The organism is Azospirillum sp. TSH64, from assembly GCF_003116035.1.
Classification (GTDB): domain Bacteria; phylum Pseudomonadota; class Alphaproteobacteria; order Azospirillales; family Azospirillaceae; genus Azospirillum.
Map to the genome: position 1 here is coordinate 4,702,171 of NZ_LGQW01000015.1, position 49,996 is coordinate 4,752,166.

Genomic DNA, 49,996 nt, shown 5'->3' on the forward strand with positions numbered 1-49,996 from the left:
GCCGGGGCGGAGCAGCTGCTGGGACAGGGCGACATGCTGTACATGCAGGGCGGCGGCCGCATCACCCGCGTCCATGGTCCCTTCGTCTCCGATTCGGAGGTCGAGGAGATCGTCCAGTATGTGAAGGCCCAGGGCGCTCCCAACTACGTCACCGCCATCACCGAGGAGGAGGAGGAAGCCGCCGCGGTGGAGGATGAGGACGGCGGTTCGGTTGCGACCGGCGACGACCTCTACATGCAGGCCGTCAATCTCGTGGTCCGCGAGGGCAAGGTGTCGGTCAGCTTCATCCAGCGCCAGCTCCAGATCGGCTACAACCGCGCCGCCCGCCTGGTGGAGCGGATGGAGACCGAACGCGTGGTCGGTCCCGCCAACCACCAGGGCAAGCGCGAAGTCCTGCTGTCCCACGCCGGCCTGTCGGCCAAGCGCGCAGGCGTGTGATCGATCATCCGGAGGAGCTTTCTTCCTCTGTGGAGAGGGCTCCTCCGGTTGGGAGACGACAGCAAGAAAGCAAAAGGCTCCCCTATGGACCCGAAGCCCCATTTTGAAAGCCTCGCCCGCTACAACCGCTGGGCCAACCGTCGCCTTTACGAAGTCGCGGCGCAGCTTTCCGATGCTCAGTTCCGCGAGGACCGCGGCGCCTTCTTCGGCTCTGTCCGCGGCACGCTGAACCATATCCTGGTCGCCGACCGGGTGTGGCTGGAACGCATCGAGGGGGCCGGGCCGAAACCGTCGTCGCTCGATGAAATCCTCCATGACGACTTCGCCGGCCTGCGCACTGCCCGCGAAGCGGAGGACGAGCGTATCCTGCGCGTCCTGGCAGCCACCCCGGCGGAGCGGTTCGAGTCGGTTCTCTCCTACCGCAGCATGGCCGGCACGGCGCATGAGCTGCCCTTCTCCCAGATCGTCACCCATATCTTCAACCACCAGACCCACCATCGCGGGCAGGCCCACACGCTGCTGAGCCAGTTCGGGCTGGGCGCGCCGACGATCGACTTCGTCTATTTCCTGCTGGAGACGAAATGAGCCAGACAGGAAGCAGGCCCGTCGCCGACCTCGCGGCTCTGGAAGCCCTCTATGGCGAGCCCGCCGCTCCCTCCATCGCCAAGGAAGTGCCGGCGCTGACCCCCGGCTACCGGGCGCTGATCGAGGCGTCGCCCTTCTTCGTTCTCGCCACCAGCGGGCCGGATGGGCTGGATGCCTCGCCGCGCGGCGACCAACCCGGCTTCGTCCGGGTCGCGGACGACCGTACCCTGCTGATCCCCGACCGCCGCGGCAACAACCGCATCGACAGCCTGCGCAACATCCTGGCCGATCCGCGGGTCGGTCTGCTGTTCCTGGTGCCGGGACTGAACGAAACGCTGCGGGTCAACGGCCGCGCCGTGATCGACACCGACCCGGCCTTGTGCGAGAGCTTCGCGGTGGACGGCAAGGTGCCGAAGTCGGTGCTGGTCGTCAGCATCGAGGCGGTGTTCTTCCAATGCGCCCGCGCCCTGCTGCGGTCCCGCCTGTGGGACCCGGCGGTGCAGATCGAGCGCCGCAGCCTGCCGTCGGCAGGAGCCTTGATGGCGGAGGCCAGCGCCGGGCGCGAAGGCGGCGACGCCTACGACCGGTCGCTGGCCGAGCGCATCCCCAAAACCCTGTACTGACCCGGCATTCCTACTGCGCGGCGAGCCTGTCGGTGGCCGGCAGCCGGATGGTGAAGACCGAGCCCTCGTCGTGCTCGCTCTCCACCGACAAGGTCCCGCCATGGGCGGTGACGATCTTCTGCGTCATGTAGAGTCCCAGCCCCGACCCCTTGGTTCCGCGCGACGACGAGGCGCGGAAATAGATCGAGCCGATTCGCTCCACCTCCTCCGGGGTCATGCCGAAACCCCGGTCGGCGACGCGGATGACGATACCGCCTCCGTCATCGAAGGCGCTCACCCGGACTGCCGCGTCCGCCGGCGAGTAGCGCAGCGCGTTCTGCACCAGATTGCCGATGGCCACCCCGAGGAAGGGCGCATCGACCAGCATCGGGCGGTCGGGAGCGTCGATCGACAGCTCCAGCCGTTCCTCCGCTTCCGTCCCCCTCAGGCCGCCCAGCACCTCGTCCATCAACTGGCCCAGCGCCACCGGTTCCGGCTTCAGCGCCAGCGCCCCCTGGTCGAGCGCATCCGAGGACAGGAACAGATCCACCAGCTCTGCCATCTTGTGGGTGGTGCTGCGGATGCGTTGCAGGCGGGACAGCGCCGACGGCGACTCCACCACGCCCGACAGTTCGATCATCTGGGCCGCGCTGTCGATGGCGGCCAGCGGGGTACGGAATTCGTGCGACAGCATCGCGACGAAGCTGCGCTGCTCCTCCGCCCGCTTGGTGGCGAAGGCCGATTCCTCCCGGGCACGCAGCCGTTCCGCCTGAAGCCTGCCGATGCGCAGGGCCAGACCGGTGCCCAGCACCATCACCGCCACCATCGAGGCGACCTGATAGGGATCGGCGATGAAGAAATCGGCAGGCAGCGCGCCCCGCAGGATCAGTTGGGCCATGATCAGCCCACCAAGGGACACCAGGGTGCTGGCCAGATAGAAGCGCGGGCTGAGATCGCTCGGGTTCAGCCAGGCCATGCGTGCGGTCAGCACCAGCGCGATCACCACCACGACCAGCGCCGACAGGGTCACCACCGGGTTGGTCAGGGCGTAGAGCGGTGAAACCGTCGTCGGCAATGCCAGCAGCACCAGCAGGGCCAGCCCCTGATAGCAACGCGCCAGCTTCGGCGCCCGGGTCTGCAGATCGAGGATATAGACCCACATGATCAGTGCCGTGGCAAAGCCGAGGAAACCGCTGCTGCCCACCAGCAAGTTCATGATCCAGCCCGGCAGATCCGGCAGCAGGGCTGCACCGATGCCGTTGGCGAACAGGTAATAGCAGAAGACCGTGGCGACATAGGCGGTGTAGGACAGCAGCGCCCCGTCCCGCAGAAGCAGGCCCAGCGCGACATAACCCAGGACCAGGATGCCCAACACCCCCAGGAAAAACCCCTGGAACAGCAGATCCTTGGTCTGGTGGCCGACATAGGCGGCGGGAGACCACACCCGTGCCGACAGGCGGATGGCGCTGACCGAATCGACGCGCAGGTAAAGCGAAACCGGCTTTCCCTCCGGAAGGGTCAGCGGCAGGCTGTGCAGCCGGGTCTTCATCGGCCGCTGGCTGAAGGGAACGAAGTCTCCCAGCCGGACCAGCCGGTAGGCGGCAGGATCCTGCGGCCGGCCCACGGCTCCGTTTGCCTTCGGAATGAAGAGGTCGAGATGGTCGATATAGGCTTCGCCCATCTCCAGGAGCCAGTCCGCCGGCGCACCGGGTTCGCGCATCAGGTCGAAGCGGTACCAATGGATGTCGCGGGTCTGGCCGACACCGCGGAAATCCCCAAGCGGCTCCATCTGCCCATCGGCGTCGGCCTTCAGGATGGCGGCGAAGTCGAACTTGCGGTCGGGATCGATCAGCCGGGCGAAATGGCCGGCCAGGGTGGCGCTGGCGGTGGCTGGCCCGAGCCGAAGCGGCTCCACGCCGGAGACCGTGGCGGCGGCTGTGCCGGCGAACCACAGAAGAAGCGCCGCCAGCAGGGCGATCGGCCCCGCCATCCGGCGGCAAGACGCGGATGAGGCCGGGGAACCGGCATTGCGCCCGCCAGGGCCGTTCTGCCGGGCAGAAGGGCGGCGATTCCAGCCTCGCCATTCCCTGCCGTTGTTCGCGTCCTTCATCATCGCGGGTTATCGATATGGATAAAGTTTTAGCAAAACATTAAGTTTGTATGCATTACGTCCTTCCAACTCTTCTGGTTCCCGGCCGTCGTCAGATGCGTGAAGGGGACAGCTTGAACTCCACCACCGTGTCGGTGGAGGCAAGGGCGCTGACCAGCGCCATCGGATCGGGGTCGCCTTTCCCCTGAAGCACCAGCTGGCATTCGAACTGGCCGCTGCCGTTGGCGAGATGAAAGGCCCAGTCGACCACCTCGAACCCGTGTTTCTTGGCCTGCGCCCGCAGTTCTTCCGGCGGCGGGGCCTTGTCGCGCGGGAAGACCAGCGTCAGGTGGACCACCGACTGGTGGGGCAGCAGCCGCTCGACCGGCCGCAGCAGGCTCATCACCAGGATGGTCAACAGCGCCGCGGCGATGGCGACCGCATAAAAGCCGAGCCCGATGACGATGCCGATGGCCGAGGTCGCCCAGATCGAGGCGGCGGTGGACAGGCCGCGGATCGACAGCCCCTCGCGCATGATGACCCCGGCGCCGAGAAAGCCGATGCCGGTGACGATGCCCTGGATCACCCGCGTCGGATCGCCGGTCAGGGCAGCCGCGTGCGGCGCCCCCTGCGTCCCAATGCCGCCATACCACATGGAGGGGTAGGCGTTGACCACAGTCAGCGCGGCCGAGGCCAAGCAGACCAGCCCGTAGGTCCGCATCCCGGCCGCCCGCCCGTGATAGCTGCGCTCGTACCCCAGCAGCAGCCCAACCGCCAAGGCTCCCAAAAGATGCAGCAGGATCAACCCGTTGGTCGCCAACTCGGCCTGCGACCAATAGGAGCGCAGCAAATCCATGGCCCATTCCATTCCCGATCGAGGTTTCCAATGAAGACCTCCACCGCAGTCTAGCGCAGCCCGGGCGAAGGCGCCTGCGCAACAGAAGGCGCCATTCCGTCACAGGCCGCAAGTGGCCCCACTTGACCTGAGTCAATTCCAGATCGCCGGAAAGTACCGATACTAAGGGCCGAAAACCAGTACCTAAGGACCAGCCATCAGGGCTGGCACCGGGACCGGTTCGACCTGTTTCCGCTCCGACCGAGAGTGCCGCCATGAGGCCCACCCCCTCCCCCGTCCTGTCCCGTCCGTCCGACCGGAAGGCGACCGACTCCGCACCGGCCCCGACCCGCCGGGCCGAGGGGCTGATGTTCCTGTGGCTGGCGGTGCTGGTCTGGCCGGTGATCGCCGTCGGCACTGTCGCCGCCTACGGCTTCTCGATCTGGATGTACCAGATCCTCACCCACTGAGCCCAGCGCTCCCCCAGGACCGACATGCCCCGCGCCCCCGAATTCCACATCTCCAGCCTCGTCATCCAGCACAGCCCCGACCGCACCGACGCGGTGCGCGAGGCGGCGGCTTCCGTCGCCGGGCTCGACTGGTGTGCCGCGGAGAACGGCAAGGCTGTGGTGACCCTGGTCACCGCCAGCGCGGCAGAGGTCGTCGACCGCATCGCCCTGCTCAACGCCATTCCCGGCGTCCACACCACCACCATGGTCTACCACCACTACGAACCCGCGGACGCGATCGACGCAGCCTGACCCCTCTCCCCTGGACTGTCACCCGGATCCCCAGCCAGGCGCGCCGTTTCCGCCTTTTCCCGACCGAATTTCCTCCGACCCTGGAGTTCTCCCCATGTTTCTGTCCCGCCGCGATTACCTGAAGGCGCAAGCCGCCGCTGCCGCCGCCGCGGCGGCCGGAATCTCGCTGCCCGCGTCCGCCGCCAACATCCTGACCGGGGAAGGCGCCAAGCTGACCTGGTCGAAGGCCCCCTGCCGGTTCTGCGGCACCGGCTGCGGCGTAATGGTCGGCGTCAAGGACGGCCGCGTCGTCGCCACCCACGGCGACGTGAAGGCCGAGGTGAACCGCGGCCTGAACTGCGTGAAGGGCTATTTCCTGTCCAAGATCATGTATGGCGAGGACCGGCTGAACCAGCCGCTGCTGCGCATGAAGGACGGAAAGTTCGACAAGGACGGCGAGTTCGAGCCGATCAGTTGGGACGCAGCCTTCGACATCATGGCCGCCAAGTGGAAGGAGACCCTGAAGAAGAAGGGTCCGACCGCCGTCGGCATGTTCGGCTCCGGCCAATGGACCATCTATGAGGGCTATGCCGCCTCCAAGCTGATGAAGGCCGGCCTGCGCTCCAACAACCTCGACCCGAACGCCCGCCACTGCATGGCGTCGGCGGTGGCCGGCTTCATGCGCACCTTCGGCATGGACGAGCCGATGGGCTGCTACGACGACATGGAGCAGGCCGACGCCTTCGTGCTGTGGGGCTCCAACATGGCGGAGATGCACCCCATCCTGTGGACGCGCGTCACCGACCGCCGCCTCAGCCATCCCGGCTGCAAGGTCGCCGTGCTGTCGACCTACGAGCACCGCAGCTTCGATCTCGCCGACGTCGGTCTGGTCTTCACCCCCGGTTCCGACCTGGCGATCCTCAACTACATCGCCAACCACATCATCAAGACCGGCCGGGTCAACAAGGAGTTCATCGAGAAGCACTGCAACTTCAAGCGCGGCCGTGACGACATCGGCTATGGCCTGCGTCCCGACAACCCCTTGGAGAAGAAGGCGAAGAACGCCGCCAACGCCAACGACTCCGACCCGATCAGCTTCGACGAGTTCGCCAGGTTCGTCGAGCCCTACACGCTGGATAAGGCCCACGAGCTGTCGGGCGTGCCGAAGAACCGGCTGGAGGCGCTGGCCGAGCTGTACGCCGACCCGAAGGTGAAGGTCGTGTCCTTCTGGACCATGGGCTTCAACCAGCATGTCCGCGGCGTTTGGGCGAACAACCTCGTCTACAACATCCACCTGCTGACCGGCAAAATCTCGCAGCCCGGCTGCGGCCCCTTCTCGCTGACCGGCCAGCCCTCGGCCTGCGGCACCGCGCGCGAGGTCGGCACCTTCTCCCACCGGCTGCCCGCCGACATGGTGGTGACCAACCCCGAGCACCGCAAACACGCCGAGGAGATCTGGAAGCTGCCGGAGGGGACCATCCCCGACAAGGTCGGCTACCACGCCGTCCAGCAGGACCGCATGCTGAAGGACGGCAAGCTCAACGCCTACTGGGTCATGTGCAACAACAACATGCAGACGGCCCCGAACACGGCGAAGGAGACCTTCCCCGGCTACCGCAACCCGGAAAACTTCATCGTCGTCTCCGATCCCTACCCCACCGTGACGGCGCTGGCCGCCGACCTGATCCTGCCCACCGCCATGTGGGTGGAGAAGGAGGGCGGCTACGGCAACGCCGAGCGCCGCACCCAGCTGTGGCGCCAGCTGGTCGATGCGCCCGACGGCGCGCGATCCGACCTTTGGCAGATCATGGAGTTCTCCAAACGCTTCCGCATTGAGGAGGTGTGGCCGGAGGAATTGCTGAACAAGAAGCCGGAGCTGCGCGGCAAGACCCTGTACGAGGTGCTGTTCCGCAACGGCCAGGTCGACCGCTTCCCGCTGTCCGACCTCGATCAGAACTACAACAACCAGGAGGCCAAGGACGCCGGCTTCTACGTCCAGAAAGGCCTGTTCGAGGAATACGCCTCCTTCGGCCGCGGCCATGGCCATGATCTGGCGCCCTTCGAGCAGTACCACCAGGAGCGCGGCCTGCGCTGGCCGGTGGTGGACGGCAAGGAGACCAAGTGGCGCTACCGCGAGGGCTCCGACCCGTATGTGAAGGCCGGCGAGGGCATGCGCTTCTACGGCAACAAGGACGGCAAGGCCAACGTCTTCGCCCTGCCCTACGAGCCGCCGGCCGAAGCGCCCGACACCGACTATCCCTTCTGGCTCAGCACCGGCCGCGTGATCGAGCATTGGCACAGCGGATCGATGACGCTGCGCGTGCCGGAACTGCGCAAGGCCTTCCCGAATGCCGTGGTGTTCATGCACCCCGACGACGCCAAGGAACTCAATGTCCGGCGCGGGCAGGAGGTGCGTGTCACCTCCCGGCGCGGCGAGGTTCGGGTCCGGGTCGAGACGCGCGGGCGCAACAAGCCGCCGCGCGGCTTGGTCTTCGTCCCCTTCTTCGACCACACGGTCCTCATCAACAAGGTGACGCTCGACGCCACCGATCCCATCAGCAAGCAGACCGACTACAAGAAATGCGCGGTCAAGATCACGCCAGTCCTGAACGCCTGAGGAGTGCCGGCATCATGAAGACCCGTTTCCTGATCGCCGCGCTGGCCCTGCTGGCCGGCATCCCGGCCATGACCATCGGCGTCACCTCCGGTGTCGTCGCCGCCGACAAGCCCGTCGTGATTGCGGACGCCACCGGCACCGTGGGGGGGATCAAAGTCCCCTCCGCCAACCATCCGATCACCACGGATGTCCCGGCCGAGGCGACCCACCGCGAGATCACCGACGACCAGAAGCGCGTGCGCAACTACGCCGACCAGCCGCCGCTGATCCCGCATGCTATCCGCGACTATCAGATCGACCTGAACATCAACAAGTGCCTGACCTGCCACGACCGCCGCAACACGGCCGGCTCGCAGGCCCCCATGCTGTCGGTCACCCATTTCCAGGACCGTGACGGCCAGACGCTGGGCACGGTGGCGGCCCGCCGCTACTTCTGCACCCAATGCCATGTGCCGCAGACCGACGCCCAGCCGATCGTTCCCAACAGCTTCCAAGACTTCGACTCGGTCCTGGGCCATGCCCAAGGCGGCCAGAAATGACAATCCGCGACGCAGTGCTGTGCCTGTGGCGGCTGTTCGCCCTCCCCAGCGTCCATTTCAGCCTGGGTTTCCTGACGCTGGGCGGCTTCATCGCCGGCGTCGTCTTCTGGGGCGGCTTCAACACCGCCCTGGAGGCCACCAACAAGGAAGCCTTCTGCATCAGCTGCCACGAGATGCGCGACAATCCCTATGAGGAGCTGAAGCAGACCATCCACTTCACCAACCGGTCGGGCGTGCGCGCCAGCTGCCCGGACTGCCACGTCCCGCACCAGTGGACCGACAAAATCGCCCGCAAGATGCAGGCATCGAAGGAGGTCTGGGGCAAGATCTTCGGCACCATCGACACCCGCGAGAAGTTCCTCGACAAGCGCCGCGAGCTGGCCGAGCACGAATGGGCGCGGCTGAAGTCCAACAACTCGCTGGAATGCCGCAACTGCCACAGCGCCGACTCGATGGACATTACCAAGCAGAACCCGCGCGCCGCCAAGATGCACGAGACCTATCTGTTCACCGGCCAGAACACCTGCATCGACTGCCACAAGGGCATCGCCCACCACCTGCCCGACATGCAGGGGATCGAACCGGGCTGGAGCATGAAGACCAGCCAGAAGTAAGGATCGAGTTGATGCAACGGCCCCGCTTCCGAAAGGAGCGGGGCCGTCGGTGTTTCAGGGGAAACGCTTCACTCTGAAATCCAGGGATTGAGCAACGGAACACCCATCGGCTCGAAATCCTTCGTGTTCCGTGTCACCACCGTCAAACGATGGACCAGGGCCGTTGCTGCGATCATGCTGTCACGCTCGGGGCGCGGAGTCGGGACATGCAATGTGGCGCACCGCTTGGCCACATCGGCATCGACAGGAAGGATCCGCCCCTGAAACACCACCAGGACGTGGCCGTCAATCCAACTGCGCAGTGCCGTTCCGTGGGCAGGATCCTTCCGCGCCACCAAACCGGCGCCACGTTCGATCTCGAACAGGGTGATTGCCGAGATGAACAAGTCGGCCGGCATCGCTTTGGAAGCCCAAGTCACCAATCCGGCATTGGCTCGTGCTGGCCGCCGCAACTCCGACACGGCGTTGGTATCCAACAGATACATCAGTCCAGATCCACCGGGCGGGCCATAGCCTGCAGCTTCGGCGGGTCGAAATCGAAATCCGCCTCCTCCCCTTCCTGCCGCAACAGGTCCAAAAGCGAGCCTCCCTCATCGGACAGGCGGCGGTACGTGTCATAACGCAACAGAACAAAGGCCGGTTCGCCACGGTCGGTAACGATCACGGGTCCATCCTCGGCTGCTCGTTTGGCCTCGCTTGGGTTCTGATTGAACTCACGGCTGGAAATCATGCGCCCCATGGTGTCCCTCTTCTGAGAACCGCTGCTCACGCGTCGCCATGGACGACCGCTATGAAGACGATACAGATCGCCCCCATCAGAGACAAGATGCGTGTAGTTACATAGCTACATCAAACCTTCACCTATCCCAGCATCGCCACCACCGACAGAGCCAGCAGCGTCACCAGCACCGCTTCGCCAAGTCCGACCAGCCCGCGCAAGCCCAGCGCCACCCACCAGCTCGCCCAATCGCGGCGGTGACGAACCTCCTTCAGCAGACGTTCCTGGATACCGGCGACGGTACGGCGTGCCGACAGGCTGGCGATGCCGCCGACCAGCGCCACCAGACCGGTGCCCAGCACGAAATACAGCGCCCCCTTCCAGCCGGCGAAATGGTCGGGATCGTTCAGGTAATGGCCGGCGCCGACGACGATCCAGACAGCGGCCGGCCAGACGCCGACAATCTCCGGGCCGGGTCCTTCTCCCATCGGCCCTTCTCCGCTTGGCGCATCGCCCATCGCCGCCTCCCCTCAGCCACCCGGCACATGGCGGTAGGCCAGCACCCGCGTCGCCGGCCCGCCTTCGACGTCGGCCAGCGGCAGCAGAAGCTCGACGAACTTCGCCCCCGGCAGCATCGGGTCGTCGCGCACCAGCAGGCAGCGCGGCTCGCCGCTTTCCAGGCAGGCGCGCAGGTCGGACAGCCAGCGCCGCGCCGCCTGCTCCGGGTGGCAGTCGGTCACCCGCCGTGTCGTCGGCCGCTCGGCCAGCCGGCGTTGCAGGGCGCGGCCGCAGGACTTGTAGACGAAGTCGCTGCCATCGGCGGTCGGCTCCATCAGAGCGGTGCGCGGCACGCTTTCCCGGACCTGGGCCGTGTCGATCTCGCTTGCCAGCGGCATGCGGCGCTTGCGCTTCAGCCTCACCCAGTGGGTGTAGAGGATGCGGACCTGCGGCGTCTGTTCCGCATCGATCACGTCGGCCCGGCAGGGCGGCGGCGGAAGGTCCAGCACCGGAGTCGCCACCGGCGCCGACGCGAAGGCCGCTGCCGCCGGCACCGGCTGGGAGACCGGCTGCGGAATGGGGCGCGAGGCCGCGGCGGTGACCAGCGTGTGGGCCTGCCCGGCCGGCGTATGGCCGATCCGCCCGCCATGCTTCTTCAGCATCGGCAGCGGCGCCCAGGCGGTGCAGGTGTGATAGCCCTTGGTGATGCGGCGGTAGTCCTGGCTGCTGGCGGTCCGGCATTCCCCCTCCACCCCGTGGCGGGCGACATGCACCAGCGTGTTGTCCTCAGACAGCGCGCGCTCGCCGCCCCACGAGACGCAGGCGGCGCAGGCGCGGCTGTCCTTGGCGAATGCGTGACTCATCGGGGCGTATCTCCAATGGGTATGCGAAATGGGAGAAGGGGAATTGATGCGTCCCTTTCCCCCGCCGTTCAAGGCCCGCATGGGGCGGCAGTGCCGCGCCCGAGATTCAGTCATGCGAGGGTGACATCCATGCCACCCCTTCCCCCCCGGCCCGGAACCCCCTATAAGGGGGCCTTGCACGACATGCCCATCCCGCTCTCCGTCTCCGGTCCCCCGGTGCCGGGGGGTTTTCGGCTGACCACATTTCAGAGAAGCGGACCCATGCCCAAACGCACCGACATCAAATCCATCTGCATCATCGGCGCGGGTCCGATCGTCATCGGACAGGCTTGCGAGTTCGACTATTCCGGCGTTCAGGCGTGCAAGGCGCTGCGCGAGGAAGGCTACCGGGTCATCCTCGTCAACTCCAACCCGGCCACCATCATGACCGACCCCGGTCTGGCCGACGCCACCTACATCGAGCCGATCACCCCGGCGGTCGTCGCCAAGATCCTGGAGAAGGAGCGTCCCGACGCCCTGCTGCCGACCATGGGCGGCCAGACCGCGCTGAACACGGCGATGGCGCTGTCCGACGACGGCACGCTGGAACGGCTCGGCGTTGAGATGATCGGCGCCAAGCGCGACGTCATCGCCAAGGCCGAGGACCGCATCCTGTTCCGCGACGCCATGGACAAGCTGGGCCTGGAGTCGCCTAAGTCGCGCATGGTCCGCACGCTGGACGAGGCGATGGACGCGCTGGAGTTGGTCGGCCTGCCCGCCATCATCCGTCCCAGCTTCACGCTGGCCGGCACCGGCGGCGGCATCGCCTACAACCGGGCGGAGTTCGAGGACATCGTGCGCGGCGGCCTGCGTGCCAGCCCGGTCGGCGAGGTGCTGATCGAGGAATCGGTGCTGGGCTGGAAGGAATACGAGATGGAGGTCGTGCGCGACGGCGCCGACAACTGCATCATCGTCTGCGCCATCGAGAACATCGACCCGATGGGCGTCCACACCGGCGACTCGATCACCGTAGCGCCGTCGCTGACGCTGACCGACAAAGAATACCAGATCATGCGCGACGCCTCGATCGCCGTGCTGCGCGAGATCGGCGTCGACACCGGCGGCTCGAACGTGCAGTTCGCGGTCAACCCGGCCAACGGCCGCCTGATCGTCATCGAGATGAACCCGCGCGTGTCGCGCTCCTCGGCGCTGGCGTCGAAGGCCACCGGCTTCCCCATCGCCAAGATCGCCGCCAAGCTGGCCGTCGGCTACCGGCTGGACGAGCTGACCAACGACATCACCGGCACCACGCCCGCGAGCTTCGAGCCGACGATCGACTATGTCGTCACCAAGATGCCGCGCTTCACCTTCGAGAAGTTCAAGGGCTCGGAGCCGCTGCTGACCACCTCGATGAAGTCGGTGGGCGAGGCGATGTCCATCGGCCGCACCTTCCAGGAGTCGGTGCAGAAGGCCCTGCGCTCGATGGAGACCGGCCTGACCGGCTTCAACGAGGTGAAGATCGGCGGGGACGAGAACCCGGACCGCACCGCCATCCGCGGCGCGCTCGCCACCCCCACCCCCGACCGCCTGCTGGTGATCGCCCAGGCCTTCCGCCACGGCTTCACCGTGGACGAGGTGCAGGCCGTCTCCAAGTACGACCCGTGGTTCCTGGAGCAGATCAAGGCGATCACCGACCGTGAGGCGGCGATCCGCGCCGGCGGGCTGCCGACCGACAAGGCCGGCTGGTTGAAGCTGAAGCAGATGGGCTTCTCCGACGCCCGTCTGGCCGAGCTGGCCAAGACCACCGAAGCCGCGGTCGCAGCGTCCCGCCGCATGGCCGGCGTTACCCCGGTCTACAAGCGCATCGACACCTGCGCCGCCGAATTCGCGTCCGCCACCCCCTACATGTACTCGACCTACGAGACCGACGGGACCGGCGAGGCCGAGTGCGAATCGGACCCGACCGACAAGCGCAAGGTCGTCATCCTCGGCGGCGGTCCGAACCGCATCGGCCAGGGCATCGAGTTCGACTATTGCTGCGTCCATGCCGTCTACGCCCTGCAGGAGGCCGGCATCGAGACCATCATGGTCAACTGCAACCCGGAGACCGTCTCCACCGACTACGACACCGCCGACCGCCTGTATTTCGAGCCGCTGACGGCCGAGGACGTGGTGGAGCTGGTGCGGGTCGAGCAGCGCAACGGCACCGTGCTGGGCTGCATCGTGCAGTTCGGCGGCCAGACCCCGCTGAAGCTCGCCGCAGCATTGGAGGCCGCCGGCATCCCGATCCTCGGCACCTCGCCCGACGCCATCGACCTGGCCGAGGACCGCGAGCGCTTCCAGAAGCTGTTGGTCGATCTGAACCTGAAGCAGCCTGCCAACGGCCTCGCCCGTTCGCTGGAAGAGGCCGAAGCGGTCGCCGCCCGCATCGGCTTCCCGGTCGTCATCCGTCCGTCCTACGTGCTGGGCGGCCGGGCGATGGAGATCGTCCACGACATGACCGGGCTCCAGCGCTACATGGGCACCGCCGTGCAGGTGTCGGGCAAGAACCCGGTGCTGATCGACAGCTACCTGCAGGACGCCATCGAGGTCGACGTGGACGTCGTCTGCGACGGCGAGCAGGTCTATGTCGCCGGCGTGATGGAGCACATCGAGGAGGCCGGCATCCATTCCGGCGACAGCGCCTGCGCCCTGCCGCCCTACACGCTGCCGGCCGACACCATCGCCGAGATCAACCGCCAGTCGGACGCGCTCGCCCATGCGCTGAAGGTGGTCGGGCTGATGAACGTGCAGTTCGCCGTCAAGGCCGGCACCGTCTACATCCTGGAGGTCAACCCGCGCGCCAGCCGCACGGTGCCCTTCGTCGCCAAGGCCACCGGCACCGCCATCGCCAAGATCGCGGCCCGCGTCATGGCCGGCGAGAAGCTGTCCGCCTTCACGCTGAACGGCCCGACCCCGCCGCACACCGCGGTCAAGGAAGCGGTCTTCCCCTTCGCCCGCTTCCCCGGCGTCGACATCGTGCTGGGTCCGGAGATGAAGTCGACGGGCGAGGTCATGGGCCTCGACCACAACTTCGCGCTGGCCTTCGCCAAGGCGCAGCTCGGCGCCGGCGTCACCCTGCCGGTCAAGGGCAGCGTCTTCGTCTCGGTCAAGGACCACGACAAGCCGGCGCTGGCGGTGATCTCCAAGAAGCTGCACGAGATGGGCTTCAGCATCCTCGCCACATCCGGCACCGCCAAGGTGCTGAGCGATGCCGGCGTGCCGGCGGAAACCATCAACAAGGTGGTCGAAGGCCAGCCCCACATCGTCGACGCCATGATCAACGGCAACGTGCATCTGGTGATCAACACCACGGAAGGCGCCCAGGCGCTGTCCGACAGCTTCAGCCTGCGTCGCACCGCGCTGACCTACAACATTCCGTACTATACGACGGTGGCAGGAGCACGCGCAGCAGTGGAAGCGATTGCCGCACTCCGGAACGGCAGCCTTGAAGTCGCCCCGTTGCAGTCGTACCTTAGCGGATCGTATTAAGGACGGACGACGGCGCGGCGGACCTCCTCCGCGCCGTCTTCGTCCTTGATGTCGCTTTGGACAGGTCGAACGACTGCAAGCGGTGATGGACCGAACATGGAAAAAGTTCCGATGACAGCGGCGGGCTTCAACCGCCTCCAGGAGGAATTGAAGCACCTTAAGATCACCGAACGCCCGGCGGTCATCAAAGCCATCGCGGAAGCCCGCGAACATGGCGACCTTTCGGAAAACGCCGAGTATCACGCGGCGCGCGAACGTCAGAGCTTCATCGAAGGCCGCGTGCTGGAGTTGGAGGACAAGATCAGCCGTGCCGAGGTCATCGACCCGGCCAAGCTGACCGGCAGCACCGTGAAGTTCGGCGCGACCGTGACCCTGGCCGACCAGGACACGGACGAGGAGACGACCTATCAGATCGTCGGCCAGGACGAGAGCGACATCAAGAACCGCCTTCTGTCGATCCAGGCGCCGCTGGCCCGCGCCCTGATCAACAAGTCCGTCGGCGACAGCGTCGAGGTGTCCACCCCCGGCGGTTCCAAGCTGTACGAGATCGTTTCGGTCGAGTTCCGTTGACGTTTCAACCGCCCTCTCCCACCCCGGGAGAGGGCGGTTGTCCCCTTATCCCCCAAGCTTTTCCCTGAAGAAGTCGTTCACCCGCCGGATCGCGTCCGAGCGGGCGTCTTCGTCCGTGCCGACATGGGCAGTGCCGCCGGGGGCGGTGGCGAGGTCCTTGCGCTTGCGCACCGGCGCGTCCGGCGCGTCGAAGCCGTGATAGGCGTCGGGATAGACCACCAGATCCACCTTGCCCTTGACCCCGTCGCGCCCGGACAGCTCGACGCAGCTCTCCGGCGGCGTCCAGTCGTCCTTGCCGCCGACCAACAGCAGCAGCGGGCCGTCCGGCTGCCAATCCTCCTTGCTCAACGCCGCCTTGCAGCCCGGGTAGAAAGCGACGGCGGCGCGGAAGCCGCCCTCCTCGGTCCCGGCCGGTCCATCCTCGCCGGCGCCATAGGCGACCATCACGGTGCTCGCCCCCTGTGACCAGCCGATCAGACCGATGCGGTCATGGTCCACCTCCGGCCGCTTGCGCAGGAAGGCCAGCGCCGCCCAAGCGTCGCGCTTGCGCTCCACCGTGGCGCGGACGGTCCGGTCCTTCAGCGCGGTGGTGCAGACCTCCTCCACATCGCGCGGGCCGAAGCTGTCGACCATCAGCACCTCGTAACCCTGCCGCTGCAGGTGGGTGGCCCACCAGACATGGCGCGGCGACACCCGGCCGTTGCGGGCATAGAGGCCGCCGCAGCCATGCAGCATCACCACCGCCGGGTGCGGGCCGTTGCCCGCCGGGCGCAGCAGCCGGCCGCTCAGCATCGTCGGCGTGCCGCCGGTCAAATCCCCGTCGACAGACGGAAAGCGCACGATCTCTTCGGCATGGACACCGACCGCGGCCTGCACAGGCGCCGCCGACAGGGTCAGCCCCCCAACCGCGATCACGCCCGCCGCGATCCCACCGGCACCGGCATACAGCACCGCCCCCAACACAGCCGCAAGACCGCGGGTGGAAGCCTTCATTCTGCAGCGTCCCCGACCTCCGGCGCCTGCCCCGACGGCGGCGCTCGCGGTTGCAATATTAAACCTCCGCGATGCGGAAGGCCATGGGCGCCCGGCATTTGTCCCTGCGGACGCGTCGTCCACTTATCCGCCAGACGGCGAAAGCTGCCTTGCCGCCGCGTTTGAGCTAGGCTGCGGGACAATGAATGATCCCCGCACTCCCCTTCCGTCCTTCGGCGCCTTCTGCCTCTACTGGCTGCGGCTGGGGCTGACCAGCTTCGGCGGTCCGGCCGGGCAGATCGCGATGATGCAGAGCGAGCTGGTCGACCGCCGCCGCTGGATCGACCAGACCCGGTTCCTGCATGCGCTGAACTTCTGCATGCTGCTGCCGGGACCGGAGGCGCAGCAGCTCGCCACCTATATCGGCTGGCGGATGTATGGCATGCGCGGCGGGCTGGTGGCGGGCGGGCTGTTCGTGCTGCCGGGTGCGCTGGTGCTGCTGGCCCTGTCCTGGATCGCCGCGGCCCATGGCGACACCGGGCTGGTCGGCGCGCTGTTCGACGGCATCAAGCCGGCGGTGGTGGCGATCATCGCCGCCGCGGTCTGGCGCCTGGGCCGCCGGACGCTGAAGGGCCCGGCCGCCGTCGCCCTGGCCGGTGCGGCCTTTCTGGCGCTGGCGCTGCTGCACCTGCCCTTCCCACTGGTTATCGGCGGCGCGGCGGTGATCGGCGGTGTGGCGGCGCGCACCGGTCGCCATTGGTTCGCCCATCCGCATCCGGCGGGCGACGATGGCTCCGACGGCGGTTCCACCACCGACCCGACGGCGGAGCCCGCTCCGAAGGCCGGACGGCTGCTTACCCTGCTTGGGCTGGGCTTGGTTCTGTGGGCGGTGCCGGTGGGCGCGGTCCTGCTGGCATTCGGTGCCGATCCCTGGCGCGGCATTGCGGCGCTGTTCACCAAGGCTGCCTTCATCACCTTCGGCGGCGCCTATGCCGTGCTGCCCTACATCGCCGGACAAGCGGTGGACAGCTATGGCTGGCTCAGCCCGCGGGAGATGATCGACGGGCTGGCACTGGCCGAGACGACGCCGGGGCCGCTGATCCTGGTCACGCAATATGTCGGTTTCTTCGCCGGCTGGAACCGGCCGGGCGCCCTGTCGCCGGCGCTGGCGGGAACGCTGGGGGCGGCGCTGACGACCTACGTCACCTTCCTGCCCTGCTTCCTGTTCATCTTCGCCGGCGCCCCCTATCTGGAGCGGCTGATCCACAACCGTCTGGCCGCGGGGGCGCTGGCCGCCATCGCCGCGGCGGTGGTGGGGGTGATCCTGAATTTGGGCGTCTATCTGGGAATGGCGGTGCTGCTGCCGGACGGGCAGCATACAGCAGGCAGCCTGATCTGGGGCTGGGCGATCATGCTGGCAGCACTTTATGCGCTGACCCGCCGGGGGGTGGCGATCCACTGGGTGGTGGCGGGGGGAGCGGCGGCGGGCCTGATCCAGGCGCTCGCCGCCTCTTCCTTGTAGACCGAGCAGGGTCGAACGAGCTGGGGCCCGCTCAGCGCCGGGTGGCGCGGGCGGGTGTCTCGTCCTCCGCGTAATCCTCGTCCTCGTCGTCCTCATTCCCTTCCGGGATGTCGGGCGAATCGACGTCGATGGGAACGCCGGGGGTGTGCTTGCTGGTGCGGATCGACAGGGCCGACTTCACATGGGCGACGTTGGGCGCCGCCGTCAGCTTGGTCGTCAGGAAGCGCTGGTAGTCGTCCCAGTCCTCCGCCACGATCTTCAGGACGAAATCATATTCGCCGGCCAGCATGTTGCACTCACGCACGAGCGGCCAGCTGTTGACGAGCTCCTCGAATTTCTTTAGGTCCGCTTCGGCCTGGCTGCTGAGGCCGACCTGGGCGAACACCGTGACGCCGAACCCCAGTGCATCGGGGTTGACGTCGGCGTGGTAGCCACGGATGAATCCCGCCTCCTCCAGCGCGCGGACGCGGCGCAGGCAGGGCGGAGCGGAGATGCCGGCACGTCGGGCAAGCTCCACATTGGTCATCCGGCCGTCGTTCTGCAGATCGCGCAGAATCCGACGGTCAATTCGGTCGAGTTTGACCCGCCGCATGGTTTACTCGGTCGCTCCGGGGATGATTTGGAGAAAGGATATTACACGGGCATGGTGTCTACGCCAAGACGGAAACCCCCGCAAGGGCGAGCAACCCCGATAACGGTCTTTTCGCCGCAGCCCTCCCGCCTGAGGGCTCCCCTCCCTTCGAAGCTTCAACGATCCGGGCTCTCATGCAACCTCTGACCAGCGCGCCTCTGACCTGCTGGGTCGTGTCGGACGGCAAGGCCGGCATGGAAAACCAGTGCATCGGTCTGGCGGAGTCGCTCGGCCTGACGCCGGTCGTCAAGCGCGTGCATCTGCGCACGCCCTGGCGCCAGTTGACCCCCTACTGGCGCATCGGCAACCGATTCGCCGCCGGCCCCAACGGCGATCCGGTGGGGCCGCCCTGGCCCGATCTGCTGATCGGCACCGGGCGGCAGTCCATCGCCGTCTCGCTGGCGGTGCGCCAGCAGTCGGGCGGCCGGACCTTCACCGTCCAGATCCAGGATCCGGTGATGAACCCGCGCCATTTCGACCTGATCGTCGTGCCGCGCCATGACAGGCTGCGCGGCGACAACGTGATGGTGACCCGCGGCGCCCTGCACCGGGTGACACCCGCCATCCTGGCCGACGCGGCCGAACGCTTCGCCCCGCGTCTGGCGCACCTGCCGCACCCGCGCATCGCCGTGCTGATCGGCGGTGACAACGGCGTCTACCGTCTGACGCCCACCATCATGGGCGATGTGGCCGAACGGCTGGCCAACCTGACGCGCAGCCATGGCGCCGGGCTGATGGTCACCCCGTCGCGCCGCACCGGCGCCGATAACGAGGCGATCCTGCGCGCCCGCCTGTCCGGGCTGCCGGCGGAGGTGTGGGACGGCAGCGGCGAGAATCCTTACTTCGCCTATCTCGGCCTCGCCGACGCCGTGGCGGTGACCTGTGACAGCGTGTCGATGACCTCGGAAGCCTGCTCGACCGGCAAGCCGGTCTATGTGATCGAGCTGGAGGGCGGGTCGCCCAAGTTCCGCGCCTTCCATGACGGGCTGTACCAGGACGGCATCACGCGGCCCTTCGACGGCTCCCTGGACCATTGGGACTATGCGCCGCTGAACGAGACGGAAGTGGTGGCCGAAGAGGTGCGGCGCCGCCTGTCCGCCCACCGCAGCCGATTCGGCCTGTCGTAGCGGGAGAGCGGGGTGCGGCGCGACCAATGCGCGCACCCCGCTGGTACGACCGGTTTGCTGCGGAGTTCGGGCGCCGGCCATGCCATAAGCGCTGGCAAACCGGCCGTTCCGACAAACACGGTCCGGGGCCGTCCTTCCATCCGGAACTTCCGCCGCCATGACCACTCCCGACGCCGTTTCCGCCTCTTTCCTGCGTTGCCTGGATAACAGCCGGCTGTTCGACCAGCCCTACAATCACTGGCTGCTGTCCGAGGCGCTGCCGGAGGAGTCCGCCGACGCCATAGCCGAGCTTCCCTGGGGTCCGCCCCCGGTGTCCGACACCTATGGCAAGCGCGAGACCAACAACGCGTCGCGCACCTATTTCGGCGAGGAGAACCGCGCCAAATATGCGGTGTGCGAGACGGTGGCCCAGGCCTTCCAGAGCCGCGCGGTGGTGGACGCGATCCAGAAGACCTGCAACGTCGACCTCACCGGCACCAGCCTGCGCATCGAATATTGCCAGGACACCGACGGCTTCTGGCTGGAGCCGCACACCGACATCGGCGTCAAGAAATACACGATGCTGGTCTATCTCTCGAAGGGGCCGAACTGCTCGCACTGGGGCACCGACGTGCTGGACGAGAGCCGGACCGTCGTCGCCCGCGCGCCCTACGCCTTCAACGAGGGGCTGATCTTCATCCCCGGAAGCAACACTTGGCATGGCTTCGAGAAACGTTCGATCGACGGGGTGCGCAAATCGATCATCGTGAACTATGTCGGCCCGGAATGGCGGGCGCGGCAAGAATTGTGCTTCCCTGACAAACCTGTTGCATAAAACTTCCGCCGTGTTTAAGTGACGCCGGTTTTGGGGGGCAAAGCCACCGTCGGCACGCTCTTTGGGAGTCTCGTACCCATGTCCATGCTTGATCTGGACAAGTTCCGCGCTACCCCCCTGCAGCACGATCCCTATGATTTCCTGTGCGTTCCGGGTTTCGTGAAGCGGGAGTATCTGGAAGAGCTGCACCGCGACTATCCCAAGGTGGACAAGCCCGGCTCGATCCCGCTGGGCGTCTTCCCCCAGGGGCCGAGCTTCGACCGAATGATCGCCGAACTGAAGGGGCCGGAGGTTTGCAAGGCCTTCTCCGACAAGTTCGATGTGGATCTGTCGAAGTACCCGACCATGTTCACGGCGCGCGGCATGTGCCGGCCGACCGACGGCAAGATCCATCCGGATTCGGCCAGCAAGGTCATCACCGTTCTGATCTACATGAACCCGCCCTGGGAAGCGACCGGCGGCCGCCTGCGCATCCTGCGCTCCCAGAACCTGGAGGATTACGCTGCCGAGGTCCCGCCGGAGGAAGGCACCCTGATGTGTTTCCGCCGCAGCGACACCTCCTGGCACGGCCATTATCCTTTTGAAGGCCAACGCCGCGCGATCCAGATGAACTGGGTCAAGGGCGGCGTCTATATCTGGCACGAACAGTGGCGCCACCGCATCGGCGCCTGGGCGAAGGGCGTCTTCGGTGGTCAGCAGTCGGCAGGCTATTGAGGACAGTGGGTTTTTAGGGCCGATTATCAGCCGTCATCCCCGCGAAGGCGGGGATCCAAGAAACTCCGCATTCAAGCGGCTGAAGCGACTGGATTTCCGCCTTCGCGGGGATGACGGCCGAAAAACGTGAAACCCAGAAGGGCCGCATCCGTCCCCTCAGTCGATCAGATCCTCGACCTCGCGGATGCGGCCATTGTCGATCATGAACTGAACCAGCTCCGGGCGCTGCTTGCCGAGCGTGCGGTGGCGCTGGCGCACGGCGGCGATCAGGTCGCCGTTGCGGCCGAGGATGTCGTCGGCGAATTCGATCATGCGCAGGTTGGGCCAGGTCTGGGCCCGGATCGCGACCACCGTCCCCACCGCGTCGGCCGCCGGCAGTTCCGGGCGCGCCTGGGCCAGAATCATGGTCAGCGCTGCGGTGGACCGCGATACGCCCGCATGGCAGTGGACCAGCAGGTGGCGGCAATCCACCGGTTCGGCCAGCAGGTCGCGGCCGAAGGCCAGGATGCGTTCCACATCCGACCGTTCCGGCGCGATCTGGCCCTGGGTCGGCTCGATGACGTCGTGGAAACGCAGCTCCAGCCGTTCATGCTCGCCATAATCGCCGAACGCGCTCGGCTCCGTCATGTCGGGGTCGAGGATCGACAGCACATGGCTGACCTTGCCGCCGCCGAAATTGCAAAGCTCGCTGAGACCGCAGACCGTCAGGCCGAAGGGCACGAAATCGCTGGCCATCATTCTCTCGTTCGATTGCAGGGGAAGAAAATCGAAGGGATTTGCGGCCAGCATTTGGCACCGCGCGCCGCGGCCCCGTCAACCCGGCGGAAGCCGGGCCGGTCAAAGAATCCAGGCCGATCAAAGAATGTTGAACAGGTAGAGCAGGAGGATGACGGGGATCGGAATGCCGACCAGCCACAGCAGGATGCCTCGCACGTAGCTTCTCCTTCTTCCGTTGATGACGGGCGATGCGGCCGGACGCCGCCGGCCCTCTCACCCCTCATCAACGGTGCAGCCGCCGGTTGGTTGCAGCCGCGCGAACGAGCGTCAGGCCTCCTCAGCCCCCTCCTCGCCGGAATCAGCAGCCGGAGCATCGGCGGCCGGCGCCGCAGCCGGACGCGGGCGGGGTGCGCGCAGCTTCTTCAGCAGCAGGGAGAAGGGCTTCAGCGCGGTGTCCATGATGGTCTGGTCACCCTCCAGCCGCGACAGCAGGAAAGCGCCGGCTTCGAGGGTGGAGACGCTGTCGCGCCGCGGCTCCTTGCGCGCCTGCCCATAGAGCGAGCGGAACTGCGGGTTCAGCACGATGCGGCGGCATTTCAGCAGCCAGGCATTGCGCCACCACAAGGTCTTGGCCTGGCTCCAGGTGCCGTCCAGGACGATGACGCCCTCCAGATCCTCCAGGATCTCCGCACTGTCGCGCAGCGGCTCACCGTTCCTGTCGACCACCCCCACCTCCGCCCGCGGAGCGCCGCCATCCTTCACCGGGCCGAGATACAGCACGCCCCAGCGCTTGGGATCGACCTCCCGCCCCAGGATGCGCTTCAGGCCCGGCCAGCTCAGCCCGACCTTCACCAACGAATTGGCGAATTGCAGATGGGCGATCTGGGCGGTGCCCAGATTTTCCCGCTTCTCCTGCGGATGCTGCAGGATCAGCAGGAAGACGCCGTTGTCGATCGGCTGGACTGCCTCACAAATGCACAGGTGATTAGGCTTTAGGCAGGTCGGGCAGGAATCGGGGACGGTGGCGCTGTGCATGGGAGGTACGCATTCCTTGAAGGGGATTGGCCGCGAATATGGGTTGGAACGACGCGGAAGGGAACACATCTCACATTGAGGACGGCGATGCTCACCGAAGAGCGGTGGCCGTCACGGCGTGTACGACAGATCCCCTCCCAAGACTCCCTCGTGTCATACCTGTTCATGTGGGTTCAAGTGGCTTCGTATAAACCGTTTGTAGAGATTTAGTCGTGTGTCATGGAACTCGTGTGACGCGCTTAACAGCTGGCCTGGAACTTGCGTAGTTATTATCCAGGCAAACAGGACGACGGGTGGGCCAGGACCGGCCTTAGTCAGGCTGATCCGCGGTGCCATCCGGCGCTCAGAAGGAGACCTGCCATGCTGCCCGCCCACCTTGCCGACCGCCTGCTGAAGCAGCGCCGCGATGCCGACAGCGCGGAGTTCGCCCGCCAGCTGCCGCTCCACGCCCCGATGGACGCGGATGATCCGCGCTGGATGACCGAACCGGACGGGTCGGAGCAGCCCGGCCGCCGCGAGCCCGACTGGGCGACCGACTACTGACCGGCAGTCAGCCTGCGATGGCCGGTTTGCGGTGATCCGACAGACGCCCCCGTCGGTTGTCGGACATCGGCTGCCCGGCCGGCCATAGCCCCGACTCGCGTCTTGCGGCCTGCCGAAGGCCGCTTCGATCCTCTTTCCCCACGTCGTGCCAGCCCTGCCCGTCCCAGGCGAGGGTCCAGCCTCCTGGGCGCCCGCCCCGGCAGCGCTCCAGCATGACCGACCAGTGCGGCATCCCCAGCCCCGGCGGGCCTCCGGCCGGGCGTGGTGCCGCATCCCCCTCCTTATCCAGACTGGGAACGGCATCCAGCCGCCAGCGGGTCACCGCTGCGCTGAGCCCTTCCGCCCGCTCGCCCGCCAGCCGCCGGCCTGCCAGCCGCCGGCCTTCCATCCGTTGGTTGCGCTCGTCCGATGCGCCGGCGCTCGCGTCCAGCAGGAAGCCGGTCACCCCCGACGACTCGGCGGCAAGCTGCAGCCGCCGGCTGGCGGTCAGGTCCAGCCCCTCCAGTTCGCCCAGCACCGCCGATAGGGTGGAGCAGCGCAGCGCCTCCTCCATCGCCCACAGCGCGTCGACCGGCCGCACCGCCCGCACCGCGACCAGCCGATCGGGCGTGAGCCCGTAGGCCGCCAACCCCGGGGCATACAGGTCGCGCCCGCGCAGGATCCACAGCACCGGCCTTTTCGGGGTCGCCAGCCGGGCCAGCAGCGCCGCGGTGAATCCGGTGCCGGCCCCCGGGTCGTCCGCAGCCACCTCATGCAGGCAGCCCAGCGGCAGCCCGCCGTCGGGCAGATGGCCATCGACCGAGTCGATGCCGAACGCCAGGGTCCGTCCCCCTTCGCCGCCCGCTCCCTCGATCCGCCGGATGCGTGCGCGCAGGTCGGCCAGCATTCCGGCTCGGTCGCGCGGTGCCGCGTCCGCAGATGAGGAGGAGGACAAGGGGACAGGCATGACTAAGGCTCCGCTCGACAGGCATATGTTCCTGATATGTTCTATCATGAACGCTTGTCGAGAGGGAGCCTGCGACTCCTGTCTTGTTTTGAGACCGTTTGCCCTGAGGTCAGCCGTCGCTGGGATCAGTTGGCGATTGGCGTCGCGCCGATCTTGCCGCGCGGGGCGGCCTTGATGGTCGGGCCAGCATTGTCGACGGGCTTCGCCAGGGTGGTGGAGGTGCCGCGGCTGCCGCGCGGGGTGCTGCCCTTCAGGCTGAGCAGATGGAGCCGGACATAGGCGGTGGAGCCGCCGACCTTCACCGCCACCCAGTCGCTGTTGCGCACACGGCCCAGCGTGGTCACCGCCTGCCCCGTCCCAATCGTTGCGATGACGCCCGAGCCGCCAGCCGGCTGGGCATAGGCCGGCGTCGGTTTGTCCACCTGCCATTCCCCATAGATCGGCTCCAGCCCGGTTCCGGTGTCTGGTGCTGTCCGCACGGTCGGCGGATTGGGGGTCCGCTGGTACGGCATGCAGCCGGGAACCATCAGCGTGGCCAGGGCCACCATCAAGGGAAGGGTACGCAGACGCCGGATCATCGCTCACCTTGAGATGGAACGGTGCTTTGCAGGAACGGGACGAACGGAAAGGGTAAACGGGTGGGTTGTGGACCTTCGGCGCGACCATACAGGAGGCGGCCCCCTCTTCGCCACCGCAGCGCAGCCGGAGTCGCTATGCGCTTTTTGAGGCACGCCACCCAGTCACAAAAAATTATCTCAAGTCCGATCTTTTTCGACGCCGTTCCGCGCAGGAGTCCCAAGCCGCCCCGCGTATCTTGACCATCACGACGGCACCTTACGGGGGCATCCGGCCATGATTTCCTCCCTCGGCAGTTCCAACAGCGCGGCGACGCTTCAGAAATTCTTCTCCAAGGCGGATGCCAACAGCGACTCGTCGCTGTCCAAGGACGAGTTGCTGGGCGCGCTCGGCGGCACCTCGGCCGCCTCCGACAGCGGGAAACTGTCGTCCGCCGTCGACGGCCTGATCGGCAGCCTGGACAGCGACAGCAACGGCTCGCTCAGCACGACCGAATTCAGTTCCTTCGCCAGCCAGTTCGACTATGGCAGCGGCAGCGCCCTGCTGGCGGCGCAGGAGCAGGCGAGCGCGATGCAGCAGCAGTTCGCCCAGAACCTCTATTCCAGCCTGGACAGCGACAGCAGCGGCGGCATCAGCACCGACGAGCTGACATCCGTCCTGACCTCCGCCGGCCAGTCGAGCACCGATGCCGCATCTCTGTTCAGCAGCCTCGACAGCGACGAGGACGGGTCGATTTCCCAGGACGAGTTGAGCAGCGCGCTGAAACAGGCCGACGCCAACCGCCCGCCGCCCCCGCCGCCGCCCGCCAATGACACCGGTATGGCTGGAGGCACCGCCAGCGCTTCGGACAGCGGCAGCACGTTCTCCAGTTCGGCATCCTCCAGTTCCACGACTTCAAGCTCGGCGACTTCAAGCTCGGCGGCGGCAGGCGGCACGACCGGCTACGACCCGCTGGACACCAACAAGGATGGCTATGTGTCGGAGCAGGAGCGGATGGCCGCCTATGGCGGCATGCAGCAGCAGACGGGCGGCGTCACGTCCAACCGCCTCAGCGGCGACATGCTGCGGACATTGATGCAGGGCATCAACGAGGTTGCCGCGTAGCCTTGTGGGTTCGGATGCGCGGCACGGGGAAAGGCGGTCGGCGGGTGGCGCCGGCCGCCTTTTCTTTTTTGTGGTTTACCCTGAGTGCCGTCAAACCGCCCGGCTGTGCCGTCCGGCGCCCTTGGACAGGTGGGTGTCGAAGCGGGCGGCGACGATGCGCATCAGCGGGCGGGCGCTCTCCGGCACATGGATGCGCCGGCCGTCCACCACCGCGACGCCGTCGGCGACCAGATCGGCCATGCCCTCCAGCTCCGCGTCGAAGGCGGACTCGGGCAAGCCGTGGGAACGGGCGATGGCGGCGGTATCGACCGACAGGTCGCACATCAGCCGCATGATCAAGTCGCGCCGCACCTTGTCGTCCTGGGTCAGCGCGATGCCCTTGCCGGTGGGCAGGCGGCCCTCCTCGATGGCGGTGGCGTAATGGTCGAAGGGCACCGCGTTCTGCACGTAGCCCTGCGGCAAGGCACCGATGGAGGAGGAGCCGAAGCCCAGCAGAATCTCGGCATCGTCGGTGGTGTAGCCCTGGAAGTTGCGGCCCAGCCGCCCTTCCTCCTGCTGCACCGCCAGCTCGTCGCCGGGACGGGCGAAATGGTCGAGGCCGATGGCGCTGTAGCCGGCGGCCGACAGCGTGTCGGCGATGGCGGCGAACTGCTCCCAGCGACCGAGCGAACCGGCCAGAACCGACTCGTCGATCTTCTTCTGGTGGGTCTTCATCCACGGCACATGGGCATAGCCGAAGACCGACAGCCGGTCGGGCGCCATCTCCAGCGCGATCTCGGCGGAGCGGGCGACGCTCTCCACCGACTGGTGCGGCAGGCCGTACATCAGGTCCAGGTTGACGCTGGCGATGCCGGCGTCCTTCAGCCAGGCCAGCGCCTGTTCGGTGACGGCGCGCGGCTGGACGCGGTTGATCGCCTGCTGCACCGTCTCGTCGAAATCCTGCACGCCCAGCGAGGCGCGGTTGACCCCGGCGCGGCCCATCGCGGCCGCCATCTCCGCCGTCAGGGTGCGGGGATCGATCTCCACCGCCAGTTCGGCATCGTCGGCAACGTCGAAGCGCCTGAGCAGCAGCGCGATCATCGCCTCGAAATCGTCGGGCGCCATCATGGTCGGGGTGCCGCCGCCGAAATGGATGTGGCGAACCGACAAACGGCCGGGAATGCGGTCGGCCACCATGGCGATCTCGCGCCGCATATGGTCGAGATACTCCGCAATCGGCTCATAGCGGGCGACGATCTTGGTGTGGCAGCCGCAGTACCAGCACATCTTCCGACAGAAGGGGACATGCAGGTAGAGCGATCCCGAGCGGGACGGCTCGGTCGCCTCCAGCCAGCCACCATAGACATCGCCGTTCACCTCTGGCGTGAAGTGCGGCGCGGTCGGATAGCTGGTGTAACGCGGCACCCGCAGCCCGTCATACTTGGCGAGCAGCGCGGCGTCGACACCGTGGGCGACACCATGGGAATGGGACGGGTTGGCGGGGGCCGGCGAAACGGCCAGGGCGGTGATGGCGTTCATGAGCGACAGAGTGCCGCAGTCCCCCCACCCCTGCCTTGATCCACGTCAAGATCGGAAAGAGGCGCCTTTCGGCGGATGCCGCGTCAGCGCTTCGCGGCGGCGGCGAGGCGCTGTTCCAGATGCTCGTGCAGCAGGTTCAGGTTCATCCGGTTGGCCTTGAAGGCGATGTCGAACACGGTGCCCAGCACCGGGACCGACCCGCCTGCCCAGTCCAGCAGCACGTTGAAGACCATGCGGGCCACCAGCGTCTTCGGCAGGTCGAAGCGGGCGGCCTCCATGATGATGTAGGCGGAAACGAACGCCGTCACCGTATCGCCGGCCACCGGCACCACGCTGGCGATGCCGTCCAGCCCGATGGGGATGCGGGTGAAGGGAATGCGCCAGCGGGTATCCATCAGCCGGGTCAAGCGGCGAAGCCGCTCCAGCCGTTGGAAGTCGATGGGGACCGAGCCGCCTGCAGCGCCCAGCGGCGGCGCTTCGGCAACGGCGTGCCGGCGTGTGCGGATGGCGTCGATCATCGCATGTCCCCCCGATCAGGCGGTCCCGCGCCCGCAGCGCGACTCCCCGCAAGGGAAGAACCCGCCGATCCCCCCGGCGGTTCCACCCTCCGGGCACAAAGTTCGCACACCCAGCGGACAGCATGCCGGCCTTCCGCCCGCGGCAATCCCATGGGCCATCCCATAGGCCATCCCGGTGCGGCGGATCTCAGCTTGCCCGGGCAACTTCCCGCGCCCGCGCACTGCCGGCGGCATGGAGCAGCGCATAGCCGGCCAGCGCCGAGGCGAGCGAGCCGGTCAACACGCCCAGCCGCACCGCCACCGCATGATGCGGATCGGCGAAGGCCAGCGTCCCGATGAACAGGCTCATGGTGAAGCCTATGCCGGTCAGCACGGCGACGCCGTAAATCTGGCTCCAGCTGGCACGGGCGGGCCGCTCGACCACGCCGGTCCGCACGGCGATCCACACCGCCAGGAAGACTCCCGCCTGCTTGCCCAGGAACAGGCCGAGCGCGATGCCCAGCGGCACCGGCTCCAGCAGGCTGGCCGGGGTGATGCCGTCGAGCGGCACGCCGGCATTGGCGAGCGCGAAGACCGGCATGATCAGGAAGGCAACCCAGGGGTGCAGCGCATGCTCCAGGCGATGGAGCGGCGCGTCCGGCGCCCGCTTGCCGGCGCGGTCATTGACCCGCAACGGAATGGCGAAGGCCAGCACCACGCCGGCCAGCGTCGCGTGGATGCCCGATTTCAGCACGCACACCCATAGGACCAGCCCCAGCACCAGATAGGGCGTCAGCGACCGCACTCCTGCCCGGTTCAGCAGCCACAGAACGACCGCCGATGCCGCCGCCAGCCCCAGCGCCAGCGGCACCAGCCCGTGGCTGTAGAAGATGGCGATGATCACGATGGCGCCCAGATCGTCCATGATCGCCAGCGCCAGCAGGAAGACGCGCAAACTGCTGGGAACCCGGTTGCCCAGCAGGGCCAGCACGCCGAGCGCGAAGGCGATGTCGGTGGCGGCCGGGATCGCCCAGCCCTGCAGGGCGCCCGGTTCGGCCTGGGCGAACAGGCAATAGACCAGCGCCGGCACCGCCATGCCGCCGAGCGCCGCGATGCCGGGCAGCATCGCCTTGGCCGGGCTCGACAGTTCGCCCTCCAGCACCTCGCGCTTGATCTCCAGCCCGACCAGCAGGAAGAAGATCGCCATCAGCCCGTCGTTGATCCACAGGATCAGCGGCTTGTCCAACCCGACGCCGCCGGCCGTCACCGCCACCTTCATCGCCAGGATCGCATCGTAGAGCGGGGCCGCCGGCGAGTTCGCCCAGATCAGAGCAAGCACCGCCGCAATCATCAGGACCACGCCGCTGGCGCTTTCGGTTTTCAGGAAGGTGGCGAGGCGTCTCAGCGTCATCGCGTCTCGTCTTTCCGGACAGTTGGTCGATGGGAACAGGTGGCACCGTCAGGCTTCCGTTGGAAGATGCCGGTGTCGAAAAATTCCGGTTCCGACGAGCGGCAGAGCATCGCGGCGAATTGACGCGCTTGTGCATCTAAGCTGCTGCCACTGTTCCAAATTCCGGCCTCGAATACTTGAGGCCAGTCGGGCTTATGTCTTTTGGTCGCTGGCGATAACTGAGGCCAGCCGACACAATTCACCCAACAGCATCAGCAGAGCCGAAGGGCGATCACCTGAAAGGCGATCACCTGAAAGGCTCTGGGCAAGGCCGGCAAACGGCCGCCCGTTCCGGAGGAAACGACCATGACCACGCTTTACTGCGCCTGCTGCGGCAGGCCCTTCGTCCGCACGTCCGCCCGCGGCCCGGCGCCCTTCTACTGCTCCCAGGATTGCCGGCTTCAGATGGCGATCCGCCGGCGCGCCTGGAGCGAGCGGACCGACAGCATCACGGCCACCCGACGGACCGTCGAGCGGCACGAGGTGGAGCACGCCGACCCGGCCCCATTCGGCCGCATCCCCGGCACGGCGGCGGGACAGCGGACCGCAGCCTTCTGGAGATGAAACGCACGGTCGCGGGATCGGTGGCAAAAGGGCGGTAAGACGCCCGCAAAACACCGGCAAGCCGGGGGAGAAGACAGGCGGGAAAATGGAACTCGCCCCTTGCAGCGGGCCGAAGCCGACCTCATGTGGTCGCGGTCACGCTGGCACCCCGCGGTGCCGGCGTGAAACCCGTCGGTTGCACCCAGTTGGCCACCGCCACCTGATTGCCGCCATCTGACTGCCGGAGCCCCGCCCCTACATGCTCGAACTCCTCTCCGACCCGAATGTCTGGGCCAGCCTTCTGACGTTGACCGCGTTGGAGATCGTGCTGGGCATCGACAACATCATCTTCATCTCGATCATGGCGTCGAAGCTGCCGCCCGAGCGGCAGCACAGCGCGCGGCGCGTCGGCTTGGCGCTGGCGCTGCTGACCCGCCTAGCGCTGCTGGCCTCCATCGCCTGGGTGGCGCAGCTGACCCAGCCGCTGTTCACCGTCGCCGGCTGGGATGTGTCTGGCCGCGACCTGATCCTGATCCTCGGCGGCCTGTTCCTGCTGGCCAAGGGCACGCTGGAGATCCACCACACCGTCGAAGGCCATGAGGAGGGCGGATCGGCGCCCAAGCACGCCACCTTCACCTCAGTGGTCATCCAGATCATGTTCCTGGACATCGTCTTCTCGCTCGACAGCGTCATCACTGCGGTCGGCATGTCCGACCATCTGCCGGTGATGGTCGCCGCCGTCGTCATCGCCATGGCGGTGATGCTGTTCGCCTCCGGTCCGGTCGGCGATTTCGTGAACCGTCACGTCACGGTGAAGATGTTGGCGCTGTCCTTCCTCCTGCTGGTCGGCGTGGCGCTGGTGGCGGACGGCTTCGGCTTCCACATCCCCAAGGGCTACCTGTACTTCGCCATCGCCTTCTCCACCCTGGTGGAGGCGCTGAACCTGCTGGCCCGGCGCAAGCACAACGCGGCGCACTGACCGAAAGAAGGGGGGCGCCGTCCGCGACGCCCCCTTCCCCCGTCACGCCTCGGCGCGTTCGGCCATCAGATGCTCGTAGGCGACCTTGAACAGGTCGCGGATCGACACGATGCCGACCGCGCGCTTGCCCTGGGTGATGGGCAGGTGCCGGTAATGCTTGTCGTGCATCAGCTTCAACGCGTCGACCGCGTCGGCATCGGGCGGCAGGCTGTCGGGGTTGCGGGTCATCACCGCACCGACCTCCACCGACGACGGGTCGAGATCCTTGGACAGCACCTTGTTGTTCAGGTCGCGCTCGGTGACGATGCCGATCAGGGCGCCGTGGTCCACCACCAGCACCGCGCCGATGTTCTTGTCGGCCATCATCTTCGACACCGTGGCGACGGAGGTGTCCTCCGGCACCAGGATCAGTTCCTGCGACTTCACGACGTCCGGAACCAGCTTGCGTTTCATCGACTCCCCCAGGATCTGGTTGTTGTGGACCAGACTGTAGCCAAAGCAAACGATCGGGGAGAACAACGGCATCGCAGCAAATCCGGCGCCGATTGTCGCAGGCAGACCTTTTCAATACTTACGAAGCTTTTCCCTTCATGACGCTCCGGTCCTCATGACGCTTTGGGAAAGGTGAATGCCGGCCCAGCCGACGACTGCCGTCCGGCGATCACCATGCCCAGCGCCAGCAGCAGCGCCCCCAGCAGTACCACGGCGGCAGCCCCCAGCAGCACGGCATTGAAGCTGCCGGTGCGGGTCACCACCAGCCCGGCCGGCAGCGGCCCGATGATCTGCCCCAGCCCATAGGCGGCGGTCAGCGCCCCGACCACCCGGGCCGAGGCACCGGCCGACAGCTGCCGTCCCAGCGCGAAAGCCTGGGAGACGATGCCGACGAAGGTACCGCCGAACAGCAGCGCCGAAATGACCGCCACCGTCGGCGAGCCGGTCATCGGCAGAAGGATGGTGACGGCCTGGGTCAGGTGAGCCAGGATCAGCGACCACCAGCTGTTCGACCGGCGGGCGACCGCGGCCCAGAACACCCCGGCGCCCATCGCCCCCAACCCGGCCACCATCCAGGCGGCCTCGCCGACCGCGGCGGTGCCGGGATCGGTCTTCAGGATCGACACCAGGAAGGTGGCCGACACGATGTAGCCGCCGCCTTCCAGGAAATAGGCGAGTGTCAGCAGCAGGAGCGGCGCCGACAGTCCTCCCCGCCGTGCCGTACCGGCATCTCCCGCCGCCCCGGCCGTGGCGGGTTGCGGTTGCGGCGGCGGGTCGCGCACCCAGAGGCCGGGCATCAGCCCCAGCAGCGCGCAGATCGCCCCCAGGGCCAGCCAGTCGCCGGCCCAGCCCAGCCGGTCGCCGAACAGCGCGACGAACAATCCCGACGATGCAATGCCCAGCCCCACCCCGGTGTAGAGCCAGCCGGCGAAGCGTTCGCCGCCCCGCCGCGTCAGCGTGTCCAGCACCATGGCGATGCCCAGGATGAAGATGCCGGCGCTCGACACCCCCGACAGGAAGCGCAGGAGCAGCCAGACCGGCATCGCCTGCCCGGCATCGCCCAAATCCAGCCCCATCGCCGCGGTGGTGGCGACGCTGACCAGCAGCGACAGCCGGTACATCGCCGTCCGCGTGGCGCCGTGCGGCACCAGCCCGGCGCCCAGCGCACCGATGAAATATCCCAGATAGTTCAGAGAGGCGAGCAGCCCCGCCCCGTCGGCCCGCAGCCCGGTGGCCTCCTGCATCGCCGGCAGGATCGGGGTGAAGGCGAAACGCGCGACACCCATTGCGATGGCAAGCCCGATCAGGCCGCCAACCAGCACCCGCACCATGATCCACGCCCTCTCGTTTTTTCGGCCGGCGCCTTTGACCGGATACCGTTCGATGCAACGAACGTCCGGTGGGCCGATTGATTTGGCGTCCATCATGGCCGCGGCCCTACCCTCATTTCCAATGAATTGTTCTGATGATAAGCTCCACTTTCAGTGATGGGTGCCATGCACGGGAAGTGGAAGGAGGCCTCGCGATGGATCTGGCCGGTTTGCGGGTGGTGAAGGCGGTCGCCGACACCGGGAGCGTCAGCCGGGCGGCGGAGGCGCTGAACTGCGTGCAGTCCAACGTCACCGCACGGATCAAGCGGCTTGAGGAGGATTTGGGCGTCGACCTGTTCCTTCGCCTCAGCCGCGGTATGGAGCCGACACCGGCCGGCCGGGTGCTCAGCGGCTATGCCGACCGGGTGCTGCGGCTGGTCGCCCAGGCCCGCGACGCGGTGGCGGAAGCGGCAGGGCGCGGCGGCCGGCTGGCGGTGGGCAGCATGGAATCGACCGCCGCGGTACGGCTGCCGCCGATCCTGTCCCGCTTCCATCGCGACCATCCCGACGTGGAGCTGACCATCACGCCCGGCCCGACCGAGACTCTGCTGGCGGAGGTGCTGGCCGGCCGTCTGGACGGTGCCTTCGTCGGCGGCGAGGTGGCCCATCCCGACCTGATCGCCCGGCGCATCTCCGACGAGGAGCTGGTGCTGGCCGAGCCGGCCGCCGGACTGACCACCGACTCCGCGCACCGCACCCTGATCGCCTTCGGCCGCGCCTGCGCCTATCGCGGCCGGGCGGAGATGGCGATGCGCGAGGCCGGGCGCGTGCCCTTTCGGGTCATGGAGTTTGGCACGCTGGACGCCATCCTCGGCTGCGTCGGCGCCGGGATGGGGGTGACTGTGATGCCCCGGTCGGTGGTCGAGCGCGACCCTTGGCACGAGCTGCTGGCGGCCCGGCCGCTGCCGGATGCGTTCGCCCGCATGCCGACCCAGTTCGTGCGGCGTGCCGACGCCATCGAAACCGCCAGCCTGCGCGCCTTCATGGAGGCGTTTTCGCAAACCCCCGGCCCGGCCATCGCTGCGAATGGCGCAATGCAGGGTGCGACAGGGTCGCCCACATCACGCGCAGGGTTGAACGGCTCATCGGCGGCGTGCTAGGCAGGCGCGGGTTGGCCATCCGGCCCTGTGCCATGCGCGTGCCCTATTCCTGGGAAACGGCTCCGATCGGCCCCCAAGGGCGATAGCGGAACCACGGACGCGCGGCTGGCACTGCGGGCCGGAACAGCGGAGAAGAGATCATGCCCTACGTCGTTACCGACGGCTGCATCAAGTGCAAGTACACCGACTGCGTCGAAGTCTGCCCCGTGGATTGCTTCTACGAGGGTGAGAACATGCTGGTCATCCACCCGGACGAGTGCATCGACTGCGGCGTGTGCGAGCCGGAATGCCCGGCCGAGGCGATCGTCCCCGACACCGACGACCGCGCGACCAAGTGGCTGGAGATGAACCGCGACTATTCCGGCCAGTGGCCGAACATCACCCGCAAGAAGGACGCGCCGGCCGACGCCGACGAGTTCAAGGGTGTGGACGGCAAGTTCGAGAAGTATTTCTCCCCCAAGGCGGGCTGAGACCGAATGACGATGCGGCCCGGCCCCCGATCCGAGTAGGATTTTTCGAGTCGGGCCACATCAACCGATTGCACCAATCGATGTTGCTATGCAAAATCGACGGGGCGGCCATGGCCGGGCGATGGACGATTTCCGCCCGGTAGATTGCGCGTTCCCTTTGTAACTCGGGCGTAACATCGCTATAATGCGCGCCCGGAGCCGGCCTTCGCGCCATTGCCGGTTTTCCCATCGTTCCAGGACCTGTGGCTTTTGTGATCGTCGTGGATGGGTCCCATCCCCACGGCGCCATAATCGTCCGGGGTCCTTTTTCGTCCCTTCCACCGGGGCGGCAAAATGGCGTGATCGCGAGAAGTGAGAGCCAATCCACATGTCGAACAAGCTTGACTTCGAAGCCGGTGACTTCGTCGTTTATCCGGCTCATGGCGTCGGTCGGGTCGAAGGGATCGAGACCCACAGCATTGCCGGACTCGAGGTTCAACTCTACGCGATCACGTTCGAGAAAGAGCGCATGACGCTCAAGGTTCCGGTTACCAAAGCCCGCAACGCCGGCCTGCGCCGCCTGTCCTCCAAGGACCGGATCAAGGTCGCGCTGGAGACTCTGCAGGGCCGTTCGCGCGTCCGCCGCACCATGTGGAGCCGCCGCGCCCAGGAGTATGAAGCCAAGATCAACTCCGGCGATCCGGTGTCTATCGCCGAGGTGGTGCGCGACCTGTACCGCGGCGCCGACCAGTCCGACCAGTCCTATAGCGAGCGCCAGATTTATCAGGCCGCCCTGGAGCGTCTGGCCCGCGAGCTGGCCGCCGTCGAGAAGATCGACGAGACCAAGGCGACCGAGCGTCTGGAATCGGTGCTGTCCAAGGCCGCCTGATTTCAGGTCCCGGTTTCCGGGCTCTTAGACGTCCGTGACACGAACGGGCGCGCGGCTGCTACGTCACGCCGCGCGCCCGTCTCGTTTTTCGCCTTTGTTTCCACGGCATGACACGCCTAAACTCCGGCCGCCTTCCGGCGGACAGCGTCGGAACGACTTCGCGAACGACGCCGAAGGGAATCGAGTTTGGGTCTGCCGCCGCGCCTTGGTCTTCCCAACCGCCGGACCAACCGACCTGCCGGCCCCGGTGCCGGTGCTCTTGTCGGTGCCCTTGAGGACGACAGCCGGTTCGCCTCTCTCGGCCGGCCGCGCCGGATCTGGGCCATCGGCGCCATCCATGCACAGCCGGACCGGCTGGACCCGATCCATCAGGCCGTCGGGCAGCGCTTCCGCCCCGGCGACCGGTTGGTCTATCTCGGCAACATGATCGGCTTCGGCGAGCAGGTGGTGGAAACCATCGACCGGCTGCTGGCCTTCCGCATCGCCCTGCTGGCGATGCCGGGCATGATCGCGTCCGACATCGTCTACCTGCGCGGCCAGCAGGAGGAGATGTGGCAGAAGTTGCTGCAACTCCATTTCGCCCCCGATCCGCGCACCGTGCTGGACTGGATGCTGCGCCAGGGCGTTGCGCCGACGCTGGCGGCCTATGGCGGTCATCTCGATGCCGGCAGGGCGGCGGCACGCGGCGGGGCGGTGATGCTGGGCCGCTGGACGCGTGAACTCCGGCAGGCGGTGGCCGCGAGGCCCGGTCATGAGCAGCTGTTCAACGCGCTGCGCCGCGCCGCCTACACCGGCGGCCCGGTCTCGCAGGGCGGGGTGACGGATGACGGCTCCTCCGACGGGCTCCCGGAAGACGCTGGGGACGGCGAAGGCTGGACCGGCAGCAGCCGCGGCGGCGGAAGCCTGCTGCTGGTCAATTCCGGCATCGATCCCCGCCGCCCGCTGACCGGCCAGGGCGATGCCTTCTGGTGGGGCAGCGCCGGCTTCGCCCGGCTGGAGCAGTCCTATGGCGGTTTCAGCCGTCTGGTGCGCGGCTACGACCCCAACTGGATGCCGGAAAGCCCCGGCGTCGGTGTCGGACCGGCGACGGTGACGCTCGACGGCGGCTGCGGCCGCGGTGGCTACCTCGTCTGCGCCTGCTTCGATTCTTTCGGTGAGATGCTGGACCTTTTCCAGGCGTGACCCAACCTCAGGTTCTGCCGGATCGCTCCGTCCAACCGTAACTTCGCGCAATAACAGTGAAGAGTCTTCGTTGTCCGTCCCTCGCCGGCCGCCCATGAACGGGTCGCCGGTGAAATTCCTTTTTTCCCTAGTGATCCGCCCCCCCTACACCTGCGTATGATTCCGCAACAGGGCGCGCTCATGCTTGTTGTCTTAACCCGACGGCATCGACCGGCGGCAGGCGGCAAAGCGGCGAAGACCCGATAGTACGGGGATATGCGAAGGAACACGATGCCGCCCAGACGGGAAGGAAGGGACGGATGGCATACATCGACGATCCGGAGACTCAGCGCGCAAACCTGAGCTTCATCAAGGCATCCATGCGCGAACCGTTGCTGTCGCGCGACCATGAATTCGACCTCGCCCGAAAATGGCGGGAGGGCAACGACGAACGAGCCCTGCATCAGCTGGTCCGGGCATACACCCGTCTGGTGGTGGCCACCGCATCGCGGTTCCGCAATTATGGCCTGCCGATGGGCGACCTCGTCCAGGAGGGCAATGTCGGCCTGATGCAGGCGGCCAGCCGCTTCGAACCCGACCGCGAGGTGCGTTTCTCCACCTACGCCGCCTGGTGGATCCGCTCGGCCATGCAGGACTACATCCTGCGCAACTGGTCGATCGTGCGGACCGGCACCACCGCCGCGCAGAAATCCCTGTTCTTCAACCTGCGCCGGCTGCGCGCCAAGATCGACAGCGCCACCCAGAACGGCAGCGGCGCCCCCCTGACCAGGGAAGGCCGCGAGTGGATCGCCGGCGAACTGAAGGTCGAGGTGTCGGAGGTCGAGGCGATGGAGATGCGCCTGTCCGGTTCCGACCAGTCGTTGAACACGCCGGTGGCCGATGGCTCCGACGACGACTGGCAGGATTTCCTGGCCGACCAGCGCCCCTCGCCCGAGGACGTGGTGATCGGCATGCGCGACGCCAGCACGCGCTCGCAGTGGCTGGCGGAGGCGCTGGGCGAACTGAGCCCGCGCGAACGCACCATCATCCGCGAACGCCGCCTGCGCGAGGAAGGCGCAACACTGGAGGAACTCGGCCGTGAACTGGGTGTCAGCAAGGAGCGCGTGCGCCAGCTGGAGCACCGGGCGCTGCTGAAACTGCGGCAATCGATGCTGAAGCGGGTCGAGGATTCCGACGACCTGCTGGCGGAGGCGTGAGAGAGCGCCCTCTCCCTGGAAGAAAGAGGGCGCTTTTTACAGCATCAATGCCGGAAGTGCCGCATTCCGGTCAGCACCATCGCCAGACCCTTCTCGTCCGCGGCGGCGATAACGTCGTTGTCGCGGATCGAACCGCCCGGCTGGATTACCGCCGTCACCCCCGCTTCCGCCGCGGCCAGCAGGCCGTCGGCGAAGGGGAAGAAGGCGTCCGATGCAACCACCGAGCCCTTGGTCAGCGGCTCCGACAGGCCGGCGGCCTTGGCGGCTTCACCCGACTTGATGGCGGCGATGCGGGCCGAGTCGACGCGGCTCATCTGGCCGGCGCCGACGCCCACAGTGGCGCCGTTCTTGGCGTAGACGATGGCGTTCGACTTGACGTGCTTGGCGACGCGGAAGGCGAACAGCAGGTCGGCCAGCTCCCGTTCGGTCGGCGCGCGCTTGGTGACGACCTTCAGCTCGGCCGGGTCGATGCGGCCGCTGTCGCGGTTCTGCAACAGGAAGCCGCCCGACAGCTGCTTGATCATCATGCCGGGCTCGGCCGGGTTCGGCACGTCCTTGGTCAGCAGCACGCGCAGGTTCTTCTTGGTGGCGAGCAGCGCGCGGGCGGCCTCGTCGGCCTCCGGGGCGATCACCACCTCGGCAAACAGCTTGGAGATCTCCTCGGCCGTCTCGGCATCCAGGCTGCGGTTGACGGCGATGATGCCGCCGAAGGCGCTGACCGGATCGCACAGCAGGGCCGACTTGTAGGCCTCCAGCAGGTTCGACCCTTGCGCCACGCCGCAGGGGTTGGCGTGCTTGATGATGGCGACGGCCGGCTGCTCGAACTCCGCCACCAGCTCGAAAGCGGCGTCGGTGTCGTTCAGGTTGTTGTAGGACAGCTCCTTGCCCTGCAGCTGCACGGCGGTGGCAACGCCCGGACGCTTCTCACCGGTGACGTAGAAGGCCGCCTGCTGGTGCGGGTTCTCGCCATAGCGCAGGGTCTGTGCCAGCGAACCCGACAGGGTGGTGCGCGGCGGGAAGGTCTCGCCCAGCTGGCCGGCCAGCCAGGTGGAGATGGCGGCATCGTAGGCGGCGGTGCGGGCATAGGCGCGCTGCGCCAGCTTGCGGCGCAGGGCCAGCGTGACGCAGCCGTCATGGGTCGCCAGCTCGTCCATCACCGCCTCGTAGTCCGACGGCTCGGTGACGATGGCGACGAAGTCGTGGTTCTTGGCGGCGGCGCGGATCATCGCCGGCCCGCCGATGTCGATGTTCTCGACGCAGTCGTCGTAAGCCGCACCCTTGGCGACCGTCGCCTCGAACGGATAGAGGTTCACCACCACCAGATCGATGCCGGGGATATCGTGCTGCGCCATCGCGTCGGCGTGGACGTCGCGGCGGGCCAGGATGCCGCCATGGACGCGCGGGTGCAGGGTCTTGACGCGACCGTCCATGATCTCCGGGAAGCCGGTGTGGTCTGAGACCTCCTTGACCGGCACACCGGCCTCGGCCAGACGCTGGGCCGAACCGCCGGTCGACAGGATCTCGACGCCGCGGGCGGCGAGCGCCTTGCCCAACTCCACCAGACCGGCCTTGTCGGACACGGAAATCAGGGCGCGGGCGATGCGGACCTTGTCGGGAGCGGGGGCGTGGTTGGCTTTGGGCGGGCTCATGGCGTCATCCTGATCGCTGCGGGAATTGCATAAGGCCGCAGGCAACCGGGGAGACCCGGACAAGCACGGAAGAAGAAAAGCACGGACGACCACGGAGATGCCGCTCAGCTGTGCTTAGCCGCGTCCGCCCGTCCGTCTGCACATTGCCGGCCCGGACGGACATGGATAAGCACGGCGTGAAGAGTCCCGTGGTCGTCCGTGCCCCAAAATCCCGTGTTCATCCGTGTTTCCACGCCTCTCCCGAAGGGAATAGGCCCGGCCACCGCGGATGGGCGCGATTTACGCCGCCTTGCGCTCGCGGCGCAAGGCCCATTTCACCGTCAGCCCTTCGGGTCCGCATTGTCCCTGCATCATGATCTGCCGGGTGCGGCGGGGCTCCTCCCCGCTACCGAGATAGACGCTCTCCGCCACCTCCAGCACGGCGCCGGTCACCCGCATGCGCCAAGCATTGCCGCTGGGAAGGCGCAACAGCACCTGATCGTTGCCGCCATTGCCCTGTGCCTGGACGGGAACGACTTGGACATTGGGGTGCAGGTGGAAGCGGATGGCGTAGGGCTGCGGCTGCGGGGTGGCGCCGATCACCGGCTCCAGCGTGTCCTCGCCGCGCAGATCCTCGCCATTGTCGGCCAGATAGACGCGGCGGCGGTGCAGAAGGCCGAAGCCCTTGCTGTAGCCGTTGTGGGTGGCCACCACCAGCATGGCCCCGTCCGATTCCTGGCGTTCGCAGCTGACATGCGTCGGCCTACGGCCGAGCCCGCCCTTCTCCAGCACCTCCGACGAGTTGGTGTCGGCGACCACCATGGTCGAGTGGGCGGAGGTGCCGGCCAGCGCCGCGCGCCAAGGGCCGCGCTGCGACGGGTGGCTGCCGCAATTGACGATCAGCCGCTCCTTGTTGACGGAAACCTCCATCGACAGGGTGCCGGCATGGGCGGTGCGGTCGAGCCCGACCGGCGGCGGCGCGCCGGTGTCGAGCAGAACCAGCGTGCGCCCGGCAAGCAGGCGCTCGAAGCCGGTGTGCGGCGCGCTTTTCAGCGGACGGCCACGGGCATCGGCCTGGGCCAGCACCGTATCGATCAGCGCCGGCTCTTCCTCCCGCCCGCCATTGAACAGGGCGAGTCCGCCATCGACATGGCGGAAGAAGCGCAGGGCCGGCGTCATGCGGTCGATGGCGTGCTGGAGGGTTTCCGGCACCTCCTCCTTCGCGACACGCAGGACCGCGCGCATGTCGATCAGGTCGCGCAGCACCCGCATCTGGATCGACGGGTTGCGCTCCACATGACCGCCGTCGGGCAGGATCTGACGGGGCAGCTCCTTGTCGAGCAGGCGCAACGCCTCCCGCGCCGCCTTGTCCTGGTCGGGCAGGCAATAGCCGCCATAGAGCAGGCCCTTGATCGCGCCGATCAGCCGCTCGCCGTCCAGCTTGGCCGGCGCCACCCGCAGGAGGTGGCGGAGCTGGCGGGCCATGCTCTCGAACACCCGGGCGCGGAACTCGTCGTCGGCGGACGCGCAGTAGAAATCATGCAGACCGATCCAACTGGACAGCCGCATGCCCAGCACGTCGGGCGCCCAGCTCTGTGAATGCCAGCCACCGTTCTGGTCCAGCCAGGACCACACCAGCACCCGCGCGCGGCGCCGCGCGGTGTCGCCGCCGACCGCGCGCAAGTCGCGCAGCCACTCGAAGCCGTGTGCGGCGCGCAGCCAGCCTGGGCTGACGCCCTGGGGCCGCCAGTTGGGCACGCCGTTGGGGTCGACCATGACTGGCTGGCCGGCAAAGCTCATCCGGCCGGCCAGCATGGCGTTGCCGGTGTCGGTATCGCCCGGCCAGGGATCGGGCGGGATCACCGCCAGCGCGCCCGGCGCCTTGCCGCCCAGCATCAGGGCGTAGAGGGGGTTCCCATAGGCAAGGCGCGCCATGCCGCTGCGAAACCGTCCGTTCCCGTCGCCCATCTGCGCCGACTCCTTCAGGACCGCAAGCGGCGTCGGCAGCCGGCGGAGGGTGATGATGCGGTGCGGGAGAACGCGGACGGAAGCATGGCTCGTGTCGTATCAATTCGCCGCCCGCACCGCAAGACAGGGCTGGGATTTATCCCGCGGTGCGGACCGCAAAAGGCTTCAGTCCGGGCGCCGACGCAGGCGTGCCACGAAGAAGCCGTCGATCCCGCCGAGATCGGCCAGCATGCCCGGCAGGCTGCGGACCTCCCCCGCCTCGTTGATCAGCTCCGACAGGCCGCCAAGCTCGTCGGCGGTCACAGGCCAACGCTCCACCCGCTTGTCATGTTCCAGCAGGCGGGCGACCTGCGCCTCCCCTTCCTCCGGCTGGATCGAGCAGGTGCAGTAGATCAGCGTGCCGCCGGGCTTCACCAGCCCGACAGAGCGGGCGAGCAGCCGCGACTGGGCACGGGCCAGCTTGGCGATGTCGTCCGGCGTCTTGACCCGCAGGATATCGGGATGGCGCCGGATCGCCCCCGTAGCCGAGCAGGGCGCGTCGAGCAGCACGGCGTCGGCCGGCTCCTCCGGCTCCCAGCTGGTGGCGTCGGCGGCCAGCACATCGGCCTCAAGGCGCAGGCGCTTCAGGTTCTCCGTCACCCGTTCCAGCCGGCGTGCCGAGCGGTCGATGGCGGTGACCCGAGCGCCCCGCACCACCAGCTGCGCGGTCTTGCCGCCGGGGGCGGCACACAGGTCGAACACCCGTTTGCCCGACAGATCGCCGAACAGCTTGGCCGGCAGCGAGGCGGCGAGATCCTGGACCCACCATTCCCCGTCCTCGAAGCCCGGAAGCTCGGTCACCGACCCGCCGGTCGGACGGCGCAGCGATCCGGTCGGCAGCAGGGTGGCGCCCAACCGTTCCGCCCAGCCCTCCGGATCGGACTTGACGGTGATGTCGAGCGGCGCCTCGTGCAGGTGCGCCTCGACGATGCCGCGGGTGCGGGCGGTGCCGTAGGCGGAGCGCCAGGACAGCCACAGCCAGTCCGGCGTGTTCAGCCGCCCGGCATCCTGTCGCGCCGCCATCTCCGCCCCTTCGCGCCCGATGCGGCGCAGCACGGCGTTGATCAGCCCCTTGTAGGGAGCGGCGTTGCGCGCTGCCGCCAGCTCCACCGCGGTGTCGACGGCGGCGTGGGCGGGGGTGTTCAGGAACACCAGCTGCGCCGTGCCCAGCCGCAGCATGTCGTGGATGGCCGCCTTGGGCAGGCCCGGCTTGGCGAGGCTGGCCTGGATCATCTCGTCGATCTGGCCCAGCCGGCGCAGGACGGTGGCGACCAGCAGGCGGACGAAGCCGCGGTCGCGCGGCTGCAATGCCGCCAGTTCGGGATGCGCGTCGAACGCGTCGTCGAAGGGGACGGACTTGCGCAGCACGTCGCGCAGCAAGTCGAGCGCAACGCCGCGGGCGGCGAGGGAAGTGTCGGTCATGTGTATGGATCTAGCGCGCCGGACGGCCAGTGTCGATACGGGATGCCCAGCGATTTCAAAAGCCCGTTGCCGGGCCGCGGCGGCTGGAAAAGCGAAGGGCCGGTGCGTTGCCGCCCGGCCCTTTGATCTTCGCTTTCACCGGAGAACTGGAGCGGGCGAAGGGATTCGAACCCTCGACCCCAACCTTGGCAAGGTTGTGCTCTACCCCTGAGCTACGCCCGCGCTCCCGTCGTCCGGGAGCCGCTTTCTACGGAAACACGGCCTCCGCCGCAAGAGGAAAATTCACCCTCCCCTCACTTTTTTCGCGACCTCTCCTTCCACCCTTGCTGCCCTCCCTTTCCGCACCGCGGCACCGGGCAGCTTGCGTCCCGGCAGCAGGGCGTTATGGTACGCCGCCATACGGCAACGGATGGAGATTGCGGCATGGCCGGCACCATCACCCTGACCCGCGATGGAGCGGTCGCGACCCTGACCCTGTCCAACCCGGACAAGCTGAACGCCTTCGACAAGCCGATGTGGCACGCCCTGATCGGCCATCTGGGGGCGCTGGAAGCCGATGAGGAAACCCGCGTCGTCGTCATGCGCGGCGGTCCCGGCTCCAACGGCGCCCGCACCTTCTCCCCCGGCGCCGACATCTCGGAATTCGAGAGCGAGCGCAACAGCCCGGAACAGGGGGCGAGCTACGGCGACCTGATGGACGAGGGGCTGGATGGGCTGCGGGCCCTGCGCCAGCCGGTTCTGGCCGCCATCGACGGCCCTTGCTGCGGCATCGGTCTGGCGGTGGCGCTGGCCTGCGACCTCCGGGTCTGTTCGGAGAGCAGCCGCTTCGGCGTGCCGGTCAGCCGGCTCGGCATCTCCATGGGACCGACGGAGTTGAAGCTGGTGGCCGACGTCGCCGGCGGTCCGGCGGCGCTGGAGATCCTGCTGGAGGGCCGCGTCTTCGGTGCGGCGGAGGCCAAGGACAAGAAGCTCGTCCACCGCATCGCCCCGGATGAAGGCTTCGAGGCGGAGATCGCCGCCACGATCCAGCGCATTGCCGCCGGCGCGCCGCTGGCTGCGACCCTGCACAAGCGCTATGTCCGCCGCCTGTCGGATCCGGCACCGCTGACCGAGGCGGAGGTCGCCGAATGCTACCGCTGTTTCGGCACCGAAGATTTCCGCGAGGGCTACCGCGCGTTCCTGGAAAAGAGGAAGCCGGTGTTCACCGGGCGTTGACGTGATAAGGCTGGCGGCCTGTTCAGGACGAGCCCATGAGGAGACTTACCGCGATGACGATCCATCCAACCGTTCGCCCCCTGCCGCAGAAGATCATCGGCGTGCTCGGCGGCATGAGCAATCAGGCCACCGGCGAATATTACCGTCTTCTCAACGACGGCCTGAATGCCCGGCTGGGCGGCTGGGACAACGGCGAGATCGTCATCGTCAGCGTGAATTTCGGCAACATCGAGCATTTCGTCCGCACCGGCGACTGGAACGGCGCCGAACGCTATCTTTCCGGCAAGGTCGATGCGCTGGAGCGGGCCGGCGCCGATCTGGTCATCTGCGTGTCCAACACCATGCACCGGGTGGTCGAGCCGATCATGGCCGGCCGCAGCATCCCCTTCATCCACATCGCCGACCCGACGGGCGAGGCGATCGCGAAGGCCGGGCTACAGCGGGTCGGCCTGCTCGGCACCGCGGCGACCATGCGGTCCGACCTGCTGGCGGAGCGGTTCCGCGACCGTTTCGGCATCGAGCTTCTGGTGCCCGACGAGGCCGATCAGGCCACCGTCGACCGCATCATCTTCGATGAGCTGGTGCGGCGCGACCTGCGCCCCGACTCCAAGGCCGAGTACCTGCGCATCGTCGAGGATCTGCGCCGCCGCGGTGCCGGGGGCGTGATCCTGGGCTGCACCGAGATCTTCCTGCTGATCGACCAGCCCGATCTGCCGGGCTTCCCGGTGTTCGACACCACGCGGCTGCACACCCAGGCGGCGGTGGACTTCGTCTCCGCAGGCGGGTGAGCCGCCTTGGACCACGCTTACGCATGGCAGGGCTTTCGCATGGACGATGGTCAATGCGGCGTGACGCCTCACATTCGTAGGGTTCCGCTCCCTGCCTGACGGTCCGTCATGTCGCGCGTCACCCCGCTGATCATCGCCTGCGCCCTGTTTATGGAGAACCTCGACTCGACGGTGATCGCCACCGCCCTGCCGGGGATCGCGCAGTCGATGGGCGAGGATCCGCTGCGGCTCAGCCTGGCGATGACCTCCTACATGCTGGCGCTGGCGGTGTTCCTGCCGGTCAGCGGCTGGGCCGCCGACCGGTACGGCGCCCGCACCGTCTTCGCCAGCGCCATCGGCGTCTTCATGGCGGGCTCCATCGCCTGCGGCCTGTCCAACGGGCTGGCGGAGCTGGTGGCCGCCCGCATTCTCCAGGGCATGGGCGGGGCGATGATGGTGCCGGTCGGCCGGCTGATCCTGCTGCGCACCGTGCCCAAGGACCAGCTGGTGACGGCGATGGCACGGATGACCCTGCCGGCGCTGATCGGGCCGGCGCTGGGGCCGCTGGTCGGAGGGGCGATCACCACCTACGCCTCCTGGCGCTGGATCTTCTTCATCAACGTGCCGATCGGGCTGGTGGGCATCGCCCTGGTGCTGGCGCTGATCCCCAACCTGAAGGAGGAGCAGCGCGATCCCTTCGACGCCCGCGGCTTCCTGTGGAGCTCCATCGCGCTGGCCGCCTTCATGTTCGGTTTCGAGAATGTCGGGCGCGACCTGCTGCCGGCCTACGCGGTGGCGATCCTGCTGGCGGTGGCGCTGCTGGCGACCGTCGCTTACCTGCGCCATGCCCGGCGGGTGGCGCGGCCGGTGCTGGACCCGTCGCTGTTCAAGTTGCAGACCTACCGGGCGTCGGTCCTGGGCGGCACCCTGTTCCGCATCGGCATCGGCGCGGTGCCCTTCCTGATGCCGGTGATGCTGCAGATCGGCTTCGGCCTGACCGCCTTCGAGTCGGGCGCCCTCACCTTCGCCGGGGCGGCGGGCGCCCTGACCATGAAGGCGCTGGCGGGCCCGATCCTGCGCCGCTTCGGCTTCCGACCGGTGCTGACGCTGAACTCCATCGTCAGCGGCGTGATCCTGGCCAGCTACGGCGCCTTCCGTCCCGACACGCCGCATCTGGTGATCCTGGGCGCGCTGCTGCTGGGCGGCTTCTTCCGCTCGCTGCAATTCACCGGCATGAACACGCTGAGCTATGCCGAGGTGCCGCAGCCGATGACCAGCCGCGCCAACACGCTGGCCAGCGTGATGCAGCAGTTGTCGATGAGCCTGGGCGTGGCCGTCGGCGCCACCGCGCTTCACCTGACCGTGCAGTGGAGCGGCGCGCTGACCCCGGCCTCCTTCGTTCCCGCCTTCCTGACGGTCGGGCTGATGGCCTGTGCCTCCAGCCTGCCCTTCTGGCGCCTCCCCGCCGATGCCGGCGACGAGATCAGTGGACATATCGGCCATCGCGGGCCGGATAAGCCGGCGGGCGATGCCCGCAGCGCGACGGTCAAGGCCGCTGCCCTGACCGACGCCGCGGATTAGCAAAACGGGGGCGAACGACCACCGACCCGTTTCCGAGCATCGCAAACATCCCTATCCATTTTGCGGATATAGAGAAATCGCTGGCACTTCGGATGAGAATAATTCCGGCGATCATGATTAATTTTCGTGCGAGTCAGGGTTGGTAGCGCGTGCGTTCCGGGCGCGTTCCCGCTATAAACATGCATGGCGGCCATGCGCCGCCCTCAAGATAACGGGAGGCTCCGGGCGGTTGCGCATCGGGGCGGGACAGCATGATGGATTGGGACAAGCTTCGGGTCTTCCACGCGGTGGCCGAAGCCGGCAGCTTCACGCACGCCGGCGAGACGTTGAACCTCAGCCAGTCGGCGGTCAGCCGCCAGATCAGCGCGCTTGAGGAAAGCCTGGGCGTTCCGCTGTTTCACCGCCACGCCCGCGGGCTGATCCTGACCGAACAGGGCGAGCTGCTTCACCGCACCGCCCGCGACGTCTTCGCCAAACTGTCGATGACCGAGGCGATGCTGACCGAAAGCCGGGAGCATCCGAAGGGCCCGCTGCGGGTGACGACGACCGTCGCCTTCGGATCGACATGGCTGACGCCGCGCATCAACGAGTTCATGTCGATCTACCCTGACATCCAGCTGACGCTGCTGATCGACGACGACGAGTTGGATCTGGCGATGCGCGAGGCGGATATCGCCATCCGCATGAACACGCCGCGCCAGCCGGACCTGATCCAGCGGCATCTGATGTCGATCCGCTTCCACCTCTATGCCAGCCAGAGCTATCTGAAGAAGAAGGGCTCGCCCAAGACGCTGGCGGAGCTGGACAGCCACGACCTGATCACCTACCCGCCCGACGTGCGGGCACCGATCCCCAACGTCAACTGGATCATGGAGATGGGCGATCCGTCGCCCAACCGGAAACCGATCCTGCAGGTCAACAGCGTCTACGCCATCTACCGCGCGGTGGAGAGCGGACTCGGCATCGGTGCGCTGCCCGACTTCCTGGTCGACAGCTTCTCCAAGGACGTGACTCGGATCCTGCCGGATGTCGACGGGCCGAAGGTCGACGCCTACTTCGTTTATGCCGAAGAATTGCGCCATTCCAAGCGCATTGCCGTCTTCCGTGACTTCCTGGTTAAAAAAGTGGCAGAAACTCCGTTCTGACCACGAACATTTTCAATGATCTGTTAAGAGAATTGCCGAAAACGACAGCGCCGCTCCAACTTACCGGGGCGGCGCTGTCGTTTTCGGCATTTTTATTAGCTTTCTAAGGGACATCTGAAGCCATGCGTGTCTTGCATGGTAGATTTATACATTTATGCCTGGAAAGTTGGCAGCAGAATGGTCAAATTTTGATCGTTGGATGTTGCGACGCAGCATCTGATGTTTCGTCCCGGAGGTCTCCCCTCCGGGGTTGGGTCCTCGGACCCAGCGTCTCCCAGACGTGAAGCCTCCCTGTTCAACTCGCCGCTAATCCATCGGGTTAGCGGCGGTTTTTTTATGTGCACAGGGGTTGAGGTCTCACCGGGGTCTCAGGATTGCTTCGCTTGGCGGGCTGGTCCTCCTCGACGCTGCCGGCAGCCCCGGCACGAGCGGGCGCTCGTCCATCTGCTGATCATGACGCCGATTGCCAACAGGACGGGCGCTTGACGGCCTCCTTGAACCTCCGACCGCCGCGCAGCGGCCCGAGGCTACCTGTTCTGCCGATCCCCTCGGCCCCACGGCGCGAGTCGCGGCTCCCGCTGCGCCAGGAGGCTTGCCCTCAGCAGCCGGCAGCGGCGGAACCGCAGCGCTCGCGCCGCATCTTCACCGCGTCTCTGCAGCGGCACAGCCGCGCCGCCACCGCGAAACCGCCGCAGGGGCATAGCGGATCGACCGCACTCCACGCGCATCGGCAGCGCACACCGCAGCGCCCTACAGCTGCGGTCAGGGTCAGGGTGCGCTGGCGATGGCTTTCGGCGTGATCGGGGATGTAGGCGCAATAACGCAAACGGTTAGCAGGTCCGGCACGATCCCCCCCGCATGGCCCGATAACGCGCGACATCACACTGGCGACGTTGACCAAATGGCGCTAGCGCTCGGTCAGGGAGACCAATGTCGTCACCTGGACGAGGTCGAGAGGCAGGCGTCCAGCGCGCTTGCAACATTGAGGAGCTGGGCTTCGCCAGCATCACTTAAACGGTAGCGCGGCGGCTTTTCCATCCCGACATGCCTCTAATCGAGCCAGTACCGCAACTCATTTTGCCAGATCCTGAGAAATCAATATGAAACCATGGAAAGAGACAGAAAATATCCAAATAATTATATGGCCGAAATAATCAATAAGTTTACGGAAATTTCATTTAGTTCCAAAATATTGCGATATTTATTTTTGCATTTATGCGACACAACAGATGATTTACACACTAAAATGCAGGAAACATGGGTGACGTGATAGAAATTGCACCATTTCGTTGATCTTTTTGCATGTTTCATCTTAGCAACAACGCGGAACGCGCTCTATGATTGGGGTAGCGTGGCAGATTGGTTGTAACGCTCACGCACTGATTGCAAGGTGAAACACCCATGCCGCCGTCGCCGTCCCCGTCCACTCTCGCGTTGATCCGCCAAAGCCTGATGTCGGGCGGTCGCCTCCCGGCAATGGTTGCGGCTCCCATCGCACTCGGCGTTTCGCTGGCCGGCAGCGCCGCATCGGCGGAAACACTGTCCACGGTTCAGAATCAGACTTTCGAGCCGACCGGCAGCAACATCCTCATCACCAGCACCGGCGGCGTGGTCGATAGCGGTACCGGCAACGTGTACACCGATCAGACCACCGGCGTGTGGGTCAAGTCTGCCGGTGGCTGGACCCTGACCAACCAGGGCACGATCAGGATTTCGGTCGACACGAACTTCTATCAGGCCGACGGCATCTACGGGCAGACCTACGGCACCGTCATCAATTCCGGACTGATCGACGTTCAAAAAACCTACGATGGCATCCTGTTCGCCAATTCGTCGGGGTCGCTGAGGTCAGTCGTCGAGAACACCGGGACAATCATCGGCAACTGGGCCGGCATCGAATCCTCCCACGCGCTCAACCTCACCAATGGGACGTCGTCCGACGGAGCGGCGCTGATCAAAAATGTCCGGTCGGCGACGGCTTACATGCAGACGGATTATGCCGCGGTCATGGTCGCCGGGCTAACCACGCCCTCCTTCGTCACCAACTATGGCACGATCATCGGCACCACCGACGCGCTCTCCGTCACCGGTGTCTCGACCATCGTCAATTATGGGACGATTGCCGCCGGAAACGGCTACAGCGCGGTCAAGACCTACGGGTTCGGCGCCGGCAGCCTCATCACCCTGAAGGACGGCAGCGTCGTGGTCGGTGGCATCCAGGCCGGGGGCGCCAACCAGGTTCTGCGGCTGGAAGGCAGCGGCAGCCTGAGCGGATCGGTGTCCGGCCTGACCAGCCTGACCATGAGCGGAACCGAGTGGACGCTCGGCGGCGCGAGTTCGGCCACCACCACGAACCTCCAGGCCGGCACGCTGCGCGTCAACGGCTCGCTCACCACCGGGCTGCAGCTCAGCAGCGGCACGACGCTCGCCGGCACTGGAACGGTCGTCGGGAATCTGACCACCCCGTCCGGCACCACCCTGTCGCCCGGCGGTTCCAGCACGCCCGGCACCCTGACGGTCACCGGCAACTACACGCAGGACAGCGGCAGCACGCTGGCGATCCGGACGACCTCGTCCACCGCCAGCAAGCTGGCCGTCACCGGCACCGCCACAATGGGCGGCGCGCTGTCCGTCACTTCGGCCGGCA

General features: G+C 67.0%; 47 protein-coding genes, 1 tRNA gene and 1 pseudogene. 28 read left to right on the forward strand and 21 right to left on the reverse strand.

Annotation, left to right across the window (positions count from 1 at the left end; genetic code table 11):
• From TSH64_RS22650 to TSH64_RS22660, 3 genes are all read left to right on the forward strand, one after another.
• The coding region (locus TSH64_RS22650; protein ID WP_282188118.1) for a DNA translocase FtsK at window positions 1–438 on the forward strand (438 nt) is incomplete at its 5' end.
• A gap of 84 nt (window positions 439–522) precedes the next feature.
• Entirely contained in the window at window positions 523–1,023 is a 501-nt protein-coding gene (locus tag TSH64_RS22655; protein ID WP_109448441.1) for a DinB family protein, read from the forward strand.
• A complete protein-coding gene (locus TSH64_RS22660) occupies window positions 1,020–1,646 on the forward strand; it encodes a pyridoxamine 5'-phosphate oxidase family protein (RefSeq protein ID WP_109448443.1) in 627 nt (208 codons plus the stop codon). Before TSH64_RS22655 ends, TSH64_RS22660 begins: the two co-directional genes overlap by 4 nt.
• Window positions 1,647–1,656: 10 nt before the next feature.
• Here the strand turns inward: TSH64_RS22660 and TSH64_RS22665 are convergent, their stop codons facing one another.
• Window positions 1,657–3,615, reverse strand: coding sequence for a sensor histidine kinase (locus tag TSH64_RS22665; protein ID WP_247873097.1), 1,959 nt, complete (start codon window positions 3,613–3,615; stop codon window positions 1,657–1,659).
• 211 nt (window positions 3,616–3,826) lie between these two features.
• A complete protein-coding gene (locus tag TSH64_RS22670; protein WP_109452954.1) occupies window positions 3,827–4,570 on the reverse strand; it encodes an MgtC/SapB family protein in 744 nt (247 codons plus the stop codon).
• Between the two features lie 254 nt (window positions 4,571–4,824).
• Here TSH64_RS22670 and TSH64_RS22675 point away from each other — a divergent pair, with 254 nt between their 5' ends.
• The 5 genes from TSH64_RS22675 to TSH64_RS22695 all read left to right on the forward strand — a co-directional run bounded on the left by TSH64_RS22675 (window position 4,825) and on the right by TSH64_RS22695 (window position 9,059).
• Window positions 4,825–5,019 carry a periplasmic nitrate reductase, NapE protein gene (locus TSH64_RS22675; RefSeq protein WP_109448447.1) on the forward strand — a complete coding sequence of 65 codons (195 nt, stop codon included), beginning with the start codon at window positions 4,825–4,827 and terminating at the stop codon, window positions 5,017–5,019.
• A gap of 24 nt (window positions 5,020–5,043) precedes the next feature.
• Window positions 5,044–5,310 (forward strand): chaperone NapD, encoded by a 267-nt coding sequence (locus TSH64_RS22680; RefSeq protein WP_109448449.1) that lies wholly within the window; start codon window positions 5,044–5,046, stop codon window positions 5,308–5,310.
• Window positions 5,311–5,404: 94 nt separating this feature from the next.
• Window positions 5,405–7,906, forward strand: coding sequence for a nitrate reductase catalytic subunit NapA (napA, locus tag TSH64_RS22685; RefSeq protein WP_109448451.1), 2,502 nt, complete (start codon window positions 5,405–5,407; stop codon window positions 7,904–7,906).
• 14 nt (window positions 7,907–7,920) lie between these two features.
• Entirely contained in the window at window positions 7,921–8,445 is a 525-nt protein-coding gene (locus tag TSH64_RS22690; RefSeq protein ID WP_199237643.1) for a nitrate reductase cytochrome c-type subunit, read from the forward strand.
• The gene (locus TSH64_RS22695; protein WP_109448455.1) at window positions 8,442–9,059 is read left to right on the forward strand and encodes a NapC/NirT family cytochrome c; all 618 of its coding nucleotides are present in this window, start codon (window positions 8,442–8,444) and stop codon (window positions 9,057–9,059) included. Before TSH64_RS22690 ends, TSH64_RS22695 begins: the two co-directional genes overlap by 4 nt.
• Window positions 9,060–9,127: 68 nt before the next feature.
• On the opposite strand, the gene TSH64_RS22700 is transcribed toward TSH64_RS22695, so the two are convergent.
• From TSH64_RS22700 to TSH64_RS22715, 4 genes are all read right to left on the reverse strand, one after another.
• Window positions 9,128–9,544 carry a type II toxin-antitoxin system VapC family toxin gene (locus TSH64_RS22700; protein ID WP_109448457.1) on the reverse strand — a complete coding sequence of 139 codons (417 nt, stop codon included), beginning with the start codon at window positions 9,542–9,544 and terminating at the stop codon, window positions 9,128–9,130.
• On the reverse strand, window positions 9,544–9,798 hold the full coding sequence (locus tag TSH64_RS22705; RefSeq protein WP_109448459.1) for a type II toxin-antitoxin system Phd/YefM family antitoxin: 255 nt from the start codon (window positions 9,796–9,798) through the stop codon (window positions 9,544–9,546). Before TSH64_RS22705 ends, TSH64_RS22700 begins: the two co-directional genes overlap by 1 nt.
• Window positions 9,799–9,920: 122 nt before the next feature.
• A complete protein-coding gene (locus tag TSH64_RS22710) occupies window positions 9,921–10,265 on the reverse strand; it encodes a hypothetical protein (protein WP_109448461.1) in 345 nt (114 codons plus the stop codon).
• A gap of 42 nt (window positions 10,266–10,307) precedes the next feature.
• Window positions 10,308–11,138: a hypothetical protein gene (locus TSH64_RS22715; protein WP_109448463.1), complete on the reverse strand. Its 831-nt coding sequence runs from the start codon at window positions 11,136–11,138 to the stop codon at window positions 10,308–10,310.
• Between the two features lie 261 nt (window positions 11,139–11,399).
• Here TSH64_RS22715 and carB point away from each other — a divergent pair, with 261 nt between their 5' ends.
• Both carB and greA read left to right on the forward strand, forming a co-directional pair.
• Window positions 11,400–14,648, forward strand: coding sequence for a carbamoyl-phosphate synthase large subunit (gene carB, locus TSH64_RS22720; RefSeq protein ID WP_109448465.1), 3,249 nt, complete (start codon window positions 11,400–11,402; stop codon window positions 14,646–14,648).
• 96 nt (window positions 14,649–14,744) lie between these two features.
• A complete protein-coding gene (gene greA, locus TSH64_RS22725) occupies window positions 14,745–15,218 on the forward strand; it encodes a transcription elongation factor GreA (RefSeq protein ID WP_012972887.1) in 474 nt (157 codons plus the stop codon).
• Window positions 15,219–15,263: 45 nt separating this feature from the next.
• Here greA and TSH64_RS22730 read toward each other — a convergent pair whose 3' ends face one another.
• Complete coding sequence (locus TSH64_RS22730; protein WP_199237644.1) at window positions 15,264–16,211, reverse strand: dienelactone hydrolase family protein; 948 nt, start codon at window positions 16,209–16,211, stop codon at window positions 15,264–15,266.
• A 181-nt stretch (window positions 16,212–16,392) separates the two neighbouring features.
• Between TSH64_RS22730 and chrA the strand changes: the two genes are divergently transcribed.
• Window positions 16,393–17,712 carry a chromate efflux transporter gene (gene chrA / locus TSH64_RS22735; RefSeq protein WP_109448469.1) on the forward strand — a complete coding sequence of 440 codons (1,320 nt, stop codon included), beginning with the start codon at window positions 16,393–16,395 and terminating at the stop codon, window positions 17,710–17,712.
• Window positions 17,713–17,743: 31 nt separating this feature from the next.
• Here the strand turns inward: chrA and TSH64_RS22740 are convergent, their stop codons facing one another.
• The gene (locus TSH64_RS22740; protein ID WP_109448471.1) at window positions 17,744–18,304 is read right to left on the reverse strand and encodes an Lrp/AsnC family transcriptional regulator; all 561 of its coding nucleotides are present in this window, start codon (window positions 18,302–18,304) and stop codon (window positions 17,744–17,746) included.
• Between the two features lie 173 nt (window positions 18,305–18,477).
• On the opposite strand from TSH64_RS22740, the gene TSH64_RS22745 reads away from it, so the two are divergent.
• From TSH64_RS22745 to TSH64_RS22755, 3 genes are all read left to right on the forward strand, one after another.
• Window positions 18,478–19,470, forward strand: a complete 993-nt coding sequence (locus TSH64_RS22745) for a mitochondrial fission ELM1 family protein (protein WP_109448473.1) — start codon at window positions 18,478–18,480, stop codon at window positions 19,468–19,470.
• Between the two features lie 157 nt (window positions 19,471–19,627).
• Entirely contained in the window at window positions 19,628–20,284 is a 657-nt protein-coding gene (locus TSH64_RS22750; RefSeq protein WP_109448474.1) for a 2OG-Fe(II) oxygenase, read from the forward strand.
• 78 nt (window positions 20,285–20,362) lie between these two features.
• On the forward strand, window positions 20,363–20,998 hold the full coding sequence (locus tag TSH64_RS22755) for a 2OG-Fe(II) oxygenase (RefSeq protein WP_109448475.1): 636 nt from the start codon (window positions 20,363–20,365) through the stop codon (window positions 20,996–20,998).
• Window positions 20,999–21,154: 156 nt separating this feature from the next.
• Here the strand turns inward: TSH64_RS22755 and TSH64_RS22760 are convergent, their stop codons facing one another.
• On the reverse strand, window positions 21,155–21,736 hold the full coding sequence (locus TSH64_RS22760; RefSeq protein WP_247873098.1) for a protein-tyrosine-phosphatase: 582 nt from the start codon (window positions 21,734–21,736) through the stop codon (window positions 21,155–21,157).
• Window positions 21,737–22,042: 306 nt separating this feature from the next.
• Complete coding sequence (locus TSH64_RS22765) at window positions 22,043–22,750, reverse strand: tRNA-uridine aminocarboxypropyltransferase (protein WP_247873099.1); 708 nt, start codon at window positions 22,748–22,750, stop codon at window positions 22,043–22,045.
• A 360-nt stretch (window positions 22,751–23,110) separates the two neighbouring features.
• On the opposite strand from TSH64_RS22765, the gene TSH64_RS22770 reads away from it, so the two are divergent.
• On the forward strand, window positions 23,111–23,293 hold the full coding sequence (locus TSH64_RS22770) for a hypothetical protein (RefSeq protein WP_109448476.1): 183 nt from the start codon (window positions 23,111–23,113) through the stop codon (window positions 23,291–23,293).
• Window positions 23,294–23,300: 7 nt separating this feature from the next.
• Here the strand turns inward: TSH64_RS22770 and TSH64_RS22775 are convergent, their stop codons facing one another.
• Window positions 23,301–24,239 carry a hypothetical protein gene (locus TSH64_RS22775; protein WP_109448477.1) on the reverse strand — a complete coding sequence of 313 codons (939 nt, stop codon included), beginning with the start codon at window positions 24,237–24,239 and terminating at the stop codon, window positions 23,301–23,303.
• Between the two features lie 125 nt (window positions 24,240–24,364).
• The gene (locus TSH64_RS22780; RefSeq protein WP_109448478.1) at window positions 24,365–24,817 is read right to left on the reverse strand and encodes an SH3 domain-containing protein; all 453 of its coding nucleotides are present in this window, start codon (window positions 24,815–24,817) and stop codon (window positions 24,365–24,367) included.
• Between the two features lie 274 nt (window positions 24,818–25,091).
• Between TSH64_RS22780 and TSH64_RS22785 the strand changes: the two genes are divergently transcribed.
• The gene (locus tag TSH64_RS22785) at window positions 25,092–25,919 is read left to right on the forward strand and encodes an EF-hand domain-containing protein (protein ID WP_109448479.1); all 828 of its coding nucleotides are present in this window, start codon (window positions 25,092–25,094) and stop codon (window positions 25,917–25,919) included.
• 90 nt (window positions 25,920–26,009) lie between these two features.
• Here the strand turns inward: TSH64_RS22785 and hemN are convergent, their stop codons facing one another.
• The 3 genes from hemN to nhaA all read right to left on the reverse strand — a co-directional run bounded on the left by hemN (window position 26,010) and on the right by nhaA (window position 29,345).
• Complete coding sequence (gene hemN, locus TSH64_RS22790) at window positions 26,010–27,437, reverse strand: oxygen-independent coproporphyrinogen III oxidase (RefSeq protein ID WP_109448480.1); 1,428 nt, start codon at window positions 27,435–27,437, stop codon at window positions 26,010–26,012.
• Between the two features lie 83 nt (window positions 27,438–27,520).
• Window positions 27,521–27,955, reverse strand: a complete 435-nt coding sequence (locus TSH64_RS22795) for a DUF4112 domain-containing protein (protein WP_109448482.1) — start codon at window positions 27,953–27,955, stop codon at window positions 27,521–27,523.
• A 187-nt stretch (window positions 27,956–28,142) separates the two neighbouring features.
• Complete coding sequence (gene nhaA, locus TSH64_RS22800) at window positions 28,143–29,345, reverse strand: Na+/H+ antiporter NhaA (RefSeq protein WP_109448484.1); 1,203 nt, start codon at window positions 29,343–29,345, stop codon at window positions 28,143–28,145.
• A 345-nt stretch (window positions 29,346–29,690) separates the two neighbouring features.
• Between nhaA and TSH64_RS22805 the strand changes: the two genes are divergently transcribed.
• Together TSH64_RS22805 and TSH64_RS22810 are read left to right on the forward strand one after the other, a co-directional pair.
• A complete protein-coding gene (locus TSH64_RS22805) occupies window positions 29,691–29,948 on the forward strand; it encodes a hypothetical protein (RefSeq protein WP_109448486.1) in 258 nt (85 codons plus the stop codon).
• A 238-nt stretch (window positions 29,949–30,186) separates the two neighbouring features.
• Window positions 30,187–30,906 carry a TerC family protein gene (locus TSH64_RS22810; RefSeq protein ID WP_109448488.1) on the forward strand — a complete coding sequence of 240 codons (720 nt, stop codon included), beginning with the start codon at window positions 30,187–30,189 and terminating at the stop codon, window positions 30,904–30,906.
• A 42-nt stretch (window positions 30,907–30,948) separates the two neighbouring features.
• Here TSH64_RS22810 and TSH64_RS22815 read toward each other — a convergent pair whose 3' ends face one another.
• Window positions 30,949–31,431, reverse strand: coding sequence for a CBS domain-containing protein (locus tag TSH64_RS22815; protein WP_109448490.1), 483 nt, complete (start codon window positions 31,429–31,431; stop codon window positions 30,949–30,951).
• Between the two features lie 80 nt (window positions 31,432–31,511).
• The gene (locus tag TSH64_RS22820) at window positions 31,512–32,729 is read right to left on the reverse strand and encodes a YbfB/YjiJ family MFS transporter (RefSeq protein WP_109448492.1); all 1,218 of its coding nucleotides are present in this window, start codon (window positions 32,727–32,729) and stop codon (window positions 31,512–31,514) included.
• 194 nt (window positions 32,730–32,923) lie between these two features.
• Between TSH64_RS22820 and TSH64_RS22825 the strand changes: the two genes are divergently transcribed.
• From TSH64_RS22825 to TSH64_RS22845, 5 genes are all read left to right on the forward strand, one after another.
• A complete protein-coding gene (locus tag TSH64_RS22825; RefSeq protein ID WP_109448494.1) occupies window positions 32,924–33,868 on the forward strand; it encodes a LysR family transcriptional regulator in 945 nt (314 codons plus the stop codon).
• 140 nt (window positions 33,869–34,008) lie between these two features.
• Window positions 34,009–34,338: a ferredoxin FdxA gene (gene fdxA, locus TSH64_RS22830; RefSeq protein ID WP_098738899.1), complete on the forward strand. Its 330-nt coding sequence runs from the start codon at window positions 34,009–34,011 to the stop codon at window positions 34,336–34,338.
• 367 nt (window positions 34,339–34,705) lie between these two features.
• The gene (locus tag TSH64_RS22835; RefSeq protein WP_014248912.1) at window positions 34,706–35,206 is read left to right on the forward strand and encodes a CarD family transcriptional regulator; all 501 of its coding nucleotides are present in this window, start codon (window positions 34,706–34,708) and stop codon (window positions 35,204–35,206) included.
• Between the two features lie 186 nt (window positions 35,207–35,392).
• Window positions 35,393–36,388: a hypothetical protein gene (locus tag TSH64_RS22840; RefSeq protein WP_109448496.1), complete on the forward strand. Its 996-nt coding sequence runs from the start codon at window positions 35,393–35,395 to the stop codon at window positions 36,386–36,388.
• A gap of 299 nt (window positions 36,389–36,687) precedes the next feature.
• On the forward strand, window positions 36,688–37,584 hold the full coding sequence (locus TSH64_RS22845; RefSeq protein WP_109048123.1) for an RNA polymerase factor sigma-32: 897 nt from the start codon (window positions 36,688–36,690) through the stop codon (window positions 37,582–37,584).
• 44 nt (window positions 37,585–37,628) lie between these two features.
• Here the strand turns inward: TSH64_RS22845 and purH are convergent, their stop codons facing one another.
• The 4 genes from purH to TSH64_RS22865 form a co-directional block, all read right to left on the reverse strand.
• Window positions 37,629–39,233, reverse strand: a complete 1,605-nt coding sequence (purH, locus tag TSH64_RS22850; protein ID WP_109448498.1) for a bifunctional phosphoribosylaminoimidazolecarboxamide formyltransferase/IMP cyclohydrolase — start codon at window positions 39,231–39,233, stop codon at window positions 37,629–37,631.
• A 279-nt stretch (window positions 39,234–39,512) separates the two neighbouring features.
• Window positions 39,513–41,180: a heparinase II/III family protein gene (locus tag TSH64_RS22855; RefSeq protein ID WP_109448501.1), complete on the reverse strand. Its 1,668-nt coding sequence runs from the start codon at window positions 41,178–41,180 to the stop codon at window positions 39,513–39,515.
• 165 nt (window positions 41,181–41,345) lie between these two features.
• Window positions 41,346–42,641 carry a transcription antitermination factor NusB gene (locus tag TSH64_RS22860; RefSeq protein WP_109448503.1) on the reverse strand — a complete coding sequence of 432 codons (1,296 nt, stop codon included), beginning with the start codon at window positions 42,639–42,641 and terminating at the stop codon, window positions 41,346–41,348.
• A gap of 147 nt (window positions 42,642–42,788) precedes the next feature.
• Window positions 42,789–42,863 (reverse strand) — tRNA-Gly (locus tag TSH64_RS22865).
• Window positions 42,864–43,064: 201 nt separating this feature from the next.
• Between TSH64_RS22865 and TSH64_RS22870 the strand changes: the two genes are divergently transcribed.
• The 5 genes and pseudogenes from TSH64_RS22870 to TSH64_RS35985 all read left to right on the forward strand — a co-directional run.
• Window positions 43,065–43,856, forward strand: a complete 792-nt coding sequence (locus tag TSH64_RS22870; protein WP_158285407.1) for an enoyl-CoA hydratase-related protein — start codon at window positions 43,065–43,067, stop codon at window positions 43,854–43,856.
• A gap of 53 nt (window positions 43,857–43,909) precedes the next feature.
• Window positions 43,910–44,644 carry an amino acid racemase gene (locus TSH64_RS22875; protein ID WP_109448507.1) on the forward strand — a complete coding sequence of 245 codons (735 nt, stop codon included), beginning with the start codon at window positions 43,910–43,912 and terminating at the stop codon, window positions 44,642–44,644.
• A 108-nt stretch (window positions 44,645–44,752) separates the two neighbouring features.
• The gene (locus TSH64_RS22880; protein WP_109448509.1) at window positions 44,753–46,204 is read left to right on the forward strand and encodes a DHA2 family efflux MFS transporter permease subunit; all 1,452 of its coding nucleotides are present in this window, start codon (window positions 44,753–44,755) and stop codon (window positions 46,202–46,204) included.
• A gap of 254 nt (window positions 46,205–46,458) precedes the next feature.
• Complete coding sequence (locus TSH64_RS22885; protein ID WP_109448511.1) at window positions 46,459–47,349, forward strand: LysR family transcriptional regulator; 891 nt, start codon at window positions 46,459–46,461, stop codon at window positions 47,347–47,349.
• 1,476 nt (window positions 47,350–48,825) lie between these two features.
• A pseudogene (locus tag TSH64_RS35985) lies at window positions 48,826–49,996 on the forward strand (hypothetical protein); the annotation flags it as partial.

Coding starts and splice junctions, on each gene's coding strand:
- TSH64_RS22755 (WP_109448475.1), top strand. CDS start 20,363: ATGTCCATGCTTGATCTGGACAAGTTCCGCGCTACCCCCCTGCAGCAC.
- TSH64_RS22680 (WP_109448449.1), top strand. CDS start 5,044: ATGCCCCGCGCCCCCGAATTCCACATCTCCAGCCTCGTCATCCAGCAC.
- TSH64_RS22885 (WP_109448511.1), top strand. CDS start 46,459: ATGGATTGGGACAAGCTTCGGGTCTTCCACGCGGTGGCCGAAGCCGGC.
- TSH64_RS22785 (WP_109448479.1), top strand. CDS start 25,092: ATGATTTCCTCCCTCGGCAGTTCCAACAGCGCGGCGACGCTTCAGAAA.
- TSH64_RS22745 (WP_109448473.1), top strand. CDS start 18,478: ATGCAACCTCTGACCAGCGCGCCTCTGACCTGCTGGGTCGTGTCGGAC.
- TSH64_RS22690 (WP_199237643.1), top strand. CDS start 7,921: ATGAAGACCCGTTTCCTGATCGCCGCGCTGGCCCTGCTGGCCGGCATC.
- TSH64_RS22730 (WP_199237644.1), bottom strand. CDS start 16,211: ATGAAGGCTTCCACCCGCGGTCTTGCGGCTGTGTTGGGGGCGGTGCTG.
- TSH64_RS22670 (WP_109452954.1), bottom strand. CDS start 4,570: ATGGATTTGCTGCGCTCCTATTGGTCGCAGGCCGAGTTGGCGACCAAC.
- TSH64_RS22820 (WP_109448492.1), bottom strand. CDS start 32,729: ATGGTGCGGGTGCTGGTTGGCGGCCTGATCGGGCTTGCCATCGCAATG.
- TSH64_RS22675 (WP_109448447.1), top strand. CDS start 4,825: ATGAGGCCCACCCCCTCCCCCGTCCTGTCCCGTCCGTCCGACCGGAAG.
- nhaA (WP_109448484.1), bottom strand. CDS start 29,345: ATGACGCTGAGACGCCTCGCCACCTTCCTGAAAACCGAAAGCGCCAGC.
- hemN (WP_109448480.1), bottom strand. CDS start 27,437: ATGAACGCCATCACCGCCCTGGCCGTTTCGCCGGCCCCCGCCAACCCG.
- TSH64_RS22760 (WP_247873098.1), bottom strand. CDS start 21,736: ATGATGGCCAGCGATTTCGTGCCCTTCGGCCTGACGGTCTGCGGTCTC.
- TSH64_RS22845 (WP_109048123.1), top strand. CDS start 36,688: ATGGCATACATCGACGATCCGGAGACTCAGCGCGCAAACCTGAGCTTC.
- chrA (WP_109448469.1), top strand. CDS start 16,393: ATGAATGATCCCCGCACTCCCCTTCCGTCCTTCGGCGCCTTCTGCCTC.
- TSH64_RS22715 (WP_109448463.1), bottom strand. CDS start 11,138: ATGAGTCACGCATTCGCCAAGGACAGCCGCGCCTGCGCCGCCTGCGTC.
- TSH64_RS22695 (WP_109448455.1), top strand. CDS start 8,442: ATGACAATCCGCGACGCAGTGCTGTGCCTGTGGCGGCTGTTCGCCCTC.
- TSH64_RS22810 (WP_109448488.1), top strand. CDS start 30,187: ATGCTCGAACTCCTCTCCGACCCGAATGTCTGGGCCAGCCTTCTGACG.
- TSH64_RS22835 (WP_014248912.1), top strand. CDS start 34,706: ATGTCGAACAAGCTTGACTTCGAAGCCGGTGACTTCGTCGTTTATCCG.
- TSH64_RS22765 (WP_247873099.1), bottom strand. CDS start 22,750: ATGCACAGCGCCACCGTCCCCGATTCCTGCCCGACCTGCCTAAAGCCT.
- napA (WP_109448451.1), top strand. CDS start 5,405: ATGTTTCTGTCCCGCCGCGATTACCTGAAGGCGCAAGCCGCCGCTGCC.
- TSH64_RS22805 (WP_109448486.1), top strand. CDS start 29,691: ATGACCACGCTTTACTGCGCCTGCTGCGGCAGGCCCTTCGTCCGCACG.
- TSH64_RS22795 (WP_109448482.1), bottom strand. CDS start 27,955: ATGATCGACGCCATCCGCACACGCCGGCACGCCGTTGCCGAAGCGCCG.
- TSH64_RS22825 (WP_109448494.1), top strand. CDS start 32,924: ATGGATCTGGCCGGTTTGCGGGTGGTGAAGGCGGTCGCCGACACCGGG.
- TSH64_RS22705 (WP_109448459.1), bottom strand. CDS start 9,798: ATGGGGCGCATGATTTCCAGCCGTGAGTTCAATCAGAACCCAAGCGAG.
- TSH64_RS22875 (WP_109448507.1), top strand. CDS start 43,910: ATGACGATCCATCCAACCGTTCGCCCCCTGCCGCAGAAGATCATCGGC.
- fdxA (WP_098738899.1), top strand. CDS start 34,009: ATGCCCTACGTCGTTACCGACGGCTGCATCAAGTGCAAGTACACCGAC.
- greA (WP_012972887.1), top strand. CDS start 14,745: ATGGAAAAAGTTCCGATGACAGCGGCGGGCTTCAACCGCCTCCAGGAG.
- TSH64_RS22750 (WP_109448474.1), top strand. CDS start 19,628: ATGACCACTCCCGACGCCGTTTCCGCCTCTTTCCTGCGTTGCCTGGAT.
- TSH64_RS22860 (WP_109448503.1), bottom strand. CDS start 42,641: ATGACCGACACTTCCCTCGCCGCCCGCGGCGTTGCGCTCGACTTGCTG.
- TSH64_RS22700 (WP_109448457.1), bottom strand. CDS start 9,544: ATGTATCTGTTGGATACCAACGCCGTGTCGGAGTTGCGGCGGCCAGCA.
- TSH64_RS22815 (WP_109448490.1), bottom strand. CDS start 31,431: ATGCCGTTGTTCTCCCCGATCGTTTGCTTTGGCTACAGTCTGGTCCAC.
- TSH64_RS22775 (WP_109448477.1), bottom strand. CDS start 24,239: ATGCCTGTCCCCTTGTCCTCCTCCTCATCTGCGGACGCGGCACCGCGC.
- TSH64_RS22770 (WP_109448476.1), top strand. CDS start 23,111: ATGCTGCCCGCCCACCTTGCCGACCGCCTGCTGAAGCAGCGCCGCGAT.
- TSH64_RS22655 (WP_109448441.1), top strand. CDS start 523: ATGGACCCGAAGCCCCATTTTGAAAGCCTCGCCCGCTACAACCGCTGG.
- TSH64_RS22665 (WP_247873097.1), bottom strand. CDS start 3,615: ATGGCGGGGCCGATCGCCCTGCTGGCGGCGCTTCTTCTGTGGTTCGCC.
- carB (WP_109448465.1), top strand. CDS start 11,400: ATGCCCAAACGCACCGACATCAAATCCATCTGCATCATCGGCGCGGGT.
- purH (WP_109448498.1), bottom strand. CDS start 39,233: ATGAGCCCGCCCAAAGCCAACCACGCCCCCGCTCCCGACAAGGTCCGC.
- TSH64_RS22870 (WP_158285407.1), top strand. CDS start 43,065: ATGGCCGGCACCATCACCCTGACCCGCGATGGAGCGGTCGCGACCCTG.
- TSH64_RS22710 (WP_109448461.1), bottom strand. CDS start 10,265: ATGGGAGAAGGACCCGGCCCGGAGATTGTCGGCGTCTGGCCGGCCGCT.
- TSH64_RS22780 (WP_109448478.1), bottom strand. CDS start 24,817: ATGATCCGGCGTCTGCGTACCCTTCCCTTGATGGTGGCCCTGGCCACG.
- TSH64_RS22855 (WP_109448501.1), bottom strand. CDS start 41,180: ATGGGCGACGGGAACGGACGGTTTCGCAGCGGCATGGCGCGCCTTGCC.
- TSH64_RS22660 (WP_109448443.1), top strand. CDS start 1,020: ATGAGCCAGACAGGAAGCAGGCCCGTCGCCGACCTCGCGGCTCTGGAA.
- TSH64_RS22880 (WP_109448509.1), top strand. CDS start 44,753: ATGTCGCGCGTCACCCCGCTGATCATCGCCTGCGCCCTGTTTATGGAG.
- TSH64_RS22740 (WP_109448471.1), bottom strand. CDS start 18,304: ATGCGGCGGGTCAAACTCGACCGAATTGACCGTCGGATTCTGCGCGAT.